Source organism: Pseudomonas mandelii, assembly GCF_900106065.1.
Taxonomy (GTDB): Bacteria; Pseudomonadota; Gammaproteobacteria; order Pseudomonadales; family Pseudomonadaceae; genus Aquipseudomonas; species Aquipseudomonas mandelii.
This window is the reverse complement of sequence record NZ_LT629796.1, coordinates 4,325,840-4,383,088: the sequence shown is the minus strand read 5'-3', so window position 1 is coordinate 4,383,088 and position 57,249 is coordinate 4,325,840. Positions and strand designations below refer to the sequence as shown.

Here is a 57,249-nt window from a genome sequence, read left to right as displayed (position 1 = left end):
TGGGCAGCCAGGCGTTCATTCCGCTGCTCGGCAACCCCTTTCTGATCGTGGTCGCGCCACTTGGCGATGAACCTGTATCAGGCTTGGTCCGCGCCTTCGTCACCAACGGCAGGCAGGGCATTAATTACCATCGCGGCGTTTGGCACCATCCGGTGCTGACGATCGAAAAGCGGGATGACTTCCTGGTGGTTGATCGCAGTGGCACAGGCAATAACTGCGATGAGCATTTTTTCAAAGAGGATGAGCGTTTGATCCTTGCCCCCCACCAATAAGAGAAGGTCTGATCACTCGACAACAGAGTGACAGGCGAGAGGTAAAGACTGTGGAAGCACATCTGTTGGAATGGCTGAACCTGAGCGTGCGCTGGGTTCACATGATTACTGGCGTGGCCTGGATCGGTGCGTCGTTCTATTTCGTCTGGCTGGAAAACAACCTCAATCGGGTCAACCCGAAAAGTGGTCTGGCGGGCGATCTGTGGGCGATCCACGGCGGCGGTATCTACCACCTGGAAAAATACAAATTGGCCCCGCCGACCATGCCGGACAACCTGCACTGGTTCAAATGGGAAGCCTACTTCACCTGGTTGTCGGGGATCGCGCTGCTGTGCGTGGTGTTCTACTCCAACCCGACGCTGTACCTGCTGGCACCGGGCAGCAGCCTGACCGGCCCTGAAGGGGTCGCACTGGGCATCGCCTCGTTGTTCGTCGGCTGGTTCATCTACTCCTTCCTCTGCGACTCGGCCCTGGGCAAACGCCCTGCCTTGCTAGGCTTCATCCTGTTCGTGCTGATCATTGGCGCCGCTTACGGCTTCAGCAAAGTGTTCAGCGGTCGTGGTGCGTACCTGCACGTCGGCGCGATCATCGGCACCATCATGGTCGGCAACGTGTTCCGCATCATCATGCCGGCGCAACGAGCATTGGTGGCGGCGATTGCCGAAAACCGCACGCCGGACCCGGCACTGCCGGCCAAAGGCTTGCTGCGTTCGCGTCACAACAACTACTTCACCTTGCCGGTGCTGTTCATCATGATCAGCAACCACTTCCCGAGCACCTACGGCAGCCAATACAACTGGCTGATCCTGGCCGGGATCGCGGTGCTGGCGGTGTTGGTGCGTCACTACTTCAACACCCGTCATGACAGCCACAAGTTTGCCTGGACCCTGCCTGTCGCGGCTGTTGGCATGATCTGCCTGGCTTACGTCACCGGCCCGGCGCAAATGCCGAGCGCACCTGAAGTGGCCAAGGCGCCTGGCACCATCGAGTACCAGCCGCTGCCGGAAACCGCCATCGGTGGTGGTGCCAAACCTGCCGCTGCGAAGCCTGCTGAAGCACCGGTCCAGGCGTCCAACGCCGGCCCGAGTTTCGACAAGGTGCACAGCGTGATCCAGGAACGTTGCTCGGTGTGCCATTCGGCCAAACCGACCAGCCCATTGTTCAGCGCGGCTCCGGCCGGTGTGATGTTCGACACCCCCGAGCAGATCCGCCAGAACGCCGCGCGCATCCAGGCTCAGGCCGTTACCAGCCAGATCATGCCACTGGGCAACATCACCCAGATGACCCAGCAGGAACGTGACCTGATCGGTGCGTGGATTGTTCAGGGCGCTCCGACCAACTAACCGTTGAAAAGCTTCGCGGGCAAGTCGGATCGCCGCACCGCTCGCTCCTACGGATATGCAGTGTCCCTGTAGGAGCGAGCGGTGCGGCGATCCGACTTGCCCGCGAATGGCCGCGCCGCGGTCAATCCTGATGCACAAAATCACAAGAATAAAAAAGATCCGAGGTGTTGCATGTCCGAGCTATCCGAAGCACGCATCCCCGACGCACCCGCAATTCAGCGTTTGCCCCTTTTGCAACTGATCCTGGTCGGCCTGCAACACGTTCTGCTGATGTACGGCGGCGCCATCGCGGTGCCGCTGATCATCGGGCAGGCCGCCGGCCTGAGTCGTGAAGAAATCGCCTTCCTGATCAACGCCGACCTGCTGGTAGCCGGGATCGCGACCATCGTGCAATCGCTGGGCATCGGCCCGATGGGCATCCGTATGCCGGTGATGATGGGCGCCAGTTTCGCCGCCGTCGGCAGCATGGTCGCCATGGCCGGCATGCCCGGGATCGGCCTGCAAGGAATCTTCGGTGCAACCATCGCCGCCGGTTTCTTTGGCATGATCATCGCGCCGTTCATGTCCAAGGTCGTGCGCTTCTTCCCGCCGCTGGTGACCGGCACGGTCATCACCTCGATCGGTTTGTCGCTGTTCCCCGTGGCCGTCAATTGGGCGGGCGGCGGTGCCGGCGCCACTCAATTCGGCTCACCGATTTACCTGGCCATTGCCGCGCTGGTGCTGGCCACCATTCTGCTGGTCCACCGCTTCATGCGCGGGTTCTGGGTCAACATTTCCGTGTTGATCGGCATGTGCCTGGGCTACGTAATCTGCGGGCTGATCGGCATGGTCGACCTCAGCGGCATGGCGGATGCGCCCTGGGTGCAGATTGTCACCCCGCTGCACTTCGGCATGCCCACGTTTGAACTCGCACCCATCCTGTCCATGTGCCTGGTGGTGGTGATCATCTTCGTCGAGTCCACCGGGATGTTCCTCGCGCTGGGCAAAATCACCGGCCAGGAAGTCTGCCCACGGATGCTGCGCCGCGGCCTGCTGTGTGATGCCGGCGCCTCGTTCTTCGCCGGTTTCTTCAACACCTTCACCCACTCTTCGTTCGCGCAAAACATCGGCCTGGTGCAGATGACCGGCGTGCGTTGCCGCTCGGTGACCATCGTTGCCGGCGGTTTGCTGGTGGTGTTGAGCCTGTTGCCGAAAGCGGCGTTTCTGGTGGCCTCGATTCCACCGGCGGTACTGGGCGGCGCAGCGATTGCGATGTTCGGCATGGTGGCCGCCACCGGGATCAAGATTCTTCAGGAAGCCGACATCGGTGACCGTCGCAACCAGTTGCTGGTGGCGGTGAGCATCGGCATGGGACTGATTCCCGTGGTGCGTCCGGAGTTCTTCGCGCACTTGCCGTTGTGGATGAGTCCGATCACCCACAGCGGCATTGCGATGGCGACGTTGAGTGCGCTGTCGCTGAACCTGCTGTTTAACATTCTTGGCGGCAAAGAACGCGCCGCGATCAACGACTGTCACGCCCACTCGCATTAGGTCAGCAACGCACGAACCCTTTAGGAGCCGGTTTGCTGGCGAAGGCGGCGTGTCAGACGACATCAAAATTGGATGTTCTGACCTCATCGCCAGCAAGCCAACTCCTAAAAGGTCGGGGACTGCCTGCGCCTTGCAAAAATAAAAACAAGAGGGAGCAACAGATGATTCGGACACAGAAAAACCTGCTGTTGGGCGGTGGCCTTCTGGCCGCAAGCCAGGCCATGGCTGGCGATTTACTGCTGTGGCAGACCAACAGTCTGAGCTATTTGTACGGCAAGGATTTTGCGGTCAACCCGTCGATCCAGCAGACGATAACCTTTGAGCATGCCGACCGCTGGAAGTACGGCGACAACTTTCTGTTCGTCGACAGCACTTACTACAACGGCGAGAAAGACCGGAACAAAGGCGTTCACGCCTATTACGGCGAGTTCAGCCCCCGCCTCTCCTTCGGCAAAATCCTCGACCGCCGTTTCGAGTTCGGCCCGATCAAGGACGTGTTGCTGGCCATGACCTACGAGAATGGCGAAGACGACACCGAGGCCTACCTGATCGGCCCCGGTTTCGACCTCGCGGTTCCCGGCTTCAACTTTTTCACCTTGAACTTCTACTATCGCCAGACCGAAGGCTCGCGCCCTGGCGACGATGTCTGGCAGATCACGCCGGCCTGGTCCTACTCCCTGCCATTGGGCAACTCGAACCTGTTGATCGACGGCTACATCGACTGGGTCGTGGATAACGACCAGAACTCACAGGGCACCTACCACGCCAACTTGCACGTCAACCCGCAGATCAAGTACGACCTTGGCAAGGCCCTGGGCTGGCGGGAGAAACAGGTGTACGTCGGCGTCGAGTACAGCTATTGGAAAGACAAGTACGGCATCGAAAACAACGGCAACTTCGACACCAATGAAAACACCACCAGCCTGCTGCTGAAGGTGCACTTTTAAGATGGCCCGCAACCGTGCTCCAAACCTGTCGTCGGTGCGCTGTTGCGGGGCACTTGAGACCTGGCCAAGGAGTCAGTATTCTCCGCGGCCGCCTGAATCCGCTTTAAAAAAAAGCCCGGATTTAATTCCTGACCAGAAAGCCAACTTATCCCGGCTCTGCACGGTTCCAAGGCATTCCAAAACCCCTCTCAATCGACTGCTCTTGAGCAGCCGAGCGGGAGTTTTTTGGCTTTTCGAACGCCTTGGCTCAGCTCTTGCTATCAGCACTGAAGCTGACCGACTGGATGATTTTTTACCGCTACAGAAAAAGGCGCCACACCAGAGCGTCGACCTTAGAAAAATAACGTGGAACCACCTACTTTTTGGGAGCAACCGAATGAAACGTACGTGCACCAGCCTGATGCTCGCGGGATCGTTACTGGCCGGGGGCCAGGCCATGGCCGGCGACTTGCTGCAATGGCAGGACAACAGCCTGACTTATCTGTATGGCAAGGACTTCCAGGTCAACCCGCGCATTCAGCAGACGGTGACCTTCGAACACGCCGACGGCTGGAAATATGGCGACAACTTCTTCTTCATCGACAAGATCTTCTACAACGGCAAGGAAGACGCCTTCGCCGGTGAGAACACCTACTACGGCGAATTCAGCCCGCGTCTGTCGTTCAACAAGATCTTCGACCAGAAGCTTACGTTTGGCCCGGTCAAAGACGTGCTGCTGGCCATGACTTACGAGTTCGGGGAAAACGATACCGAGTCCTACCTGATCGGTCCCGGTTTCGACCTGGCGATCCCTGGGTTCGACTACTTCCAGCTGAACTTCTACAACCGCCATACCGAAGGCGACCGTCCGGGTGACAACATCTGGCAGGTCACCCCGGTCTGGTCCTACACCATTCCGGTCGGCGACTCGAACATCCTGATCGATGGTTTCATGGACTGGGTGGTCGACAACGACGTCAACAAAAAAGGCGAATATCACGCCAACCTGCACTTCAATCCGCAGGTCAAATACGACCTGGGCAAGGCACTGAACCTGGGCGAAAAGCAGTTGTACGTCGGCGTCGAGTATGACTACTGGAAAAACAAGTACGGCATCGAAGACAGCCAGGGTTTCAAGACTGATCAGAGCGTGACCAGTTTCCTGGTCAAGGTTCACTTCTGATCCGACGGCGTCTCTAAGGACGCCATCGCTAGCAGGCTAGCTCCCACAGTTGATCTTCGTCGCGCTGAAGATCCCCTGTGGGAGCTAGCCTGCTAGCGATAGCAACACCGCCGATCTCAGGCCGTAACCACAGGCTCCGCCAACCCGAGAAACCGGCACAACTCCCCGCGCTTGGCCAACGCATCCCGTCGCCCCAGATCAATCAGCTCGCTGCAATAACCCGCCTCGAACAGCAGATAACTCAACACCCCCGCCCCGCTCGTCTTGGTCGCCCCCGGCCCGCGCAGAAACAGGCGCAACGCCGCTGGCAATTCCTGCCGATGCCGCGCGGCAATTTCATCGATCGGCTGACTCGGCGAAATCACCAACACGTCCACTGGCGCCACGCCCAACGCGCGCATCGGCGTGCCATCGGGCAGCAAGTGACTGAACTGATTCAGACGCTGCAGCAACTCGATGTCACTTTCCAGACTGTCAATGAACGTGCTGTTGAGCATGTGCCCGCCGATCTGCGCGAGGGTGGGCTGCTGACCGGTGTAGGCGCGTTGCAGCGGTTGCTCCGGGTCGACCCCGCGCGGGTTGCCGCTGACGCCCACCACCAGCACGCGGCTGGCGCCCAGGTGCAGGGCCGGGCTGATCGGTGCCGATTGGCGCACCGCGCCATCGCCGAAATACTCTTCGCCGATTTTTACCGGTGCGAACAACAAGGGAATCGCTGAACTGGCCAGCAAGTGATCGACGGTCAATTGCGTGGGCACGCCGATCCGCCGATGGCGCAACCAGGCATCGATGGTGCCGCCGCCCTGATAGAACGTGACGGCCTGCCCGGACTCGTAACCGAACGCCGTGACCGCCACCGCCTGCAACTGCTTCTGGGCGATGGCCTCGGCGATGCCGTTCATGTGCAATTTGTCGTTGAGCAACCCGCGCAGCGGCGAACTGTTGAGCAAGGCCACCGGAACCTGAGCGCCGATGCCGAGCAAACTGTGGCTGACGAAGCGGCTGGCCTGATGGATCACGCCCGGCCAGTCGCTGCGCAGCACCAAGTGACTGCGAAAACCCTGCCAGAACGCAGTCAGGCGCTCGATCGCGCCACGAAAGTCCATCGCCCCACTGGCCAGGCTCACTGCGTTGATCGCCCCGGCCGAGGTACCGACAATCACCGGAAACGGATTCGCCGCGCCCACTGGCAGCAACTCCGCAATCGCCGCCAGCACGCCCACCTGATACGCCGCCCGAGCCCCGCCGCCGGAAAGAATCAACCCTGTAACCGGTTCAGCAGGACTCATCGCAACACTCCATGGTGCAAAAAAGGGATCAGCCGCGTTTCTTGTACAGCTTCGGCTCGCCCGGTGGACGGCTCTTGAAGCGCCGATGGGCCCAGAGGTATTGCTCGGGGCACTCACGCAGAGCACCTTCGACCCATTGATTGATGCGCAGGCAATCGGCCTCTTCGGTCTCGCCAGGGAAACCTTCGAGCGGTGGGTGGATCATCAACCGATAGCCGCTGCCGTCCGCCAGACGCTCCTGAGTGAATGGCACGACAAGCGCCTTGCCCAGCCGGGCGAATTTGCTGGTGGCCGTGACCGTCGCGGCCTGAATCCCGAACAGCGGCACAAAGATGCTCTGCTTGGCGCCGTAGTCCTGATCCGGTGCGTACCAGATCGCCCGACCGGCCCGCAGCAATTTGAGCATGCCGCGCACGTCGTCGCGCTCCACGGCCAGCGAATCGAGGTTGTGCCGCTCGCGGCCCCGGCGCTGGATGTAGTCGAACAAAGGATTCTTGTGTTCGCGGTACATGCCGTCGATGGTGTGCTGCTGCCCCAACAGCGCCGCGCCGATTTCCAGCGTGGTGAAATGCACCGCCATCAGGATCACGCCCTTGCCTTCGCGCTGGGCCTTTTTCAGGTGCTCCAGGCCTTCGACATGGGCCAGCTTCGCCAGACGCTGACGCGACCACCACCAGCTCATGGCCATTTCAAAGAAAGCGATGCCGGTGGAGGCGAAGTTTTCCTTGAGCAGGCGCTTGCGCTCGTCGGCGGACTTTTCAGGGAAACACAGTTCCAGATTGCGTTTGGCAATGCGCCGTCGGTCGCCGGCCAGCCGATACATCAAGGCGCCCAACAAGCGACCGATGAACAGCAGCGCCGGATATGGCAACTGAACAATCAGCCACAACAGCCCCAAGCCACACCACAGTGGCCAGAAACGCGGCATAAGAAATGTTTTTCGAAAACGCGGGCGATCCATTAAAGGTTCCGGAAAGACAATGGCCGCGCATTCTACATCGTTCGACCCGGCTTGCGGCTTGCGGGCGTTCTCGTTATAAGTCTCGGCACTTTTAGTGACAAGCCGTTGTATGCCGACCATGAGCCAAACCGAACCGCAAGACCAGGATCCCGTGTTCCAGTTGAAGGGCAGCATGCTCGCCATTACGGTGCTGGAACTGGCCCGCAACGACCTCGAGAACCTTGATCGGCAACTGGCCGCCAAGGTCGCCCAGGCGCCTAATTTCTTCAGCAATGCGCCGCTGGTGCTGGCCCTGGACAAACTCCCGGCCAGCGAAGGCGCGGTCGATCTGCCGGGCCTGATGCGCGTGTGCCGCCAGCATGGCCTGCGCACCCTGGCGATCCGTGCCAGCCGCATCGAAGACATCGCCGCCGCCATCGCGGTGGATTTGCCGGTGCTGCCGCCATCCGGCGCCCGTGAGCGTCCCCTCGACCCGCTCGAAGGCCAGGTGAAGAAAAAGCCGGAAAAGCCGCCAGAGCCGACCATCAAACCGACGAAAATCATCACGTCGCCAGTACGTGGTGGCCAGCAGATTTATGCCCAGGGCTGCGACCTGGTGGTGATCTCCTCGGTCAGCCCGGGTGCGGAACTTCTCGCCGATGGGAACATCCATGTATACGGTCCGATGCGCGGTCGCGTGCTGGCCGGGGTCAAAGGCGACACGAAAGCCAGGATTTTCTGTCAGCAGATGAGCGCTGAACTGGTCTCCATCGCCGGCCACTACAAGGTTTCCGAGGATTTGCGCCGTGACCCTTTGTGGGGCGCGGGCGTGCAAGTCAGCCTGTCAGGCGACGTGTTGAACATCATTCGGCTTTAACGGATACTGCCGCATTTTCCAAGCATCTCTAAAACGTAGCGAAAACGGCTCAAACGAAGTAGGAAAAAGGCCAAACGCAGTGTTTATCGCTGTTCTGGACCGGATTCCAGCCAAGGCTGTCCGACTGCAGTAGTTTTTCAAGAGATGTTTTTCAGGGGCTAAAAGTCCTTTTTCCTTAGGGGTGAAACACCTTGGCCAAGATTCTAGTGGTTACATCCGGCAAGGGTGGTGTGGGTAAGACCACCACCAGCGCCGCTATCGGTACCGGCCTCGCACTGCGCGGCCACAAAACAGTGATCGTCGACTTCGACGTCGGTTTGCGTAACCTCGACCTGATCATGGGTTGCGAGCGCCGTGTGGTGTATGACTTCGTCAACGTTGTGAACGGCGAAGCCAACCTGCAACAAGCCCTGATCAAAGACAAACGCCTGGAAAACCTCTACGTCCTGGCCGCCAGTCAGACCCGCGACAAAGACGCGCTGACCGTGGAAGGCGTGGAAAAAGTCCTGATGGCGTTGAAAGAAGACTTCGAATACGTGGTCTGCGACTCCCCGGCCGGCATCGAGAAAGGCGCCCACCTGGCCATGTACTTCGCTGATGAAGCGATTATCGTGACCAACCCGGAAGTGTCCTCGGTACGTGACTCGGATCGCATGCTGGGCCTGTTGGCCAGCAAATCCCGTCGCGCCGAAAACGGCGAAGACCCGATCAAGGAACACTTGCTGCTGACCCGCTACAACCCGCAGCGCGTCAGCGATGGCGAAATGCTGGGCGTTGAAGACGTCAAGGAAATCCTGGCGGTTGCCCTGCTGGGTGTCATCCCGGAATCCCAAGCGGTACTCAAGGCTTCCAACTCGGGCGTGCCCGTGATTCTCGACGACCAGAGCGACGCCGGTCAGGCATACAGCGATGCAGTCGATCGTCTGCTGGGCAAGGAAAAGCCGCATCGATTTATCGATATCACGAAGAAGGGCTTCTTCGAGCGCCTGTTTGGAGGTAGATAATGAATCTTTTTGACTTCTTTCGTGCCAGCAAAAAGGTCAGCACCGCGTCGGTAGCGAAAGAGCGTCTACAGATCATCGTGGCGCATGAACGCGGCCAACGCAGTACACCGGACTACTTGCCAGCCTTGCAGAAGGAACTGGTGGAAGTAATCCGCAAGTACGTCAATATCGGGTCCGACGACGTGCATGTCGCGCTGGAAAACCAGGGCAGCTGCTCGATCCTGGAACTCAATATCACCCTGCCGGATCGCTAGTCGGTCCAGCGGGAGCCACGGCGGCTCAGGCCCTTACGCTTTTGTAGGAGCGAAACTTGCTCGCGAAGCAGGCAACTCGGTGTATCTGATAGACCGAGATGATGTGTTCGCGAGCAAGCTTCGCTCCTACGGATGCGGGGGCCTGAGTCGCCGTTGGCGTTTGTTACGAGGCTGTTTTAATGCCGTTGTCCAACATCCGCATCATCCATCAGGACGCCGCCGTACTGGTGGTGGATAAACCGACCCTGCTGCTCTCTGTCCCTGGCCGGGCCGATGACAACAAGGACTGCCTGATCACCCGCCTGCAAGAAAACGGCTACCCGGAAGCGCGAATCGTCCATCGCCTGGACTGGGAAACGTCCGGCATCATCCTGTTGGCCCGTGACCCGGACACTCATCGCGAGTTGTCTCGGCAATTTCACGACCGCGAAACCGAAAAAGCCTACACCGCCCTGTGCTGGGGACAACCGGAACTGGACAGCGGCAGCATCGACCTGCCCTTGCGCTACGATCCGCCGACCAAGCCACGCCACGTGGTGGACCACGAGTTCGGCAAACACGCCCTGACCTTCTGGCGAGTGCTGGAACGTTGTGGCGACTGGTGCCGCGTCGAACTGACGCCGATCACCGGCCGTTCCCACCAGCTACGCGTACACATGCTTTCCATCGGCCACCCGCTGCTGGGTGACGGGCTCTACGCCCACGAACAGGCCCTGGCCGCCTGGCCGCGCCTGTGCCTGCACGCCAGCATGCTCAGCTTCACCCATCCTCAGACCGGCGAACGCTTGCGTTTCGAATGCCCGGCACCGTTTTAAGCACTGCCTGACACGCAGTCGCCCGTTTTGAAAGGATCCCCATCCGGATGCGTTTTACCGATTCCCTGGCAACACCCGTCAAGAAAACCCGACACCAACTGCTCTACCTGATCTACGGCAACCAGGACGTTTACCGGCGTGAAGCCAAGTTCAGTATCTTGACCGCGCTGTCCCACGCGAAGAACGGCAAGCTCCCGAGCATCCGAATCCTCACGGATCGTCCTCAGGACTACGCCGGCTGGCCGGTCGAAACGGTCATGCTGACCCAGGAAACCCTGACCCTGTGGCAAGGCGAAAACGGCTATCACCATCGTCGCAAGGCCTGCGCGATTGCCGCCGGCCTGCAGCATGCTGAAAAAACCCTGTTCGTCGACACCGACACGCTGTTCACCAGCGACCCGAACCTGATCTTCAACCAGATTCAGCCGCAGCACTACTTGATGGATCGCTTCGAGTACGACTGGCAGGACGTGTGTGAACGTCCCGACTATGTGAAGCTCGGCGGTTGCCTGCAGGCTCACGGCGTCAGCGCGGACAATGGTTTCAAGCTGTACAACAGCGGATTGTGCGGCGTGACCGACCGCGACAGCGCCCTGTTCGAAGAGTCGATCACGCTCATCGACGAATGGACCCGGGACGGCTTCGACATCCACACCATCGAGCAGATCGCCCTGTCGTTCGCCATGCGCGACAAACCGGTTCATGAAGCGAAAAAATACATCTATCACTACTTCGCGGAAAAACGCTTTTTCCATGCGATGCAAGCGTATTTCTTTTCTCAGCATGGCGAGCGGTTCAGCCAGGAGCTGGTCGAACTGTGCCAGGACGTGCCGCGGGTCAAACCCTTCCCATCGGCCTGGCAGCGCCTGAAAATCAAATGGAAGCTGCGTAACCAGAGTGGCGCCCTGCGCAAAGTCGGCCGCGATCTGCTTTACGGCAGCGCGGCACCCGATCATCCGTACTACACGGCCTGCCGCCACGAATGGTGGGAATGTGCCTCGCGGGAGATCCTTCGCTGGGACAAGGCTCAACAGAAAAAGCTGCTGGAGACTCATCAGAACGCCTGGCCCCCGCAATTGCCCAAGCCAGAAAAGCCCGAAGATGAGCGGATTATCATGAAGTACCTGAAAAAGCGGGTAGAGGCTGCCAGCTGACGTGACCGGTTCACGTCATGCCCAAAGGCCTCGGCCAATACGTTAAACTCCCGCCCACTGCTGTCTGGAGCTTCTTATGCGCGAAGAGTTGAACCAAGGCCTGATCGACTTCCTCAAGGCCTCCCCTACCCCGTTCCATGCCACTGCCAGCCTCGTTCAGCGTCTGGAAGCGGCGGGTTTTGTGCGCCTTGACGAGCGCGAGCCCTGGACCACTGAAGCCAACGGTCGTTACTACGTCACCCGCAATGACTCGTCGATCGTCGCGATCAAGATGGGACGGCATTCGCCGCTGCATGGCGGCATTCGCCTGGTCGGCGCCCACACCGACAGCCCGTGCCTGCGGGTCAAACCCCAGCCGGAATTGCAGCGCCAGGGTTTCTGGCAACTGGGCGTCGAAGTCTACGGCGGTGCGCTGCTGGCGCCGTGGTTTGACCGCGACTTGTCCCTGGCCGGCCGCGTGACGTTCCGCCGCGACGGCAAGGTCGAGAGCCAACTGATCGACTTCAAGGCGCCGATCGCCACCATCCCGAACCTGGCGATCCACCTCAATCGTGAAGCCAATATGGGTTGGGCCATCAACGCCCAGACCGAACTGCCCCCGATCCTCGCGCAATTTGCCGGTGACGAGCGTGTGGACTTCCGCGCCGTGCTCACCAATCAGCTGGCGCTGGAACATGGCCTGAATGCCGACGTGGTGCTCGACTACGAGCTGAGCTTCTACGACACTCAGAGCGCCGCCATTATCGGTTTGCATGGCGACTTCATCGCGGGCGCGCGCCTGGACAACTTGCTGTCGTGCTATGCCGGCCTGCAAGCCTTGCTGACTGCGGAAACCGACGAAACCTGCGTGCTGGTGTGCAACGACCACGAAGAAGTCGGTTCCTGCTCGGCGTGCGGGGCCGATGGTCCGATGCTCGAGCAAACCTTGCGTCGCCTGCTGCCTGAAGGTGACGAATTCGTGCGCACCATTCAGAAATCCTTGCTGGTCTCGGCCGACAATGCCCACGGCGTGCACCCCAACTATGCGGAAAAGCACGACGCCAACCACGGCCCGAAACTCAACGCCGGCCCGGTGATCAAGGTCAACAGCAACCAGCGCTACGCCACCAACAGCGAAACCGCCGGGTTCTTCCGCCATCTGTGCATGGCCGAAGAAGTGCCGGTGCAAAGCTTCGTGGTGCGCAGCGACATGGGCTGCGGCTCGACTATCGGCCCGATCACCGCCAGCCACCTGGGCGTGCGCACCGTGGACATCGGCCTGCCGACGTTCGCCATGCACTCGATCCGTGAACTGTGCGGCAGCCACGACTTGGCCCACTTGGTCAAAGTGCTGAGCGCGTTCTACGCCTGCCAGGAATTGCCGTAATTTCGCGCCAATGAATGGCCGGAATGCTATCTGTGGCGAGGGAGCTTGCTCCCGCTCGACTGCGCAGCAGTCGCAACCCCCGGTGAATGCGTGCTGTCTGAAAGATCGCGATAGCTGGGTTTGGGGTTGCTTCGCAACCCAGCGGGAGCAAGCTGCCTCGCCACAATGATCGCGCCGCATTCATGATTGATCTCTGACCACCGGTCGCCCAAAAGCCACCTAGACTTAAGCTATCCCCTTCGACAAGGCAGTCACCCATGATCTCGATGTCTTCATTCCATGCCATGCTGATCCCCATTCTCGCCGGGATGATCTTGCTGGCAATCGGCTTCAACTTCCGCGACAAAAACGCCGGCGTGTTCGCCATGTGGATCGGCATGCTGACGATCCTCGCCACCGTGGTGTTCAAGATCCTCGCCAAACTCAACGAATAAATCCTGTCCCTGGCTCGCATTGATTTTGACGGGCTCGTACACTCGGCCGATCCGTCCCCCCCGAGGTTGACCGCCTAGTGTTCGCTCGTCTTTTCGCCCTGCCGTGTTTCCTCCTTGTCTGCCTGATGACGCTGCTGCCGATGGCGCCTGCCCAGGCGGTCGGTTTGCCGGGCTTGCTCAACAGTTCGGCAAAGGCCCAGCCAGAAGCGCAAGAACCGCTGGGCCAATCACTGGACGAAGTCATCAAGTCGCTGGAGAACGATCAGCAGCGGAGCAAACTGCTGGCGGACCTGAAAAAGCTGCGCGACGTCACCAAAAAAGCTCAGCCGGCCGCCGAAGAAGGCGTGCTCGGCCTGATCGGCGGCACACTGGCCACCTTCGAAAAACAGTTTTCCGGTGCCGACAGCCCGCTCACGCGCTGGTCCGAAGAATTTGACCTGGCCAAAGACGAACTGACCGCGCTGATGCTGCCGGCCAACGAGTGGCTGCCGATCATCTTTGCCTTCGCCATGATTCTGATGGTCTGGAGCCTGCTGGCCGCTGCGCTGATCTGGGTCAGTCACCGGGTGCGCATGCGCTTCGGCCTCACCGAAGAACTGCCGCAACACCCCAAGGCCCTGGACATGTTGCGCTTCGCCCTGCGCAAACTCGGGCCGTGGCTGATTGCCTTGGTCATCACGGTCTACATGAGCTATGCCCTGCCCTCATCCTTGGGCAAAAGCCTGGCCATGGTGCTGGCCTACGCGCTGGTGGTCGGCACCTGTTTTTCGGCGATCTGCGTGATCGCGTTTTCCTTGCTCGACGGCCCGCATCGTCATCGGGCCTTGTACATCCTGCGCCATCAAGCCTTTCGACCGTTGTGGCTGATCGGCAGTTTCGCCGCATTCGGTGAAGCACTGAGCGATCCGCGCCTGGTCGCCAGCCTGGGCAGTCACCTGGCCCACTCCGCCGCCACCGTCGCCAACGTCCTGGCGGCGCTGTCCACCGGGCTGTTCATCCTGCGTTTCCGCCGCCCCATCGCCCACCTGATCCGCAACCAGCCGTTGTCCCGACGTCTGACGCGCCGCGCGCTCAGCGACACCATCGAGATTCTCGGCACCTTCTGGTACGTGCCCGCGCTGGTGCTGGTGGGCATCTCGCTGTTCGCCACCTTCGTCTCGGCGGGCGACACCAGCACCGCATTGCGCCAGGCGCTGATCTGCACCGTGCTGCTGGTGTTGTGCATGGTCATCAACGGCCTGGTTCGTCGTCATTCGCTTAAACCGCAAAAGGGTGTGAAGCGTCATGCGCTGTATTCAGAGCGCCTGAAAAGTTTCTTCTACACCCTCGCCCATCTCGTGGTCTGGCTGGTGTTCATCGAACTGGGCCTGCGAGTCTGGGGCATGTCGCTGATTGCCTTCACCGAAGGCGAAGGCCATGAAGTCAGCGTCAAACTGTTCAGCCTCGCCGGTACGCTGATTTTTGCCTGGCTGATCTGGATCCTCAGCGACACCGCGGTGCACCACGCCCTCACCCGCTCGCGCAAAGGCCTGGCCAACGCCCGCGCGCAGACAATGATGCCGCTGATCCGCAACGTGCTGTTCGTGGCGATTTTCATCATTGCGCTGATCGTCGCGCTGGCGAACATGGGCATGAACGTCACGCCACTGCTGGCCGGTGCCGGCGTGATCGGCCTGGCCATCGGTTTCGGTGCGCAATCGCTGGTCGCGGATTTGATCACCGGCCTGTTCATCATCATCGAAGATTCCCTGGCTATCGATGACTACGTGGATGTCGGCGGCCACCTCGGCACTGTCGAAGGCCTGACCATCCGCACCGTTCGCCTGCGGGACATCGACGGCATCGTCCATACCATTCCGTTCAGCGAAATCAAAAGCATCAAGAACTACTCCCGGGAATTCGGCTACGCGATCTTCCGGGTGGCGGTGCCCGCCAGCATGGACATCGACGAGGCGATCAAACTGATGCGCGAAGTCGGCCAGAAAATGCGCACCGACCCGCTGCAACGGCGCAATATCTGGTCGCCACTGGAGATCCAGGGTGTCGAAAGTTTCGAGTCGGGCAACGCGATTCTTCGGGCGCGGTTCAAGACTGCACCGATCAAGCAGTGGGAAGTTTCACGGGCGTTCAATCTGTCGCTGAAGCGGCATCTGGATGAGGCCGGGATGGACCTGGCGATGCCGCGAATGAGTGTGCAGGTGCTGACGGCCGGTGGTGGGCCGCAGAAGGATGTATCTGCTACTTGATTGATAGGGTGGCTGTGAGGACGCCATCGCGAGCAGGCTCACTCCTACATTTGAAATGCATTCCAATGTAGGAGTGAGCCTGCTCGCGATGGGAGCGACGCGGTCTCCCTGGCTAAACCACATCCACCCCGACATGAATCGCATCATGGCGCCAAAACTCCAGGTCGCAATCGATCAACCGCTCGTGCTGATCGTAGTTGACCCGAGCAATCCGCAACCCCGGGCTCCCCACCGACACCCGTAACGCTGCCGCCGCATCCACCGACAACGCCGTCGGCACGATCTCGAAACGCACCCGACCGTAGTGCAAGTCGTAATGCCTGGCGTACAACTCGGTGATCGACTGATTCAGATCGAAATCCAGAATCCCCGGAAAGTACTGCGGATTCAGGTAGTGCTCCACATAGAGCACCAGCCGCTCATCAATGCGCCGCGCCCGGCAGATCTGAATCACACTGGACAGCGCCGGCAACTGCAACCACGCACACACCGCCGCCGACGCCGGTTGCAACCGCGCCGAAATCACCTCGGTGGACGGCACCCGCCCCTGCGCGCTGACCATCGCGTGAAAGTGACTGCGCTGCATCAAGTTGTAAGCCAGACGCGGTGGCGACACGAACCAGCCACGGCGTTCCTCCCGATAAATCTGCCCTTGGGCTTCCAGTTGCAGCAAGGCTTCACGCACGGTGATACGCGTGGTGCCGAACAACTCACTGAGCTTGCGCTCGGCCGGCAGTTTGCTCCCGGGCGCCAACAGGCCATGGTCGAGCTGTTCTTGCAGAACCTGCCCGATGGCTGTCACCGCTTTGGTTGTCTCGATGCGCATCAACGTTACCTATCTGGACTAGACCAGCACTGTTTCGGGGCAGAACCGTGATTCAAACTGGCTCTATCAACTCCCTGCAAGCCTAGGCACTGCTTGTGACTGGCAGATGACAAAGCCGCCGAACGGTTGCGCCAGACACCTGCAAATTCACGGCCAAGTCCTTTCGTATCAGCCCTTTAGCCATGGTCTACGCTTACTCGCAAGCCTGAGCATCACCGCTCGAAAAATGTAGGCCGACCGATCGTCGACATCAAAATGTCATCAGCGGCGCCTAAATTGGCTCAGGTATTGCTGACCTAGACCAACACAACCGCAATCGCAGCGTTGAAAACGCCCAAAGGAGCTTCGGATGAAAAAGCTTTTCCTGGCATCACTGTTAGGCTCGACCATTGCCATGTGCAGCGCCGCCATGGCCGCTGATGATATGAAAACCCTGGAAGCCGCTGCGAAAGCGGAAGGTGCGGTCAATAGCGTCGGCATGCCCGATGACTGGGCCAACTGGAAAGGCACCTGGGCAGACCTGGCCACGAAATACGGCTTGAAACACATCGACACCGACATGAGCTCGGCGCAGGAAATCGCCAAGTTCGCCGCCGAGAAAGACAACGCCAGTGCCGACATCGGCGACGTCGGCGCAGCCTTCGGCCCGATCGCGGTCAAACAAGGCGTGGTGCAACCCTACAAGCCAAGCACCTGGGACCAGATCCCGGACTGGGCCAAGGACAAGGACGGCAACTGGGCACTGGCGTACACCGGCACCATCGCGTTCATCATCAACAAGAAGCTGCTGCACGGTTCCGAAGCTCCGACCAAGTGGGCGGATCTGAAAACCGGTAAATACAAGGTGTCGATCGGTGACGTGAGCACCGCCGCCCAGGCCGCCAACGGTGTACTGGCCGCCGCACTGGCCAACGGTGGCGACGAAAAGAACCTGCAGCCAGCGTTGTTGCTGTTCGCAGATATCGCCAAGCAGGGCCGCCTGTCCATGGCCAACCCGACCATCGCCACGATGGAAAAGGGTGAAATCGAAGTCGGCGTGGTCTGGGATTTCAACGGCCTGAGCTACAAGGCCAAGATGGCGAACCCCGATGACTACGTGGTGCTGATCCCTTCCGACGGTTCGGTGATTTCCGGCTACACCACCATCATCAACAAATACGCGAAGAACCCGAACGCCGCCAAGCTGACCCGCGAATACATCTTCAGCGATGCCGGTCAGATCAACCTGGCGAAAGGTAATGCCCGTCCAATCCGCGCCGAGCACATCAAGCTGCCGGCTGACGTCCAGGCCAAGCTGCTGCCAAACGAGCAGTACAAAAAGGTCACGCCGATCAAAGACGCGGATGCGTGGGAAAAGACTTCCAAGGCTTTGCCGCAGAAGTGGAACGAAGAAGTCCTCGTCGAAATGAAATAACCCTGTAGCCCGACTTCTGTCGGGCTGATGGAGATCCAAATGCAGGAGCGAGCCTGCTCGCGAAAAGCGGACTGACATTCAACACCTGTGTTGACTGACTCGACGCCTTCGCGAGCAGGCTCGCTCCCACAATGGACCGTGGTGAATTCAAGTTTTATGAATGTCTGTTTCGCGGAGTTTTTGCCCCTATGAAGCACAACGTCATCCTTGTCGTGCTCGACGGCCTCAACTATGAAGTCGCGCGCCACGCCTTGGGGCACCTGCAGGCTTACGTCGGCGCAGGACGCGCGGCACTCTACAAACTGGAGTGCGAACTGCCGGCCCTGTCCCGACCGCTTTACGAATGCATCCTCACCGGCGTCCCGCCCATCGAGAGCGGCATCGTCCACAACAACGTCGCGCGCCTGTCCAACCAGCGCAGCATTTATCACTACGCCACGGATGCCGGCCTGACTACCGCCGCCGCGGCCTATCACTGGGTCAGCGAGTTGTATAACCGCTCGCCGTTCGAGGCCGCCCGGGATCGTCACACCGACAACCCCGACCTGCCGATCCAGCACGGTCACTTCTACTGGAACGATCACTACCCGGATTCGCACCTGTTCGCCGACGCTGAAAACCTGCGTCTGCGCCACGCGCCCAACTTTTTGTTGATCCACCCCATGAACATCGACGACGCCGGGCACAAGCACGGCCTCGACACCCCGCAATACCGCAACAGTGCCCGCTCGGTGGACATTATCCTGGCCGACTACCTGCAAACCTGGCTCGACGCCGGCTACCAAGTGCTGGTGACCGCCGACCACGGCATGAACAACGACCGCTCGCACAACGGCCTGCTGGCGGAAGAACGGGAAGTGCCGCTGTTTGTCCTGGGCGATGCCTTCAGCTTCAACACCAGCGCCGCGCCCAAACAGACTGACATCTGCGGCACGGTCTGCGAACTGCTGGGCGTGGCCCACGACAAACCTGTCTGCCGGGAGCTGCTCAAGTGAATGCCATGACCCGTGGTAAATGGCTGGCAGCGTTGTGCCTGGTGCCTTTCGCTCTGTTTTTTATCGTGTTCGAGATCGCGCCGCTGGTCTGGGTAATGATCAACAGCCTGCAATCGGAAGAGTTCGGCTGGGGCCTGGCCAACTTCACCAAGATCTTCAATTCGAAGTTCTATCTGCAAGCGATCCAGTACAGCCTCGAGATCAGTTTCTGGTCCAGCGTATTCGGGATCATCATCGCGGTGCTCGGCGCCTATTCCCTGCGCCGGGTCGACTCGAAACTGCGTAACTTCGTGAATGCTTTCGCCAACATGACCAGCAACTTCGCCGGCGTGCCCCTGGCCTTTGCCTTCATCATTTTGCTGGGGTTCAACGGCAGCTTCACCATCATGCTCAAGCAGGCCGGGATCATTCAGGACTTCAACCTGTATTCGAAAACCGGGCTGATCATTCTCTACACCTACTTCCAGATTCCATTGGGCGTGCTGCTGCTTTATCCGGCGTTCGATGCCTTGCGCGAAGACTGGCGTGAGTCCGCCGAACTGCTCGGCGCCAACGGCTGGCAGTTCTGGCGCCACATCGGTTTGCCGGTGCTGACCCCTGCGCTGCTCGGCACTTTCGTGATTTTGCTGGCCAACGCGCTTGGCGCCTACGCCACGGTTTACGCGCTGACCACCGGCAACTTCAACGTACTGCCGATCCGCATCGCGGCGATGGTGTCCGGCGACATTTCCCTGGATCCGAACCTGGCCAGCGCCCTGGCCGTGGTACTCGTGGCGTTGATGACCCTGGTGACCATCGTGCATCAGCTGCTGTTGAAGAGGAGCTACCATGTCTCGCGCTGAACTGGGCCCCGCCGGTGTCTATCACCGGGTGGTGGTGTACGTGCTGTTTGCCATTCTGTTGTTGCCGCTGGCCGGGACGTTGATCTACTCGATCGCCAGCAGTTGGTCGGCGACCATTCTGCCCAGTGGCTTTACCTTCAAGTGGTACATCCAGCTGTGGAGCGATCCGCGCTTTCTGCATGCCTTCGGTCAGTCGCTACTCGTCTGCGTCGGCGCGTTGATTCTGTCAGTGGTGCTGATTCTGCCGCTGCTGTTCGTGGTGCATTACCACTTCCCCAAACTCGATGCGCTGATGAACATCCTGATCCTGCTGCCCTTCGCGGTGCCGCCGGTGGTGTCCTCGGTGGGGCTGTTGCAGCTCTACGGTTCCGGGCCGTTTGCGATGGTCGGTACGCCGTGGATTCTGATCGGCTGCTACTTCACCATCGCGCTGCCGTTCATGTACCGGGCGATCACCAACAACCTGCAAGCGATCAACCTGCGCGACCTGATGGACGCCGCACAACTGCTCGGTGCCAGCACCTGGCAAGCCGCGTTCCTGGTGGTGCTGCCGAACCTGCGCAAGGGGTTGATGGTGGCATTGCTGCTGTCGTTCTCGTTCCTGTTCGGTGAATTCGTGTTCGCCAACATCCTGGTCGGCACCCGCTACGAAACCTTGCAGGTCTACCTCAACAACATGCGTAACAGCAGCGGCCACTTCACCAGTGCGCTGGTGATTTCCTACTTCTTCTTTGTGCTGGTTCTGACCTGGGCGGCCAATATCTTGAACAAGGACAAAAGCGAATGAGCTATGTCAGCGTCCAACATCTTCAAAAAAATTACGCGGGCACCACCGTCTTCAGCGACATCAACTGCGAAATCCAGAAAGGTGAGTTCGTCACCCTCCTCGGCCCGTCCGGTTGCGGCAAGTCCACGCTGTTGCGTTGCATCGCCGGCCTGACGTCGGTGGATGGCGGCAAGATTCTGCTGGAGGGCGTCGATCTGGTTCCGATGAGCCCACAGAAACGCGGGATTGGCATGGTGTTCCAGAGTTATGCACTGTTCCCCAACATGACCGTGGAGCAGAACATCGCCTTCGGTCTGCGCATGCAAAAGGTCAACGCCGACGACAGCCAGAAGCGTGTCGTCGAAGTGCTGAAACTGGTGGAGCTCAATGACTTCGCCGCGCGCTACCCGCATCAATTGTCGGGCGGCCAGTGCCAGCGCGTGGCCCTCGCCCGCTCATTGGTTACCCGTCCGCGGCTGTTGTTGCTGGACGAACCGCTGTCGGCCCTCGATGCGCGGATTCGCAAGCACCTGCGCGAACAGATCCGTCAGATCCAGCGTGAACTCGGTCTGACCACGATCTTCGTCACGCACGATCAGGAAGAAGCCCTGACCATGTCTGACCGGATTTTCCTGATGAATCAGGGAAAGATCGTACAGAGCGGCGACGCCGAAACCCTCTACACCGCGCCCGTGGATGTGTTTGCCGCCGGTTTCATCGGCAACTACAACCTGCTGGACGCCGACAGCGCCTCGAAACTGCTGCAACGGCCGATCAACCACCGCATCGCGATTCGCCCGGAAGCCATCGAGCTGAGCCTCAATGGCGAGCTTGATGCGCAAGTACGCAGCCACAGTTTGCTGGGCAACGTGATTCGCTATCGGGTCGAAGCCCGGGGCGTGGAATTGGTGGTGGATGTGCTGAACCGCTCGGCGGCCGATCTGCACCCCGATGGTCAGCGCCTGGCACTTTCCATCGATCCGACTGCCCTGTGTGAAGTAGCTTGAAAACAGCTGCAAGCTGCAAGCTGCGAGCGACAAGTTGTAAACTGCTCACCACCTCAATCACTTCTTGCGGCTTGAAACTTGCCGCTTGAAGCTGTTCTCGGAGAGAACCGCAATAATGGCCTTGGCAATTTTTGATCTGGACGAAACCCTGATCCACGGCGACTGCGCCACCCTCTGGAGCGCGCAAATGGGCCGCCTGGGCTGGGTCGATCCCGAGTCGTTCATGCGTCAGAACAACGAACTGATGGACGCTTACAGCCACGGCAAACTGCGCATGGAGGAGTACATGACCTTCAGCCTGGAGCCGATGATCGGGCGCACACCGGAAGAGGTCGAGCATTTGGTCGGGCCTTGGGTGGAAGACTTCATCGAGCCGATCATCTTCAGTGACGCCACCAAAGCCATCGCCGCCCATCGCAAGGCCGGTGACCGGATTCTGGTGATCTCGGCCTCGGGCACGCACTTGGTCAAGCCGATTGCCGACCGTCTGGGCATCGACGAGATTCTCGCCATCGAACTGGAAGTGACGCATGGCGTTTATAGCGGTCAGACCGTCGGCACCCTGACCTACCGCGAAGGCAAGATCGTCCGGTTGCTGGAGTGGCTGGATGCGGAAGAGGAGAATCTGGAAGGTGCGAGTTTCTATTCCGACTCGCGTAACGATTTACCGCTGCTATTGAAGGTGGATTTCCCACACGTGGTGAACCCGGATCCGGTGTTGCTTGAGCACGCCGAAAAAGCCGGCTGGCCAATCCATATCTGGAAGTAACCGATACCCCTGTAGGAGCGCCGCCCGCTCGCTCCTACAGGTTCAGTGTGTCCTTCAGGTCAGGCTTGGGTCGATTATCAGGACCAGCTTCCCCGCCACCTTATTACTCGCCAACTCCGCAAACGCCGCTTCGGCGTCCTTGATCGGGTAGGTCTTCGCCAACTGGGGACTCAACCGCCCTTCAGCAAACAACGGCCACACATGCTGGCTCAAATCACTGAACAAATCCGCCTTGAACTGCTCATCGCGACTGCGCAACGTCGAGCCCAGCAGTTGCACGCGCTTGGCCAGAACCTGCGCCAGATCCAGGTTCGCATCACGACCGCCCATCAAGCCGATCAGCACCCAGCGACCATCCAGAGCCAGCATTTTCAGGTTCAGCGCGGCGTAGTTGCCGCCGACCGGATCGAGAATCACATCGAACGGTCCCAGGTCGCGCAAGCTGTCCAGGTCGCCCGTGCGCACCACACCCCCTTGCGCACCCAGCGCTTCGCAATAAGCCAGACGCTCGGCGGAACCGACGCTGACCCAGCACGGGTTGCCAAAGGCCTTGCATAGCTGAATGGCCGCTGAACCGATTCCACTTGCTCCGGCGTGCAGAAGAACTTTCTCACCCGGTTTGAGCGCAGCGAGTTGAAACAAATTCAGCCAGACGGTCGCGTACACCTCCGGCAACGCCGCCGCCTCGGCCAGGGACAAACCTTCGGGGACCGGCAGCACATGCCGTCCGTCGACAACTACCTCTTCGGCCATCCCGCCCCCGGCCAGCAAGGCGCAGACCCGATCGCCGACCTGCCAGGACGAGCCCGGGCCGACTTCGCTGATCACCCCCGAACACTCAAGACCCAGTACCTGACTGGCTCCCGGCGGTGGCGGATAAAGCCCTGCTTTCTGTAACAAATCGGCGCGATTGAGGCCCGCTGCCGCCACTCGAATCCGAACTTGTCCTACATCGCATGTAGGACTGGGCTCTTCAACCCACTCCACTTGACCTTCCACGCCTTGCAATGCTTTCACAGTGCCTCCATAGTGAGTCTGGACTGAGCCCGTAGCTGTAGCGCCGGGCTTTCTTGCATTATGTGACCGGCCCTTTGTGGAACCGGCGACTTCAAAGACGGCCTAATATGCGTGATCAATTGTCTCCGCGTCGAATCAGCATGAAGCATTTTTTCCCCAGCACCGCCCTAGCCCTATTCATTGGTATCGGCCTGTTGCCGATGTCGAGCAATACATTCGCAGCCAATAGCTGGGACAAGCTTCAGCCTGATCGTGACGAAGTGATCGCCAGCCTGAACGTCGTCGAACTGCTCAAGCGCCATCACTACAGCAAGCCGCCGCTCGATGACGCGCGCTCCGTGATCATCTATGACAGCTACCTCAAGCTGCTGGATCCGTCGCGCAGCTACTTCATGGCCAGCGACATTGCCGAATTCGACAAGTGGAAGACCCAGTTCGACGACTTCCTGAAAAGCGGCGATCTCAACGCCGGGTTCACCATCTACAAGCGCTACCTGGACCGCGTCAAAGCGCGTCTGGACTTTGCCCTTGCCGAGCTGAACAAGGGCGTCGACAAAATCGACTTCAATACCAAGGAAACCTTGCTGATCGATCGCAAGGACGCCCCTTGGCTCAAGTCCACCGCAGAACTCGACGACCTGTGGCGCAAACGCGTCAAGGACGAAGTCTTGCGGCAGAAGATCGCGGGCAAGGATTCCAAGCAGATTCAGGAAACCTTGACCAAGCGCTACAAAAACCAGTTGGCGCGCCTGGACCAGACCCGTGCGGAAGATATCTTCCAGGCGTACATCAACACCTTCGCCATGTCCTACGACCCGCACACCAACTATCTGTCGCCGGATAACGCGGAAAACTTCGACATCAACATGAGCCTGTCCCTCGAGGGCATCGGCGCCGTGTTGCAGAGCGATAACGACCAGGTGAAAGTCGTGCGCCTGGTACCTGCCGGCCCGGCCGACAAGACCAAACAGGTTGCACCGGCCGACAAGATCATCGGCGTTGCCCAAGGCAACAAAGAGATGGTCGACGTGGTCGGCTGGCGCCTGGACGAAGTGGTCAAGCTGATCCGTGGTCCGAAAGGCACCGTGGTGCGCCTGGAAGTGATTCCGGCCAGCAATGCGCCAAACGACCAGACCAGCAAGATCGTGCCGATCACCCGCGAAGCGGTGAAGCTTGAAGACCAGGCAGTGAAGAAGTCGGTGCTCAACCTGAAACAGGATGGCAAGGACTACAAGCTCGGCGTCATCGAGATCCCGGCCTTCTACCTCGACTTCAAGGCGTTCCGTGCTGGCGATCCGGATTACAAGAGCACCACTCGCGACGTCAAGAAACTGCTGACCGAGCTGCAGAAAGAGAAAGTCGACGGCGTGGTCATCGACTTGCGCAACAACGGCGGCGGCTCTCTGCAGGAAGCCACCGAGCTGACCAGTCTGTTCATCGACAAAGGTCCGACCGTGCTGGTGCGTAATGCCGACGGCCGTGTCGATGTGCTGGAAGATGAAAACCCGGGCGCATTCTACAAAGGCCCGATGGCGTTGCTGGTCAACCGCTTGTCCGCCTCGGCTTCGGAGATTTTTGCCGGCGCCATGCAGGACTACCACCGTGCACTGATTATCGGTGGCCAGACCTTCGGTAAAGGCACCGTGCAGACCATTCAGCCGCTGAACCATGGCGAGCTGAAACTGACCCTGGCCAAGTTCTACCGGGTTTCCGGCCAGAGCACCCAGCATCAGGGCGTACTGCCGGACATCGATTACCCGTCGATCATCGACACCAAGGAAATCGGCGAAAGCGCCCTGCCGGAAGCCATGCCGTGGGACACCATCCGCGCGGCCATCAAGCCGGCGGCCGACCCTTTCAAACCGTACATCACGCAGCTCAAATCCGAGCATGACGTGCGCACGGCCAAAGACGCCGAATTCGTGTTCATTCGCGACAAGCTGGCCCTGGCCCAGAAGCTGATGACGGAGAAAACCGTCAGCCTCAATGAAGCCGATCGCCGTGCGCAACACGCCGATATCGAAGCCAAGCAACTGGTGATGGAAAACATCCGTCGCAAGGCCAAGGGCGAAGAGCCGCTCAAGGAGCTGAAGAAAGAAGACGAAGACGCCATCGCGGCCGAGCCGGACAAGACCAAGCCAGAAGACGATGCCTACTTGAGCGAGACCGGGCGGATTCTGTTGGACTACCTGAAACTGAACACCGCGGTCGCCAAGCACTAAAATGATGGCAATTTAATGCTGACGCTCCCCGGAGCGTCATCAAACAGTCATCATTCTGTCGTGAAATAAAGGACTGGGAGCTCATGGCTCCCAGTCCTTTTTTTATCGCCAGAGATCGCCATGACCACCACTGAACAGCTGAGTGCATTGAGTTCCATTCTGGCTCAAAGCGGTTTGCACAGCCTGTTCCAGCCGATCATTTCCGTCTCTGAGCGACGCATTGTCGGCTTCGAAGCCCTCACTCGCGGCCCCTCGAACAGTCCGCTGCACTCCCCCATCGCATTGTTCGCGGTTGCCCGCCAGGCCGGTCGCTTGAGCGAGCTGGAAATCGCCTGCCGTGAAAGTGCCTGCCGACGCTTCAATGAACAACAGCTGCCGGGCAAACTGTTTCTCAACGTCTCTCCGGAATCCCTGTTGGAAGCCGCTCACCAACCGGGTCGCACCCTGCAATTGCTGCAGGACTTCGGCATCCCGCCGAGCCAGGTGGTGATCGAACTCACCGAACAGACCCCGACCGACGACTTCCAGTTGCTGCAAAATGCCCTGCATCACTACCGGGCGATGGGTTTTTCCATTGCGCTCGATGATCTGGGGGCAGGTTATTCGAGTTTGCGGCTCTGGTCCGAGCTGCGGCCGGATTACGTGAAAATCGACCGGCACTTTATCGACGGCATTCACCAGGATGCCCTCAAACGTGAATTCGTCGGCTCGATCCTGCAAATCGCCAAAGCCTCACGGGCACAAGTGATCGCCGAAGGCATCGAATTGCCGGAAGAGCTCGCGGTGTTGACCGAGATGGGCGTCGATCTGGTGCAAGGCTACTTGCTGTGTCGGCCTCAAGAGCATCCACCTCGCGACGCCCGAGTCTTGATGCCAAAACGGGAAAGCACAGCAGTGGCTTTGAATGATGACGCCAGTGACCTCAGCGCCTTGCTCAACGACCAACCGGCCGTGGCCCGGGACACACCGACGGCCACGGTGCTGGAAGCTTTCCGCCGCCAGGCCAACCTGAACTCACTGGCGGTGCTTGACGAGCAAGGCCATCCCTGCGGCATCGTCCATCGGCATTCGCTCTCGGACGCACTGCTCAAGCCCTTTGCTACCGACCTGTTCGCACGCAAGCCCATCAGCCGCTTGATGAACGACGACTTCCTCGCCGTCGAGATGAGCCAGTCACTGCAACAAGTCAGTCGCTTGATCACCAGCCGCGCGCGCCAGCGCATCGAGGAGGACTTCATCATCACCCTCAACGGCGGCTATCTGGGCCTGGGCCGGGTGATCGATGTACTCAAGCTGATTACCGAACTGAAAATCCAGCAGGCCCGCTACGCCAACCCGCTGACCTTGTTGCCAGGCAACGTGCCCATCCAGCAATGCCTGACGCGGCTGCTGCAACAGGAGCGGGAATCGGTGATCTGTTACGTCGACATCGACAGTTTCAAACCCTTCAACGACATCTATGGCTACGGCCGTGGGGACGAAGTCCTGCTGTGTCTGGCTCAATGCCTGAACGATCGGGTGGACCCGGCCCGCGACTTCGTTGGCCATATCGGCGGGGATGACTTCCTGCTGGTGCTCGGCCCGGAAGACTGGCGCAGACGTTTGAACCAGTTGCTGGACGACTTCCAGAGCCAGTGCCGACGCTTCTACCGCAGCGAACACCTGGAAGCCGGCTGCTTTATCGCACCGAATCGCCAGGGCATGCGCCAGGAGTTTCCACTGCTGTCATTGTCGATCGGCGTCGTGCATTTACACCCACAGGCCTGTGGACAACTCGATGCGAGCCAGTTGGCAGAGATGGCTTCGCAGGCCAAGCATCACGCGAAGAATGTGGCGGGGTATAGCGTGTATGTGATTGATAGTTTGGCGGTGCCGGTGCAAAACGAGGATTTGATCATCGGGCAGCGGTGATTGAACGGACGCCTTCGCGGGCAAGCCTCGCTCCTACAGGGGTTTTTGTCGTTCGCAACTATTGTGGACTACCCATCTCCCGTAGGAGCGAGGCTTGCCCGCGAAGAGGCCAGACCACACAACAAAAATCTCTGGATTCAATCCGAACCGCCGCCTAACCACATCACAGCCCTCATGCAACGGAATGGCGCAAAGCAACGCGAAGTCGCTGAGAGTCATCGAGCGCCATGAAGCGGTTTTTTGGATGGGAAATCGGCTTTTCGTAGGGTGGATCAGGATGAAGCGTAGGCATTTGCTTTGCGGACGTGGCGAGAGGTTTCCCTCACGCCACGTCCCATACACCCTCGCTCTTTCAGTCGCGCGGTGATTGCACCAAAAACTCCGCAATCAGCGACGCAACCTGCTCCTGAATCACCTCCCGAGCCCTCCCTCCCTCAGCATCCCCACAAATAATCCCATCTCCCGGCACGTCTTCCTCAAGAAGCGCTACCGCTCCAGGTTTGCACACCGCCATAAAACTAAAGTGGCTAGCGTCTTTAATCTCGACATAGCGCGTCGACGCTTGGGGCAGACGTTTAGCCAAGTCAGCTGACTCCAACTGCGCGGGTAGCTCCTCAGAAGGCACGCCCGCCGCAATCACTAGCGTCGGCACTGGCAGCCCCGCAAGGCTGTCATCAGTCATCCCGCGTGACAGTCCCAGGTCCAGTGAAACAACTGCGGTGACACGTTTATCGCTCAAATCGGCGGCCAGCCGGGCCTTCGATACCGAAGTGCTGGCGGGGTTCATCTGTCGGTAGACGCTTGCAACTGGCCAACTTCGTGTGGGTTTTGCAGTCCAGGGCAAAGCGGTCGGGGTCGAAACGGGCGCCGGCGGTTTCCATGACGGTCCAGCCGCCGAGGGAATGGCCCACGGCGGCGATTCGATGCTTGGCGACCGCGCCGAATTGTTGCGGCTGAGCCGTGACCGCGTCGATGGCCCGGCTGAGGTCGGCGGGCCGCCGCCATAACTGCGCCGCAGCTTGAGGGGTGCGGTCTTTGCTGGTGCTGCCGGGGTGGTTGACTGCCGCCACGATGTAACCTTTGTGGGCGAGTGCGCTGGCCAGCCATGTCTGGTTGATCCAATTACCCCCGAAACCGTGGGAGAGCACCACCAATGGATGCTCGCCGGCGGTCGGTGGCGCGTTGGGCACGGCGAGGGCCCCGACAAACGCTGGGTTGTCGCCGAACAATTGAGGGGTGGCGGTGGTTGCGGTGGGGTACCAGACGACCATTTCCAGTGGGCGGTCGTTTTGCGTGTCTGGCAACGTAGAGGCCTGGAAACCGATAGCGTTATCGCCAGCGAATACACTCGTGGTCAGGCAGACCAGAAACAGGGCGCCGAAAGCTGTTTTCAATGTTTTATCTTCCTTGATCAGATTCAACTCTTAACACCTGACATCCGCAGTCAGGCGCATCAATTACTGCGCAGTATCGCCACTCTCCAACCCTTTCAACTTGATCTCCGCCAGCGGATGCCCAGCCTGCACCGCAATCCGCCAGAACCGCGCCGCTTCCACCGGATCCGGCGCCTTGCTCGGCGTCCCCGCCAAACTGATCACTCCCACCTGATACGCCGCTTTGCCATCCCCCGCCAAAGCCGCCAGGCGCAGCAATCGCACACCCTCCTCGCGAGCCCCAAGGCCAACGCCACGAAAGGTCAGGATGTGGCCATAGAAGCTTTGCGCGCCGACATCACCCAGATTGGCCATCCGTGCGAACTGACCTTCGAGCCAGCTCCAGCCGCGGGGCTGTCGCACGAACCACGACCAGTGAAACAACCGGCGGGCCAGCCAGTAACTGGCCCGTGCCTTGAGGCGTAAAAACACTCAGGCCTCCGCCGATTCCGGGTATTCGTATTCGAACACGCGCACCACTTCCGAAGCGTGCCATGAGGCGGCGGCGACACCGTCGGACGGTCCCGAGAAACGCCCCAGACGCTCGACGCATTCGAAGAAACCGGTGCGTGGCAGGCGGCTGGCGCCCTGGCTGATCACCAGCGAGCTGCGTAGCGGCTGCTCGGCCTTGGCGTCCAGCGCAGCCAGATGCTCCAGCGCAGCGGTGAGGGTTTGCATGGCCGGCGTGGGCAACTGCAAACGTTCAAGCAAGGCTCGATAAGTCAGCAGATGCCGTTGGCGGCGGGCCTGATCCAGCTCACCCAACAACCCGTCCCAATGTTGACGACTGATGCGGACGCTCACGATTCATCCCTCCACCCTGGCACCGTCAGTTCCCAGGCCAGACTGCGGCGAATCGCAGCGTCGGGTAGACGCTCGCCACTTTCGATCAGGGCCAGATAAGACGGGCTGATGCCTACCGTGCGGGCCAGCGCCTCGATGGCGATGCCCTTCCCTTCGCGCAAACTGCGTAGTTGATCCAGACCTGGAAGAATCGGGTCTGATGATGTTGCTTGACGCGCCGGCGTGTCGGGCGCCGGTTGTTGGTTGATGCCTGCTGCTTTCAGTAGAGCCTGGTACTGAGCCCACGGCAAAACCGCGTATTCGGGCTCGCCTTCGCGTGTGATTATCTGAATATCCATGACTTCCCCGTAGGACAACGACACTTAGCGAGTCGGCACTTTTCCCTAGAAGTGTAATCCTAACAGCGGCCACGGTCGCGGGGGGTATGAATATAAGGACGATCCTCAATCGAATCAGGTTTTTTTCGGGCCTTGAAGCTGAAGTTGCTCAGGTGTATCGGGGAGCCGCTCCACCACCGCAAGCTTCTCCGGCAACTGACGTTTGCGCCAGGCACGGAACGCATTGAGTTCATCGTCGAGGACTTTCATCAACCAGGCCAGCACGGCAATGTCATCCAGCATGCCGAATACCGGGATGAAGTCGGGGATCGCATCCACCGGACTGAGGAAGTACATCAGGCCGGCCACCACCGAGATCAGCGCCTTCGGGCTGATGGCGCGGTACTCCCCACGCCAGTAGGCCAGGCACAGTGCCTGCATCAGGCGCAGATCGTCTTTGAGTTTGCCCAATCGGTTGCCCTGACTGGCCCCTTTGCTGGCGACGGCGAACAGCAGGGTCGGCAAACGTCCACGGGCAAGCAGGCGTCCGGCGAGTGGCAGGAAACGAGCGAAATTCCAAGGTGCTTTCATCATTCCTCCCGCTGAAATGTTATCCACACAAATTGTGGATAACCTTGTGAACAGAGCTATATTTCACGGCTGAAAGCCCCGTTTCATAAGGGCTCAACTCAGATCGGGCGTTTTTTACTCACATAAAAAAACCCAAGATTTCATTGACTTGGCGCGCCGGCGCGGCTAGCACGGCGTCCTCAATGGCTATGACTGCACCGTACAGCATCCGTTCGCTTTGTTTACCCTCGCTGAACGCCAGATGCAACAACGCCCCGCATAAAGCGAGGCGTTGTTTTTAAAGCAGACGCTGATTACTTGGCGGCGTCTTCTTTTGCTGGATCCTTGATCGCCAGCAGTTCCAGGTCGAATACCAGCACCGAGTTGGCTGGAATCGCCGGGCTTGGGCTTTGGGCGCCGTAGGCCAGCTCGCTAGGAATGTACAGCTTGTACTTCTCGCCAACGTGCATCAGTTGCAGGCCTTCGACCCAACCCGGAATCACGCCGCTGACCGGCAGATCGATCGGGCTGCCACGGTCGACGGAGCTGTCAAAGGTAGTGCCGTCGGTCAGCTTGCCGGTGTAGTGAACAGTCACTACGTCGGTCGGCTTTGGCTGTGCGCCATCAGCTTTCTTGACCACTTCGTATTGCAGGCCCGAAGCAGTGGTGGTGACACCCGCTTTCTTGGCGTTTTCTTCGAGGAATTTCTTGCCGGCGGCTGCCGACTCTTCGCTCATTTTGGCCATACGCTCTTCAGCACGCTTCTGCAGTGCTGCGAAGGCTTCGACCAGTTCTTCATCCTTCAGCTTCTGTTCTTTCTTGCCGACGGCGTCTTCGATGCCTTGGGCTACGGCTTTGGAGTCCAGGTCATCCATGCCTTCCTGAGCCAGGCTCTTGCCCATGTTCAGGCCAATCCCGTAGGAAGCTTTTTGCGCCGGGGTTTTCAGCTCTACGCTGGTCTGCGAGTCACAACCCGCAAGTACCAGGCTAACCAGGGCCACCGCCGCCGCCAACCGATGCTGTTTCATGCTATTTCCTTGTTCATGCGCCTAAAGGGCAATCGAGTAAAGCCGCGAGCTTATCAGGCGGCCACGACCAATGGCTACCGGCATGAGAGCAGGAAACTTCTGATAAGTTCAGGTGTTTTAACGCATTTCGGGATTGCAGCGATGAAGCTTCTGTCATCTTGGACCCCACAGAGACGAATACCGGATCCCACAGCATCTGGCGTAATGGCCACTTGCCGCACCTCAAGCGCTGAGGCATAAGAGAGCTACAAAATCGACAAGGATGTTTATCTTGCGCCTCTTATTCCGCCTGCTGGCGTTGTTCGCTGTGCTGCTGGGGCTGGGCCTCGCCGTGGTGCTGTACTACGTCGCCAACCCGAAATTGCCGACCTGGTCCCCCGCACAACAGGTGCATTACCTGGAACAGTGGAGCGCCGCCGACCGCCAGACTTACTACTTCACCCCCCAGGGCACTCAAGTCAAAGGCTTGCGCTATGACTGGTTCAAGGAGCTCGAACTGCCCTTCTCGGAACAACGCTTCGCCGCCCCGGAATACCTCGCACGCTTTGGTTTCCTGATCGACCCCGAGCAGAAACCCACACCGAACAACCCTGCCAACTTGCCCCTGGGGTTTGCCCGCCATCAAAACCCCGGCAGCCAGGACGAGTTCCTCGACATCACCTGCGCCGCCTGCCACACCGGTGAATTGCGTTTCAATGGCCAGGCCGTGCGGATCGACGGCGGTTCGGCGCAGCATGTCCTGCCTTCCAGTGTTCCTACACTACGCGGTGGCAGTTTCGGACAAGCACTTGTCGCCAGCCTGGTCTCGACTTATTACAACCCGTGGAAATTCGAACGTTTCGCCCGCAACGTGCTGGGCGAGGACTACGACACCCACCGCCAACAGTTGCGCCAGGACTTCAAAGCTTCCCTCAATACGTTCGTGAAAGTGGCCTGGAACGATACCCATCGCGGGCTCTATCCGACCGAGGAAGGCCCCGGCCGCACCGACGCTTTCGGGCGCATTGCCAATGCCAGCTTCGGCGATGCGATTTCACCTGATAATTACCGCGTGGCGGATGCGCCGGTGGACTACCCGCAACTGTGGGACATGTGGACCTTTGACTGGGTGCAATGGAACGGTTCGGCGCAGCAACCGATGGCCCGCAACATCGGCGAAGCGCTGGGCGTCGGTGCCACCCTGGATTTCTTCGACGCCAATGGCCAGCCGCTCAAAGGTGACGAGCGCTATCCGTCGAGTGTCCGCTTGCGCGACTTGCACCAGATCGAACAAACCCTGCAACGACTCAAACCACCGGCCTGGCCCGAAGCGCTGCTCGGCGCTGTCGATAAGCCTCTGGCCGTCAAAGGTCGCGAATTGTTCAGCGAAAACTGCGCCGGTTGCCACGTGCCTCGATCGGTCCAGACCAACGGGCGCTGGGTGCAACACCTGAAAATGCTGCCGGTGGATTACATCGGCACAGACCCGGGCGCGGCCAATAACATCGCCGACCATCGTTTCGACCTCAGCGCCTTGCAATGGGACCCGGCGGAGCTGGCGAAACTGGATGTGCAGTTGCAGCCGCCGCCCGCCGAACCGCTGGACATGAGCAAACTCTCGTCAGCCAAAGGCCTGGCCTACGTCACCGCTTTCGTCGGAAACCGTGCTTATCGCGAGGCGAAAATCCCCGAGGCCGAGCGTCCGGAGATGGATGGCTTCGGCCTGCCGATTGGCGTGCGTGAATTGCGCGCCTACAAGGCCCGTCCGTTGGCCGGCGTCTGGGCGACGGCGCCGTTTCTGCACAACGGTTCGGTGCCAAGCCTCTATCAACTGCTCTCGCCCCAGGATGAACGCGCAACGACCTTCTTCAAAGGCACGTTCGAGTACGACCCCAGGCACCTGGGCTATCGCACCGAGGCCTTTACCAATGGCTTCAAGTTCGACACGCGCATCACCGGCAATCACAACAGCGGCCACGAATTCCGTGCTGGCAAGTTGGGTAACGGCGTCATCGGTCGCCTGCTGCAACCGCAGGAGCGCTGGGCGCTGCTGGAGTATCTGAAAGTGTTGGGCGGCCCGTTGGAGGCACAATTGCCATGAGCAGACTGTGGATGTGGTTGGGCGCCTTTCTCGGCAAAACCCTGTTGTGGGTACTGGGCCTGGGAGTGCTCGGCTGGGCGCTGGCCACGGCGTGGTTTGCCTGGCAGCACAGTGGACCGGTATCCGCTGAAGAACTGATCCCGAATGGCGAAGCGGCGATGACTCAGGACATCATCCAGACGGCCGTGCGCATCGTCGATCAGCACCGGGAAAGCACCCGCTACCTGCGTGATGCGCACGCCAAGGCCCATGGCTGCGTGAAGGCCGAAGTCCAGGTCCTGCCGGATCTGACGCAAGCGCTGCGTCAGGGCGTATTCAGCGAACCCGGCAAAACCTGGCAAGCGACGATGCGGCTGTCCAACGGCAATGCCTATCCACAGTTCGACAGTATCCGCGATGCCCGGGGCATGGCGATCAAGTTGCACGACGTGCCCGGCAAACAACTGCTCACCGATCAACAAAGCCGTGGCGAACAGGACTTTGTGATGTTCAGCCACCCGAATTTCTTCGTCAGCGATGTCGCCGAATACCGTCAGAATGTGGCCGCCCAGGCCGATGGCAAGAAGCTGATGGCGTTTTTCCCCGGATGGGATCCGCGCACGTGGCAGGTCCGTCATCTGTTTATCGCTTTGGCGACACTCTCCCCTGCGCCGGAAAGCCCGACGCAGACGACGTACTTTTCGGTCTCACCCTACAAGTTCGGTAACGCCAATGCGAAGTTTCGGGTGACGCCCGACCCTGACAGTTGCCCGGCCTACACGTTGCCGGCGCAGAACCAGAAGCTGCCGAATTTTTTACGCAATGCGCTGAATCAGCAGTTGTCGACGGATCGGGTGCCCGCGTGCTTTGTCTTGCAGATCCAGCGCCAGGATCCGGGCAAGTACATGCCGATCGAGGACACGAGTATCCAATGGAAGGAAAAGGATGCGCCGTTCGAAACCGTGGCACGGATCAGGCTGCCCGCCCAGGACTTCGACACGCCAGCGCTAAACGTGCAATGCGATAACCAATCGTTCAACCCGTGGTTCGGGCTTGAGGCTCATCGCCCGATTGGCGGGATCAACCGTCTGCGCAAGGCGGTGTACGAAGCGGTCAGCGATTACCGCCACAGCCGCAACGCCGAGCAATAAAGCCAAACCCCGGACAGCAAAAAGCCCGCATAAAGCGGGCTTTCTGTGTGGTGACCTGGCGTTCAGCGTTCCAGATTACCGAATATGGCGCAGCGGACGGGACTCGAACCCGCGACCCCCGGCGTGACAGGCCGGTATTCTAACCGACTGAACTACCGCTGCGCGTAGCGTTGAAAGTAAGTGGTGGGTGATGACGGGATCGAACCGCCGACATTCTGCTTGTAAGGCAGACGCTCTCCCAGCTGAGCTAATCACCCTTTACCTTCGTTGCGGGGCGCATTGTGCCACAGATTTTCGTAAAGTGTTGATTTAATTGAATAAATCTTCAAAAAAATCTGAAAACCGGTGAAACAACACATTCCGCAGGAACAACAGACAGAAAAAAACCCGCATTGAGCGGGCTTTTCCGTGGTGACCTGGCGTTCAGCATTCCAGGTTACCGAATATGGCGCAGCGGACGGGACTCGAACCCGCGACCCCCGGCGTGACAGGCCGGTATTCTAACCGACTGAACTACCGCTGCGCGTAACACTAAAGCGAATGGTGGGTGATGACGGGATCGAACCGCCGACATTCTGCTTGTAAGGCAGACGCTCTCCCAGCTGAGCTAATCACCCTTCACTTTCGGTGTGGCGCGCATTCTACGGAGCGACCCAACCTCTGGCAAGCACTTTTTACAATAATTTTTGCAGGCCTTCCAAAGGCTTAGAGAAGGGTTGGCCTATGGCTTCGCTAAGAGAATAATGCCCCCCTTTGTATAAAGGAGAGACTCGCCCCATGTGGTTCAAAAACCTGCTTATCTATCGCCTGACCCAAGATCTGCCTTTTGATGCCGAGGCGTTGGAAACTGCACTGGCCACCAAACTGGCGCGTTCATGTGCAAGCCAGGAGTTGACCACCTATGGTTTCGTCGCGCCCTTCGGCAAAGGCGAAGATGCCCCCCTGGTGCACGTCAGCGGCGACTTCCTGCTGATCTCCGCCCGTAAGGAAGAGCGCATCTTGCCGGGCAGCGTCGTGCGTGACGCTGTGAAGGAAAAGGTCGAAGAGATCGAAGCCGAACAAATGCGCAAGGTCTACAAAAAGGAACGCGACCAGATCAAGGATGAAATCATCCAGGCGTTCCTGCCGCGTGCCTTTATCCGTCGCTCGTCGACCTTCGCCGCCATCGCGCCGAAACAAGGCCTGATCCTGGTCAACTCGGCCAGCCCGAAACGCGCCGAAGACCTGCTGTCGACCCTGCGCGAAGTGATCGGCACACTGCCGGTACGTCCGCTGACCGTTAAAATGTCGCCAACCGCGACCATGACCGAATGGGTCACCACCCAGAAAGCCGCGGACGACTTCTTTGTGCTGGACGAGTGCGAACTGCGCGACACCCACGAAGACGGCGGCATCGTGCGTTGCAAGCGTCAGGACCTGACCAGCGAAGAAATCCAGTTGCACTTGAGCACCGGCAAAGTGGTGACTCAGCTGTCGCTGGCCTGGCAAGACAAGCTGTCTTTCGTCCTCGACGACAAGATGGTGGTCAAGCGCCTGAAGTTCGAAGACCTGTTGCAAGACCAGGCGGAACAGGACGGCGGCGAAGAAGCCCTCGGCCAGCTGGACGCCAGCTTCACCTTGATGATGCTGACCTTCGGCGACTTCCTGCCGGCCCTGGTTGAAGCGTTGGGCGGTGAAGAGCTTCCGCAAGGGATCTAAAAGCGTGTGATATCACTGTGGGAGCAAGCCTGCTCGCGAAGGCGTTGTGACAGTCGGCATTTATGTCGACTGATACACCGCATTCGCGAGCAGGCTCGCTCCCACATTGGTTTTTGTGGTGTTACTTAATAATAAGGATCAGGCCATGCGCGCCCTCGCTGCATTGAGTCGTTTTGTCGGCAACACCTTCGCTTACTGGGTATTGATTTTCGCGGTCGTGGCGTTCTTGCAGCCGACGTGGTTTATCGGCCTGAAAGGCGCGATCGTGCCGCTGCTGGGCCTGGTGATGTTCGGCATGGGCCTGACACTCAAACTCGAAGACTTCGCCGAAGTCGCTCGCCATCCGTGGCGCGTGGCGCTGGGCGTGGTTGCACATTTCGTGATCATGCCCGGCGTGGCGTGGTTGCTCTGCCAGGCGTTTCACCTGCCACCGGAAATCGCCGTCGGCGTGATCCTGGTCGGCTGCTGCCCAAGCGGCACCTCGTCGAACGTGATGACCTGGCTGGCGCGCGGCGACCTGGCGCTGTCGGTGGCCATCGCCGCCGTCACCACCCTCCTCGCTCCGCTGCTGACCCCGGCGCTGATCTGGCTGCTGGCCTCGGCGTGGCTGCCGGTGTCCTTCATGGAGCTGTTCTGGTCGATCCTGCAAGTGGTGCTGTTGCCGATCGTGCTGGGTGTGGTTGCCCAGCGTTTGCTCGGCAGCCGGGTGCGTCATGCGGTGGAAGTATTGCCCCTGATTTCGGTGGTGAGCATCGTGATCATCGTCACCGCCGTCGTGGCCGCCAGCCAGGCGAAGATTGCCGAGTCCGGCCTGCTGATCATGGCTGTGGTGATGCTGCACAACAGCTTCGGTTATCTGCTGGGTTACTTCACCGGGCGCCTGTTCAAGTTGCCGCTGGCCCAACGCAAATCCCTGGCGCTGGAAGTCGGCATGCAGAACTCCGGCCTCGGTGCTGCGTTGGCCAGTGCGCACTTCTCGCCACTGGCGGCGGTGCCTAGTGCGCTGTTCAGCGTCTGGCACAACATTTCGGGGGCGTTGCTCTCGACGTATTTCCGTCGCATGAGCGAAAAACAAGACCGGGAAACCGCAGTTCAGCAAGCGGCCGAGTAATCCGCAAACTTGATCCCCGGGTTAATGATGGGCACTCTATGGCGCAACGCGAGGACGACCTCGCGGCTCGATCGAGTCATTAATCTGGGGACGACCCCGTCAATCGATGGAGGTCTTTCATGTCCTGGATCATTCTGTTTTTCGCCGGCCTGTTCGAAGTCGGCTGGGCCGTCGGCCTGAAATACACCGATGGTTTCAGCCGCCCTCTCCCCACCGCATTGACCGTTGCCGCCATGGCGATCAGCCTTGGCTTGCTGGGCCTTGCCATGAAGGAATTGCCGCTGGGCACGGCCTATGCGATCTGGACCGGTGTGGGTGCGGTGGGCACGGTGATCGCCGGGATCATTTTGTTTGGTGAATCCATGGCGCTGTTCAGGCTGGCCAGTGTGGCGTTGATTATTGCCGGGTTGATTGGGCTCAAGGTCAGCGCCTGACCTTTAGATGGCCTTCGCGGGCAGCCTCTTTCCTGCAGGGTTTCTGGCGCATCCCGAATGATGGATATGCCACAAACCCCGCAGGAGCGAGGCTTGCCCGCGAAGAGGCCCTCACAGTCACCGACTATCTAACGGCCCCACGCAAATCCCCGACCATCGCCTGCAACGTCGCCGGCTCCGCCGCCTCAACCGCCACCGCCGGCCCCGCCACCAACGTCACCCGCGACCACAACCGACGAAACAAGCCCTTGCCCGGATCGCGGCTGAAGAAACTCCCCCACAACCCTTGCAACGCCAGTGGAATCACCGGCACCGGCGTCTCTTCGAGAATGCGCATCAGCCCGCCCTTGAACTCACTCATCTCCCCGTCAGCGGTCAACTTGCCTTCCGGGAAGATGCACACCAGTTCACCGTCCTTCAGGTATTGAGCGATACGCGTGAAGGCTTTTTCGTAGATTTGAATGTCTTCCTGGCGCCCCGCAATCGGAATCGTCCCTGCCGTGCGAAAGATAAAGTTCAGCACCGGCAAGTTGTAGATCTTGTAGTACATGACAAAGCGAATCGGCCGACGCACCGCACCGCCAATCAGCAACGCATCCACAAACGAAACATGGTTGCAGACCAGTAATGCCGCGCCTTCATCCGGGATCAAATCGAGATTTCGATGCTCCACGCGGTACATCGAATGGCTGAGCAGCCAGATCAGGAAACGCATGGTGAACTCAGGCACGATGCTGAAGATGTAGGCGTTGACGCCGATGTTCAGCAGCGACACCACCAGAAACAGCTGCGGAATCGACAGCTCGACCATGCTCAGGAGCACGATCGAGACAATCGCCGACACCACCATGAACAGTGCGTTGAGAATGTTGTTGGCGGCAATCACCCGCGCCCGCTCGTTCTCGGGGGTGCGCGACTGAATCAGCGCATACAGCGGCACAATGTAGAAACCGCCGAAAATCCCCAGGCCCAGAATGTCGATCAGCACCAGCCAGGCGTGACCAAAACCAAGGATTTCGATCCAGCCGTGGCCGGCAACGCTGTCTGGGATACCGCCGGAATGCCACCACAGCAGCAAGCCAAAGACCGTCAGGCCAAACGAGCCGAACGGCACCAGGCCAATCTCGACTTTGCGTCCGGAGAGCCTCTCGCAGAGCATCGAACCGAGGGCGATGCCCACCGAGAACACCGTCAGAATCAGCGTCACCACGGTCTCGTCGCCGTGCATCCATTCCTTGGCATACGCCGGGATCTGCGTCAGATAAATCGCCCCGACAAACCAGAACCACGAGTTGCCGACGATGGAACGCGACACCGCAGGCGTTTGCCCCAGGCCCAGCTTCAAAGTGGCCCAGGATTGGCTGAAGATGTTCCAGTTCAGGCGCATTTGCGGCGACGAGGCCGCCGCCCTTGGAATGCTGCGACTGGCCAGGTAGCCGAGCACCGCGACAGCGATGATCGCGGTGGACACGATGGGCGCGTAATGACTGGACGACATCATGATCCCGGCGCCGATAGTCCCGGCGAGGATCGCCAGGAACGTGCCCATTTCCACCAGCCCGTTGCCGCCCACCAACTCTTCTTCACGCAGCGCCTGGGGCAGGATCGAATATTTCACCGGCCCGAACAGCGCCGAGTGCGTGCCCATGGCAAACAGCGCCACCAGCATCAGCGACAGGTGATCGAACAGGAAACCCACGGCGCCGACCGCCATGATGGCGATTTCCCCGAGCTTGATCAGTCGAATCAGCGCGTCCTTGGCGAACTTTTCCCCGAACTGGCCGGCCAGCGCCGAGAACAGAAAGAACGGCAGGATAAACAGCAACGCGCACAGGTTGACCCAGATCGAACGGTCACCGTCGATGGTCAGCTTGTACAGAATGGCGAGGATCAACGACTGCTTGAAGATGTTGTCGTTGAACGCCCCGAGGGACTGCGTGACAAAGAACGGCAGGAAGCGCCGGGTGCGAAGCAAGGTGAACTGTGAGGGGTGGCTCATCTTCCATGGGTCCCTGAGATTGGGTAAAGAGTGGCTTGGCGATTTGCTATTGGAATGTCGAACGTCGATCCAGGCCACACATTACCTAATCTTTGCGGCTTATTTCTTTAATCCTGCAATGCACGGCGAGACAAACAACTCACCCCGCCACGCGCCCTGCACTGTGCGTTTGGAGACAATCAGCCACATCACCGCCAGCATCGCCACCAGCACGCAGCCAAAGACATTGAAAAACGCCAGGTTCAAGGTGCTGCCCAGTTTCAACGTCGTCAGAGAATAGACGCCCAGCGGGAAGGTGAAGCCCCACCAGCCCAGGTTGAACGGGATACCGTCGCGCAGGTAACGCACGGTGATCAGCACCGCCATCAGCATCCACCAGAAGCCGAAGCCCCACAGCGTGATCCCGGCCACCAGGCCCAACCCGGCTGCAATTTCACCGATGCCCGGCAGGCCGTTGGCCGCAAAGATGGCCGGCGCATCGGCGCCCAGCAGTAACATGCCCAACGCCCCGGTGCCGATCGGCCCCAGCGCCAGCCAGCTGGAGGCGGCCATGTTTTCGTGCGGCAGTTTATGCAGCGCCATGCGCAGCAACAGAATCGTCAGAATGCTGAACGCCACCGGCAGGGAAAAGGCCCACAGCACGTAGCTGGTTGTCAGCACCACCAGTTGCGAATGGGCATCGGTCAAGTGCGGTGCCAACAGGCCCCCACTGGCGGCCGCCACTTCCGCCGCGACCACAGGCAACAGCCAGACCGCTGTCATCTGGTCGATGCTGTGCTCCTGACGGGTGAACATCATGTAGGGAATCAGCACACCGCAGGCCAGCGACATGACCACATCGAGCCACCACAGCACCTCGGCGACATGAATCACTCCATCGCCCCAGCGCGGCAAGCCGAACACCAGGAAGCCATTGATGATGGTCGCCAACCCCATGGGGATGGTGCCGAAGAACATCGAGACCGTGGAGTGACCGAAGATCCGCCGAGCCTCATCGAAGAACAGCACCCAGCGTGCCGTGTACGCGGCGGTGAATAATACGAACAAGCAGATATTGAGCAGCCAGAGACCTTCGGCCACCGCCTTCAGTCCGGGTATGGCGACGGGCAATTGCGCCAGCGCCAATGCCAGCACGCCCGTGCCCATGGTTGCGGCGAACCAGTTGGGCGTGAATTGGCGAATCGCCTCAAGCGGGTGCTGCAAATGGCTGAACGGTCTTGAACCGAGGGTGGTGCTGTTGGGGCATGTCATGGTGAATTCCTCTCCTCTTGTGAGGTGGAATCCATGGTAGATCCGAATCGAATATCTATATAACGGGTAATATCTCTAACTGTTATCTGTTTTGTAGATATGCGTCAGACGCTACCTTCCGTCTCGATCACCAGGATCCGCGCCGCACCTTGTGGATGGGCAACGTGTTCGGTGCCCACCGAGGCGTAGAAAATGTCGCCGATGTCGAGCAGCGTGTCCTTTTCAACGCCGTCTTCGCGATAGCGCATCTGCACTTGGCCATCGAGTACGACGAACACTTCCTGCCCATCGTTGACGTGCCATTTATACGGCTGATCGGTCCAGTGCAAACGGGTGGTGATGCCGTTCATGTTGGCGATATCCAAGGCGCCCCAGGCGCGGTCAGCAGTGAAGGATTTGCTGCGGATGATCTTCATCGGGTGGTCCGTTGAAATGGGTGGCGACGCCAAGGCTAGCGGTCATCGAGCATCGGCGCCACAGACTTTGGCAGGCTGTTGACGCATCAACGCAGGCAGAGCACTGACCGCCAGGATAATCAGCACCGCGCCATAACCATCAGTCGTGGTCACCAGCCCAAAGGCCCGCGTCAGATTCCCCGCCAGCAACGACGGCAGGCAGAACGCCAGATAACTGAGCACATAAAACGCCGACATCAACCCGGCCCGCTCATGAGGCAAGGCTAGCGGCACGACACTGCGCAACGCGCCGAGGAAACTCGCGCCAAAACCGCAACCGGCGACCAGCGTCCCGATGAAAAACAACGGCAGGCTGGCGCTGTGAACCGCCAGTAAAATCAGCGCCACACCGACGGGCAGAATGCTCGCGCCGACCCGCAAGACTTTGTCGGCCGGGCGACTGCGCAAGGTGTAGATCATCAGCGCGCCGGTGACGGTCAGCACCGCCACTGTCGCACCGCCAATCAGATTTGAAGTCGATCCGGTGGCCGTCCGCACAAGGGATGGAGCGAGGGACGCGTAAAAACCGCCGAGCGCCCAGGCGGCGGTGTTGATCGGCAACACCAGCCACAACGCACGCCTTGCCTGGATGGGCACATGCAGAGTCGGGCGCAGCGACGCCAATGCGCCACGTTGCGCACTGACACTTTCCGGCAGACGCCAGACGTACAGCGCTTGCAACCCGAACATCGCGAGCAGCACCCAGAAGGTCAATTGCAGTGGCAGCGGCGCGAACTCGGCCAACAAACCACAACCCATGGCACCTAACGCCATACCGAGCAGCGGCGCGACGCTATTGATCAGCGGACCTTGCTGGCGATCCGTGTCGAGCAGCGCGGCGCCCAACGCAGCCGTGGCCATCCCGGTAGCAAAACCCTGAAGCACCCGGGCACTGATCAACCAGGCGACGCTGTCGGCATTGATAAATAGCAGCATGGCCAGCATGTTCAGCGCCACAGCGGTGAAAATCACCGGTTTGCGTCCCAGGTAATCCGAGAGCGAACCGACCGTGAGCAGCGCGGCGAGCAAGCTGATGGCGTAGACGCCGAAGATCAGGGTCAGGGTCGCCGCCGAAAATTGCAGGTGTTCCTGATACAAGTGGTACAGGGGCGTTGGTGCAGTGGAAGCGGCGAGAAAACTCAGTAAAGTGATCGCCAGGAACCACAGGCTGGAACGGTTTGATATCGAGCTGGACATGCGCACACTCCGCAAAAGCTAATTTGTTGCTTTTGCGGAGTGTGCTACTGCCCCGCGCTTAAAGCAAATTCTTTGTGTTAAGGTCCGCCGTATGGCTATTAAAGAAGGTTTACGCCCGGGCGGTCGAAGCGCCCGGGTGCAAGAGTCGATTCATTCGGCTGTCCGCGCCCTGCTTGAAGAGCAGGACCGCTCGACCGTGACCGTCCCGCAAATTGCTGCGCGCGCGGGAGTGACGCCGTCGACCATTTATCGGCGCTGGGGCGATTTGTCGGTGTTGCTGGCAGACGTCGCGCTGGCGCGCATGCAACCCGACAGCGAACCCGCCAATACCGGCAGCCTGCGCGGTGACGTGCGAGCCTGGGCCGAGCAATACCTGGACGAGATGAGTTCCGAGCCTGGCCGCAACATGCTTCGCGACGTGCAATGCAGCCTCACACCGGTCTATTGCACGACGATCATTGGCGGGCAGTTGCAGACGATTCTGGACCGTTACCCGGATCAGCCGAAGCCGAGTGTTGATCGATTGATCAACCTGGTGGCGGCACCGACGGTGTTTCGTATCCTGTTTTCCGCGGCGGCGCTGGAGGTTGAGGAGTTGCATCAGTTGATCGAGATTGCTTTGAATCAGTGAGGCCGTTTTCGCGGGCAAGTCGGGTCGCCGCATCTCACGCTCCTACAGGCTTTTTTGTCGTTCGCAGATTATGTAAACGACACATAACCTGTAGGAGCGAGGCTTGCCCGCGAAGAGGTCAGCACAAACACTAAAAATCCAACTGACAAACACCCTGCGACACCCCACCACGCCACGACCTTGGTCGACACTGACTATCCCCGGCCATCGTGCGAGACTGTCTGACCGGGCGGGAGTCCCGGGTGTCTTTTGTCGGGAGTTCCCATGTCGCTGTCCAGCGGGCTGATCGCCGCCGTCGCCCTGGCCTATATGGCCATCATGTTCGCCATCGCCTTTTACGGCGACCGTCGCAGCACACCGTTGCCGCCGCGAGTGCGCGCCTGGGTATACAGCCTGTCGCTGGCGGTCTATTGCACCAGCTGGACCTTCTTTGGCGCCGTCGGCCAGGCCGCCGAGCAACTCTGGTCATTCCTGCCAATCTACCTCGGGCCGATCCTGCTGCTGGTCTGCGCGCCGTGGGTCCTGCAAAAAATGGTGATGATCAGCAAGCAGGAGAACATCACCTCCATCGCCGACTTCATTGCCGCCCGCTATGGCAAATCCCAATCGCTGGCGGTGGTGGTGGCGCTGATCTGCCTGGTGGGCGTGTTGCCCTACATTGCACTGCAACTCAAGGGCATCGTCCTCGGGGTGAACCTGCTGATCGGCGCCGGTGCCGACGCCATGGGCACCCGCGCCCAGGACACGGCGCTGATCGTGTCGCTGGTGCTGGCGCTGTTCACCATTGTCTTCGGTACCCGCAACCTCGACGCCACGGAACACCACCGTGGCATGGTGCTGGCGATTGCCTTTGAATCGCTGGTCAAGCTGTTCGCGTTTCTCGCGGTCGGCGCGTTCGTGACTTATGGCCTGTACGACGGATTCGACGACCTGTTCAACCAGGCCATGCTCGCCCCGCGCCTGGAGGCGTACTGGAAGGAAACCATCAACTGGCCATCGATGGTGGTGCAGACCGGTGTGGCCATGATGGCGATCATCTGCCTGCCCCGACAGTTCCACGTGACGGTGGTGGAAAACATCGACCCTCAGGATTTGCGCCTGGCGAAATGGGTGTTCCCTGCCTACCTGGCGCTGGCAGCGCTGTTTGTCGTGCCTATCGCCCTCGCCGGCCAGATGCTGCTGCCCAGCTCGGTCCTCCCAGACTCTTTCGTCATCAGCCTGCCACTGGCCCAAGCCCATCCGGCCCTGGCGATGCTGGCCTTTATCGGTGGTGCCTCGGCGGCGACCGGCATGGTGATTGTCGCCAGCGTGGCGCTGTCGACCATGGTTTCCAACGACATGTTGCTGCCGTGGCTGCTGCGCCGAAACAACGCCGAGCGACCGTTCGAAGTGTTCCGCCAGTGGATGCTGTCGGTGCGCCGAGTCAGCATCGTGGTGATTCTGTTGCTGGCTTACGTCAGTTATCGCCTGCTCGGCTCCACAGCGAGCCTGGCGACCATCGGCCAGATCGCCTTCGCCGCTGTGACCCAACTGGCCCCGGCCATGCTCGGCGCGCTGTACTGGAAACAGGCTAACCGCCGGGGCGTGTTCGCCGGTCTCGCCGCCGGGACATTCCTCTGGTTCTACACCCTGATTCTGCCGATCGCGGCCCACAGCCTCGGTTTGTCCTTGAACAGTTTCCCGGGGCTGGCCTGGTTGCACAGCAACCCGCTGAACCTGCCGCTCACCCCGCTGACCCAAGGCGTCGTACTGTCGCTGGCGGCCAACTTCACGCTGTTCGCCTGGGTGTCGGTGCTGTCACGCACGAGGGTGTCGGAGCACTGGCAGGCCGGTCGTTTCATCGGTCAGGAAATCAGCGCGCGCCCCAGCGCCCGCTCGATGCTCGCAGTGCAGATCGACGACTTGCTGCAACTGGCCGCACGCTTCGTCGGTGAAGAACGGGCGCGGCAGAGCTTCATCCGTTTTGCCTACCGCCAAGGCAAAGGCTTCAACCCGAACCAGAACGCCGACGGTGAATGGATCGCCCACACCGAACGCTTGCTGGCGGGTGTACTCGGCGCTTCTTCGACGCGAGCGGTAGTCAAGGCCGCCATCGAAGGTCGGGAAATGCAACTGGAGGATGTCGTGCGGATCGCCGACGAAGCCTCGGAAGTGTTGCAGTTCAACCGCGCCCTGTTGCAAGGCGCCATCGAAAACATCACTCAAGGCATCAGCGTGGTCGACCAGTCGCTGAAACTGGTGGCCTGGAACCGGCGTTATCTGGAACTGTTCAATTACCCCGACGGGCTGATCAGGCTTGGCCGCCCGATTGCCGACATCATTCGCTACAACGCCGAGCGCGGACTGTGCGGCCCCGGTGAAGCCGAAGTGCACGTCGCCCGCCGCCTGCACTGGATGCGTCAGGGCCGCGCCCACACCTCTGAAAGACTGTTTCCCAACGGGCGTGTGATCGAGCTGATCGGCAACCCGATGCCCGGCGGCGGTTTCGTCATGAGTTTCACGGACATCACCGCGTTCCGTGAGGCCGAGCAGGCGCTGACCGAAGCCAACGAAGGCCTGGAGCAGCGGGTCACCGCGCGGACCCACGAACTGTCCCAACTGAACGTGGCCTTGACCGAAGCCAAGGGCACCGCCGAATCGGCCAACCAGTCGAAAACCCGCTTTCTGGCGGCGGTCAGCCATGACTTGATGCAACCGCTGAATGCCGCACGCCTGTTCTCCGCCGCGCTTTCCCATCAAGAGGACGGTCTGTCCAGCGAGGCGCAGAAACTGGTGCATCACCTCGACAGCTCGTTGCGCTCGGCCGAGGACCTGATCAGCGATCTTCTGGATATTTCCCGCTTGGAGAACGGCAAGATCAACCCGGACCCCAAACCCTTCGTGCTCAACGAGTTGTTCGATGCGCTCGGTGCCGAGTTCAAGGCACTGGCTCAGGAACAAGGGCTGAAATTCCGTGTTCGGGGCAGCACATTACGGATCGACAGCGACATCAAACTGCTGCGTCGGATCCTGCAGAATTTCCTGACCAACGCGTTCCGCTACGCCAAGGGGCCCGTGCTGCTCGGCGTCCGGCGGCGCAAGGGCGAGTTGTGCCTGGAGGTGTGGGACCGTGGACCGGGAATCCCTGAAGACAAGCAGCTAGTGATTTTCGAAGAATTCAAACGCCTCGACAGCCACCAGACGCGCGCGGAGAAAGGCCTGGGACTGGGGCTGGCGATTGCCGACGGGCTGTGTCGCGTTTTGGGTCACACTTTGCGTGTAAGGTCCTGGCCGGGGCGCGGCAGTGTGTTCAGCGTCAGCGTGCCGCTGGCGCGGGCTCAAGTCGTCGCGCCAACCCAGGTCAGCGAGCTCAATGGCCATGTGCTGAGCGGCGCGCAGGTGCTGTGTATCGATAACGAAGACAGCATCCTGATCGGCATGAACAGCCTGCTGACACGCTGGGGTTGCCAGGTCTGGACCGCACGCAACCGCGAAGAATGTGCGGCGCTGCTGAAGGACGGTGTACGCCCGCAATTGGCGCTGGTGGATTACCACCTGGACCATGGCGAGACCGGGACCGAGTTGATGGCGTGGTTACGAACCCAACTGGGTGAACCGGTGCCGGGGGTGGTGATCAGTGCCGATGGCCGGCCGGAGACGGTGGCCCAGGTGCATGCGGCGGGCCTGGAGTACTTGGCCAAACCGGTGAAACCGGCGGCGTTGCGGGCGTTGTTGAGCCGGCATTTGCCGTTGTAAGAGCGGGTTTTAATCCCGTAGTGATTGAACCGACGCCTTCGCGAGCAGGCTCGCTCCCACGGTGGATCGGTGTTGTTGCCTACATCGAGTGAACAATACAAAACCCTGTGGGAGCGAGCCTGCTCGCGATGCTTTCAGCTATTCAGGCAACTCGGCCAAGCCATCGACGTCGGTCATCGCTCGCTCCAGCAGATCAGCCGGCAAGCTCTTGCTGGCGCGCGCTCCCAGCAGCTTCAACTGCTCACTGCGACTGACCAGGTTGCCGCGCCCTTCTGTCAGCTTGTTGCGCGCAGAGCTGTAGGCCTTGTCCAGTTGCTGCAAGCGATTGCCGACTTCATCCAGGTCCTGGATGAACAACACGAACTTGTCGTACAGCCACCCGGCGCGCTCGGCAATTTCCCGGGCGTTCTGGCTCTGGCGCTCTTGCTTCCACAGGCTGTCGATGACCCGCAGGGTCGCCAGCAACGTGGTCGGACTGACGATGACGATGTTGCGGTCGAAGGCTTCCTGGAACAGCGTCGGCTCAGCCTGCAACGCAGCGGAGAACGCCGCTTCGATCGGCACGAAAAGCAAGACGAAATCCAGGCTGTGCAAGCCGTCGAGTCGCTTGTAATCCTTACCTGACAGGCCTTTGACGTGATTGCGCAGCGACAGCACGTGCTGCTTGATGGCGATCTGGCCGATGGCTTCGTCGTCGGCCGACACGTATTGCTGATAGGCCGTGAGGCTGACCTTGGAATCGACCACCACCTGCTTGTCGCCCGGTAGATAAATGATCACGTCCGGCTGGAAACGCTCACCGTCCGGCCCCTTGAGAGTGACCTGAGTCTGGTACTCACGACCCTTTTCCAGCCCGGCGTGTTCAAGCACGCGCTCGAGAATCAACTCGCCCCAGTTGCCTTGGGTTTTCTGCCCTTTCAACGCACGAGTGAGGTTGGTGGCTTCGTCGCTCAGGCGCAGATTCAGTTGCTGCAGGCGTTCCAGCTCTTTGGCCAGGGAAAACCGTTCACGGGCCTCGGCCTGATAGCTTTCTTCAACGCGCTTTTCGAAAGACTGAATGCGTTCTTTCAAAGGATCGAGCAACTGGCCCAGGCGCTGCTGGCTGGTTTCGGCGAAACGCTGCTCGCGCTCGTCGAAGATCTTGCCCGCCAGTTCGGCGAACTGTGCTCGCAGTTCGTCACGCGAGCCTTGCAGGTCGTTGAGGCGTTGTTGATGGCTGTCCTGCTGCTCACGCAGCTCGGCCTGGAGCGAGGCCGCTTGAGAGTCCAGACGCCGCAGTTCGGCTTCTTTGCCGGCGCGCTCGATGTTCCAGGCGTGAGCCGCATCGCGGGCATCGTCGCGCTCTATCTGTAGCAGTTCGATTTCACGGCGCATGGCGGCCAGCTCTGCCTGCTTGGCGGCGTTGGCCTGGCCAAGATCACCGATTTCATCGCGGCAGGCTTCGAGCTGAGCGTTCAAGCCGTCCTGCGCCATTAGCGACATGGCCAGACGCTCTTCCAGCAAAGCCACCTCGGCTTGCCCCACGCTCGCCCGACGCTGGATTTGCCAGGCCAGTACCAGCAAGGGCAGTGCGGCACCCGCCAGACCCAGCAAAATGCTGGTCAAGTCCATAGCCATAGCGACTCCTGCCGATGAGATAAAGCTTGAAGGGTAACCAAGGCATCAGGACTTGGACAGCTCAGTCTTCGACCAGGCCCAGTTCCTGTTGAGCACGCCGGTCCCCTGCCCGCGCCGCCTGGCGCAACAGATCCTGGCCAATGCGGCGATCACGGGCATTGCCGCATTCGCGGCACATCAGCTGGCCTAGACGACTTTGCGCGGCCACCACGCCTTCACGGGCAGGCTGTTTGAGCAAGCGTCCGGCGAAATGTTTGACGTTGGTGTTTTCACCCAGGCGCGGGCTATCGAGCAGCCACTCCGCCACGCGCATCGAAAAGCGTTTGGGAGGGGTAACACTGGGAGGTGTTGAGGTAGCAGAAACTGATACGGAGCGAAACTTCATAAAGCACTGTGGGGCAGATCGGAAGGCGCGCCACTCTACTCTTTTTTTCTTACAGGTAAAGCCTAAAAAAACCCGGCACGCCCGTCCTAGAGCAAGCGCTCGGGACAATCCACAGAAGCTGTGGATAACTCAGTGGACAACCGCCCTTGAACTCGCGCAAAGCCCTGTGGAATGGGGCTCGCAGTCAAACTGACGATTTTTTCACCAGTAAAAAAAAGCGATGTTTTTCATTGACTTAAATTTTCAATACAGGCACCCACTGGGGTCGTGGCGTGGATGACAGTCCGGTTACAGTCTGCGCAACTTATGTGCACAAGTACCTTCGCGGCAGTTATATCGATGCATTTTTTCGGAGCGTTTTGTAGGCGTTTTCTGGGGATAACCTTGGCAAACCCTTGTTACAGGCGTTTGCCCGAGCGACGACCAATGGTCGGAAATGGGCCCATTACCCAGCGTGTCAGCAGGGCGTGGCAATTATTTTGCTTTAACGCTTCCCTTCGCCCATTCAATTCGTTACTATCCGCGGCGTTAGTACCAAGCTGAAAGTCAATTCTGGTCGAACAAATCCTCCCGGTCAGCCTTCCCAACGGAAGCCTCTACCGAACAAGCGGGATCGACCACCTCGATGGTTTCCAGGTAAACCTTGCGCCAACACTGCCTTTGAATCGAATGCAAAGGGTGTTGCGAAGCTCACTTACTCTGACCGAACCAGCCTGCAAATTGATCAGGATCTTCACCCCGGGCCCAGAACCTTTGCCCTTGATGTGTTGCCTGCCCTCCTAAGTACCTACCTGCCAGCCCAAGCGCGCCAATTATCAGCGCTTCAAACTGGCTGCTTTGTTCCAGTCGGGTTCTTCGTTCGACCAATGGTGGTCGTCGTCACTGGAACGTTTTAATTTTGCACGGCTCTTATCCGTGTCGCTTGTAGGAACACCCAATCATGACTACTCAAATCCACACTCAGGATGCAATCCGCACCCTAACCAACGCTTTTGCTCCAATGAACTGCCTGATCATGGCCGCTCGCAAAGGCTGCTTCAGCTTCACCCTGGTCAACGAACACGGCATCGCTCGTCACAGCGAACGTCTGTACCCCGATCAATACTCCAGCGCAGAACCGCTGCAGGCCGTGATCGAGCGTACCCGTCAGGCACTGGTTGCCTGATACGCCAGAAAGACTGAAAACCTCAAAAGCCCTGCTCAAAAAGCGGGGCTTTTTATTGCCCGATATTTCTCATTGCGCAGCCTTCGACTAAGTTCCAAACGATATAACGGTTATAACTCGAAGCCGGAAATATTTTAAAAACAGGCCTTTACAGCGCGAATATGACACTACACTTCAACTCAAGCGGCTTGATCCGCTTCCGGCGAGCCTGAGTCGATCCACATGCTGCCAACGCTCCCTTCAGGTATCGCCGCCCATTTGATGTTTCGAGGGCTTTATGGGTATCGCTGCCAGCGAACTGTGCCGTTATGTGATCCGTCCGACATTGATTTACCTCGGGCGCCATAGCGCAACTGCCGAATCCCTTCTGCTGGGCATCGCCGCCAGCCAGTCAGCCCTTGGTTCCGCCCTGCATGACCGCCGTGGACACGGCCTGTACCGAATTGCCGAACCCCGCCACCAGGCTCTCTGGGATCACTACCTGGCGTTGGACCCGGAGCGCGCGAGCCTCGTGCGCGGCCTCGCCAGTCAGCATGCCTTTCTCAGCGGGCCTCACCTGGAATTGATCGTCAACCTGCGTTACGCCACTGCCATCGCCTGGCTGCTGGTAGAAGAACAGAACACTCCCCTCCCCGCCGCGGATGACTTGTTGGGAATGGCCCGAATCTGGCGCCAGACTTTTCAGCCTCAAGGACGCCTGCGCGATTTCACCTACGCCTGGCAAACCTGTGTTTCACCCCTGAATCAGGTCGCCTGTTGATCCACCGATTCCCAAAGATCCCGCAACGGACGCGAATCTGGTCGGATTGTCCTACAAAACCGCTCTAACTCAAGCCATACAGCCTATAGCGCTGGGACGAAAATGTTGGTAATTTTCGCCCCGGTGATCACCAGGAGTTCTAATAATGAAAAAAGTAATGCTCAAAACCACACTTAGCCTCGCTGTTACCTTGGCATCCACCCAGATTTTCGCAAGTGGCTTCGCCATCAACGAACAGAGCATCAGCGGGATGGGTACAGGTTTTGCCGGGCGATCTTCCTCTGCCGATGACGCAAGCACAATTTTTGGCAACCCTGCCGGCATGTCCCGCCTCAAGCGCGAACAAGTCACCGGCGGTGCTGCATTTCTCGACGCACACACTGACATCAGCCACGCCAGCTCCAGCCCGAACAGCGGCAGCAACGACGGCGACATGGTTCCGTTCATCGCCGTGCCTATGGGCTACTATGTCAAGCCAATCGACGACCACTGGGCTTTCGGTATCGGCATGTACGCGCCATTCGGCCTGGTGACCGACTACGAGAACGGCTTCGCCGGCCGTTACTTCGGCAGCAAAAGCGAAGTCAAGATCGTCACCCTGCAACCGACTGTCAGCTACGCCTTCAACGACAAGGTCTCCATCGGTTTCGGCCCGACCATCAACCGCATCGACGGCACCCTGGAATCGAACCTGTCGATCACCCAGGCCGCACCGGACGGCAAGGTCAAGATCAAAGGTGACGACACCGCACTGGGCTACAACATCGGTGTTCTGGTGCAAGCCACCGACAGCACTCGCGTCGGCCTGACCTACCACTCGAAAGTGAAGTACAAGCTCGAAGGTGACACCAAGGTCAACTACAACGTCCTGGGCCTGGTCGGCCAGAACCCAAGCCAGAAGTACGACGCCTCGCTGGACCTGACCACGCCTGAATCGGTGGACTTCTCGGTGACTCATAAGCTGGACGACCAGTGGACACTGTACGCAGGCAGCACCTGGACGCGCTGGAGCCGCCTGAAAGAAATCACCGTCGATAACAAAGGTGTTCCGGCCATCCTGAACGGTCAGTTCGGGACCATCACCGAAGAACAGAACTGGCACGACACCTGGGCTCACGCCATCGGCGCGTCCTACCAGTTGAACAAGCAATGGGTATTGCGTACCGGTCTGTCCTTCGACCAGGCGCCGACCAACAACGTCGACCGTTCCCCACGCATCCCGACGGGCGATCGCAAGATTTTCAGCGTGGGCGCCGGCTGGAGCCCGACCGACGACCTGACCATCGACGTAGCGTACTCGTACCTGCGTGAAGAGTCGGTCAAGGTCACCAACAGCAACGACCGTGGCCAGAACTACAACGCCAAGTATGAAAACTATGCGAATGGTTTCGGCGTAGGCGCGACCTACCGCTTCTGATGAAGCCCGGCGAGCCTGAAACGCTCGCCGCCTGAATCAAAAAAGCCCCGCTCTCTTGTACAGAGGCGGGGCTTTTTCATGGGCGTTCAATCAGGGTTGCGAGGCCAGGGCTTTTTCCACCGCGGCAATGAACTCGGGATCGTCGGGCTTGGTCAGGCTGGAGAAATTGGCGATCACCTTGCCTTTGCGATCGACCACGTATTTGTAGAAATTCCACTTCGGCGCGCTGGTCTGTTTGGCTAGGACCCTGAACAGGTGAGTCGCGTCATCGCCGCGGACTTTCTGCGGCTCGGTCATGGTGAACGTCACCCCATAGTTCACGTAGCAGACCTTGGCGGTCTCAGCGCCGTCCTTGGACTCCTGCTTGAAGTCATTGGACGGAACACCGATCACCTCCAGCCCCTGATCCTTGTAACGCTGATTCAGAGCCTCAAGGCTTTTGAACTGTGGGGCAAAGCCACAGAAGCTTGCGGTATTGACCACCACCAGCGGCTTACCCTCAAACCGCTGGCACAGGTCGATGGATTCCTTGGCGCGCAGCTTGGGCAACGAGCCCTGCAACAGCTCCGGGCACTCGGCCGCTTGTGCCAATCCGGTAAACGCCACCAGCAACGCGGGGACTGCAATCCAGCGCATCAGCATGTCAGTGCATCCTTGATTAATGGTCACAAACGAAGTTACTCGCCCTCGCCTGTTCCTAGCAAGCGCCCATGCCCAACTGCATCAGTGCCAATCCGCCCTGATGCCAGCCCCACCAGGCCAAGGCCAGCAGCAAGGCACCGACAGCGACCACCGCCACTCGCGGCCAGAGACGGTTCATATCGCACTCAACCGGGTTTGCAGACGCGCCACCGGCTGCTCACGCACCGGCCAGTTCAGGGCGGCGGCCAACAGACTCAAGAGAATCGCTACTTGCCAGATCAAGTCATAGCTCCCGGTTCGGTCATACACCACGCCACCCAACCAGCCGCCGAGGAACGAACCGAGCTGGTGGAAGAGGAAAACAATCCCGCCGAGCATGGACAGGTTTCGCACGCCAAACAAGGTCGCCACGGTGCCGTTGGTCAATGGCACGGTCGACAACCACAGGAAGCCCATCGCCATGCCGAACAGGTACGCGGTAGTCGTGGTCACCGGCGCCCACAGAAACAGCGCAATCACCACCGCCCGCAGCAGGTACAGACCGGTGAGCAAGCGCGGCTTGGACATGCGACCGCCGAGCCATCCTGCGGTGTAGGTGCCGAAGATATTGAACAGCCCGATCAGCGCCAGCACCGTGGTGCCCACTGTGGCCGGAAGGTGCTGATCCACCAGATAGGCCGGCAAATGCACGCCGATGAACACCACCTGGAAACCGCAGACAAAAAAGCCGAACGCCAACAGCCAGAACCCCGAATGGGAGCAGGCTTCCCGCAGCGCTTCAGAGAGGGTTTGTTCATGGCCGAGCACTGGCAGCGGTTTGTCCTTGAGCATGCTCACCAGCGGGATAATCAGCGCTACCAGCAGGCCCAGGACCAGCAATGCCGCGGACCAGCCCAGCCAGCCGATCAGCCCCAGCGTACCGGGCAACATGGCGAACTGACCGAAAGAGCCGGCAGCGCTGGCGAGGCCCATGCCCATGCTGCGTTTCTCCGGGGGCACGGCGCGACCGACCACGCCAAGGATCACCGAGAACGAAGTGCCCGACAGGCCGATGCCGATCAACAGGCCCGCACTCAGGGACAACGTCACCGCCGAGTCGGACAAGCCCATGAACACCAGGCCCAACGCGTACAGCACACCGCCGACGAACACCACTTTCGCCGCGCCAAAGCGATCGGCCAGCGCGCCGGTGAACGGCTGCGCCAGACCCCAGATCAGGTTTTGCAGGGCGATGGCAAAAGCGAACGTCTCACGCCCCCAGCCGAATTCGGCACTCATCGGGGCCAGGAACAGCCCGAAGCCGTGTCGCACGCCCAACGACAATGCCAGGATCAGCGCACTCCCCACCAACACCCAACCGCATGTACGCCACATCGAGGTCATTCTTATTCTCCGGTAGCGGGTATATACCCGCTTAAGATCGGAAAAACCGGCATCACGCCAGTTCGTCCAGCAGTCGCAACAAGGTTTCGCGTTTTTCGGCGCCCAGACGATCGACCAGCCGCTGCTGCGCCGCCTCCCACGCAGGCAAGGCCGCGGCCAGGCGAGCTGCGCCCGCCTCGGTCAGCCGGACGATGCGATTACGCATGTCCTCACCCTCGACCAGCGCCACCAGGCCCTCACCTTCCAGCACCCGAAGATTGCGCCCCAGGGTGCTGCGGTCCAGCCCCATGGCTTCGGCCAGGGTGGAAATACTTGGTTCATTCAGACGCTGCAGATTGCACAGCAAAGAATACTGGGCAACGTTGATCCCGAAGCCATCGAGAGCGCCGTCGTAATGCCTGCTGACGCCACGGGCGGCGCGACGCAGGTTGATGCATAAACATTGGGAATCGAGCATGGTGCGTGTATATACCCGCGAGTGTGTTAAATCAAGTTACAGATGAGTTCATTGATAAATATTCGAGGTGCTTGGTCGACCGCCTTCGCGAGCAGGCTCGCTCCCACAGTGGATCTTCAGTGGACGTTAAATTTATGTAAGACGCCATCAACGTGGGAGCGAGTCTGCTCGCGATGAGGCCGGCACATCCTGCCCACAAACCATCAGACCAACGCCCATCCCACCAGCACCACCATCTCCAGCAATTCCAGCATCGCCCCGGCCGTATCCCCCGTCGTGCCGCCCAATCGCCGCAGAATCACCTGCCGCAACCAAACGAACATCCCCCCCGCCAGCACAAGCGCCCAGGCACCACTGAACCCTGCGATCAGCACACACGCCAACGCGCTGACTGCCAGCACCCGCTTACCCGCCAAACGCGGCAAATGATCCGCCAGCGCCTGCCCCAACCCGCCGGCACGCACATACGGCGTGGTCAGGAACAATCCCAGCATCGCGCTGCGGCCAATCAGCGGAACGATCATCAGAAAAAGACTGTGCTGCTGCTCGATCAACGCCAGCAACGCGGCGAATTTGAGCAGCAACACCAACACCAGCGTCACCACCGCAATCGGTCCGCTGCGCGGGTCTTTCATGATGGTCAGCGTGCGCTCGCGGTCGCCGAAGCCTCCGAGCCACGCATCGGCGCTATCGGCCAGACCGTCCAGGTGCAACGCGCCGCTGAGCAATACCCAAACGCTCAGCAGCAGCGCGGCGTGAAGTAACAAAGGCGTGCCCAGTAGCAGCCAGTTCAGTGCCCATAACAGCGCACCGAACAGCAGCCCCACCAGCGGATAAAACAGCAGCGACCGACCCAGTTCCTGAGGTGCCGGCATGCCTGGCAGACGAATCGGCAAACTGCTGAGAAATTGCAGGGCGATCCAGAAGGGCAGCATGGTCAGATCGCTTCCTTGAGGAGGACGCCTGACTCGACGCTCAACGAAAACAGCGAGCCATGCCCGACCTCGACGTTCAGCAACTGCTCACGGGGCAAACCACGTGCCTGAGCCAGCAACAAACGCATGACACCGCCATGACTGATCAGCAAGATCCGTTCACCCGCATACGCCGCGTGCAGACGCGCTACCGCCGCCAGCACCCGCGTTGAGAAATCCTCGACCGGCTCACCTTCCGGCGGCGTAAAGGCATACGGATCGGCCCAGAACAGCCCCAACCCCTCGGCGTCAGTCTCCATCAGCGCCGCCGCGCTCTGCCCTTCCCAGGCACCGAAATGCAGTTCTTGCAGATCCTTGTCCAGGTGCACAGGCAATTCCAACTGCGCACCGAGCTCATGCGCAAACCGCGCACATCGTTGCAGCGGCGAACTGATCAACCGATCCCATGGCCCTTGCTCGACCACCGCCGCGCGCATCTGCGCCCAGCCCTTGTCGGTCAGCGCATCGTCGAGGCTACCGCGCAAACCGCCGCCGAGTTCGGTTTCCCCGTGGCGCAGAAGATCCAGTCGCAACGTCATGCCGGACGATCCGCCACCGCCGCTTCGGCGAAGGTTGCCATCTGCCCGTGAAGATCGCAGGCCAGACGCAGCAACGGCACGGCCAACGCGGCGCCACTGCCCTCGCCCAGACGCAGCCCCAGATCCAACAGCGGCTCGGCATTGAGGGTTTCCAGTACATGACGATGACCCGGCTCGGCACCGCGATGGCCGAACAACAGCCATTCGCGGCAGCCAGGGTTCAAACGCACCGCCACCAACGCGGCGACGCTGCAGATAAAGCCGTCCACCAGCACCGCAACACCCTTCTGGGCGCACGCCAGATATGCGCCGACCAGCGCCGCAATCTCAAAACCGCCGATATTGAACAGGGTTTGCAACGCATCACCGCGCTGAGCACCGTGTAATGCCAGGGCACGCTCGATGACTTGGGCTTTGTGGCTGACCCCCGCCGCGTTCAAACCGGTGCCCGGCCCGGCCAGATGCACCACCGGGCAATCGAGCAAGGCACAGGCCAGCGCGCTGGCCGCCGTGGTGTTGCCGATGCCCATCTCGCCGCCGATGAACAGCTGCGCGCCATTGGCGACCGCACGTTGCACGCTGTCGCGACCAGCCTGCAAGGCGAGTTCACCCTGGGTAGCCGTCATGGCCGGGCT

The 57,249-nt window shown here is 59.8% G+C and carries 53 protein-coding genes, 4 tRNA genes and 1 pseudogene (2 of these 58 only partly in view); 31 read left to right on the top strand and 27 right to left on the bottom strand.

The window, feature by feature from the left end:
• The 5 genes from BLU63_RS20340 to BLU63_RS20320 form a co-directional block, all read left to right on the top strand.
• Positions 1–272, top strand: partial view of an ureidoglycolate lyase gene (locus BLU63_RS20340; protein ID WP_010456681.1) — the 3' portion only. Its footprint begins 232 nt before the window's first position; 272 of the gene's 504 nt are visible here — the last part of the coding sequence; its start codon lies beyond the left edge, outside the window; its stop codon occupies positions 270–272.
• 50 nt (positions 273–322) lie between these two features.
• Positions 323–1,615: a urate hydroxylase PuuD gene (locus tag BLU63_RS20335; protein WP_010456683.1), complete on the top strand. Its 1,293-nt coding sequence runs from the start codon at positions 323–325 to the stop codon at positions 1,613–1,615.
• Between the two features lie 171 nt (positions 1,616–1,786).
• Complete coding sequence (locus BLU63_RS20330) at positions 1,787–3,145, top strand: nucleobase:cation symporter-2 family protein (protein WP_010456685.1); 1,359 nt, start codon at positions 1,787–1,789, stop codon at positions 3,143–3,145.
• Positions 3,146–3,306: 161 nt separating this feature from the next.
• Positions 3,307–4,092 carry an outer membrane protein OmpK gene (locus BLU63_RS20325; RefSeq protein WP_083376035.1) on the top strand — a complete coding sequence of 262 codons (786 nt, stop codon included), beginning with the start codon at positions 3,307–3,309 and terminating at the stop codon, positions 4,090–4,092.
• 376 nt (positions 4,093–4,468) lie between these two features.
• Complete coding sequence (locus BLU63_RS20320; protein WP_010456690.1) at positions 4,469–5,254, top strand: outer membrane protein OmpK; 786 nt, start codon at positions 4,469–4,471, stop codon at positions 5,252–5,254.
• 116 nt (positions 5,255–5,370) lie between these two features.
• Here BLU63_RS20320 and BLU63_RS20315 read toward each other — a convergent pair whose 3' ends face one another.
• Positions 5,371–6,543 (bottom strand): patatin-like phospholipase family protein, encoded by a 1,173-nt coding sequence (locus BLU63_RS20315; RefSeq protein WP_010456692.1) that lies wholly within the window; start codon positions 6,541–6,543, stop codon positions 5,371–5,373.
• A 28-nt stretch (positions 6,544–6,571) separates the two neighbouring features.
• On the bottom strand, positions 6,572–7,504 hold the full coding sequence (locus tag BLU63_RS20310) for a lipid A biosynthesis lauroyl acyltransferase (RefSeq protein ID WP_010456694.1): 933 nt from the start codon (positions 7,502–7,504) through the stop codon (positions 6,572–6,574).
• Positions 7,505–7,622: 118 nt separating this feature from the next.
• Here BLU63_RS20310 and minC point away from each other — a divergent pair, with 118 nt between their 5' ends.
• The 8 genes from minC to BLU63_RS20275 all read left to right on the top strand — a co-directional run bounded on the left by minC (position 7,623) and on the right by BLU63_RS20275 (position 15,633).
• Positions 7,623–8,360, top strand: coding sequence for a septum site-determining protein MinC (minC, locus tag BLU63_RS20305; RefSeq protein WP_010456696.1), 738 nt, complete (start codon positions 7,623–7,625; stop codon positions 8,358–8,360).
• A 191-nt stretch (positions 8,361–8,551) separates the two neighbouring features.
• Complete coding sequence (gene minD / locus BLU63_RS20300) at positions 8,552–9,364, top strand: septum site-determining protein MinD (protein ID WP_010456697.1); 813 nt, start codon at positions 8,552–8,554, stop codon at positions 9,362–9,364.
• Positions 9,364–9,618: a cell division topological specificity factor MinE gene (gene minE, locus BLU63_RS20295; protein WP_007898843.1), complete on the top strand. Its 255-nt coding sequence runs from the start codon at positions 9,364–9,366 to the stop codon at positions 9,616–9,618. Before minD ends, minE begins: the two co-directional genes overlap by 1 nt.
• Positions 9,619–9,797: 179 nt before the next feature.
• Positions 9,798–10,433, top strand: coding sequence for an RluA family pseudouridine synthase (locus tag BLU63_RS20290; protein WP_030131660.1), 636 nt, complete (start codon positions 9,798–9,800; stop codon positions 10,431–10,433).
• Positions 10,434–10,480: 47 nt separating this feature from the next.
• Positions 10,481–11,587, top strand: coding sequence for a hypothetical protein (locus BLU63_RS20285; RefSeq protein WP_083376034.1), 1,107 nt, complete (start codon positions 10,481–10,483; stop codon positions 11,585–11,587).
• Between the two features lie 76 nt (positions 11,588–11,663).
• Positions 11,664–12,953 (top strand): M18 family aminopeptidase, encoded by a 1,290-nt coding sequence (locus BLU63_RS20280; RefSeq protein ID WP_027922480.1) that lies wholly within the window; start codon positions 11,664–11,666, stop codon positions 12,951–12,953.
• A 257-nt stretch (positions 12,954–13,210) separates the two neighbouring features.
• Complete coding sequence (locus BLU63_RS33055) at positions 13,211–13,387, top strand: hypothetical protein (RefSeq protein WP_008031437.1); 177 nt, start codon at positions 13,211–13,213, stop codon at positions 13,385–13,387.
• A 77-nt stretch (positions 13,388–13,464) separates the two neighbouring features.
• On the top strand, positions 13,465–15,633 hold the full coding sequence (locus BLU63_RS20275) for a mechanosensitive ion channel family protein (protein WP_083376033.1): 2,169 nt from the start codon (positions 13,465–13,467) through the stop codon (positions 15,631–15,633).
• A gap of 112 nt (positions 15,634–15,745) precedes the next feature.
• Here BLU63_RS20275 and BLU63_RS20270 read toward each other — a convergent pair whose 3' ends face one another.
• A complete protein-coding gene (locus BLU63_RS20270; RefSeq protein ID WP_010456716.1) occupies positions 15,746–16,459 on the bottom strand; it encodes a UTRA domain-containing protein in 714 nt (237 codons plus the stop codon).
• Positions 16,460–16,808: 349 nt separating this feature from the next.
• Between BLU63_RS20270 and BLU63_RS20265 the strand changes: the two genes are divergently transcribed.
• From BLU63_RS20265 to BLU63_RS20240, 6 genes are all read left to right on the top strand, one after another.
• Positions 16,809–17,873 (top strand): ABC transporter substrate-binding protein, encoded by a 1,065-nt coding sequence (locus tag BLU63_RS20265; protein WP_077748162.1) that lies wholly within the window; start codon positions 16,809–16,811, stop codon positions 17,871–17,873.
• Between the two features lie 188 nt (positions 17,874–18,061).
• On the top strand, positions 18,062–18,868 hold the full coding sequence (locus BLU63_RS20260; RefSeq protein WP_010456720.1) for an alkaline phosphatase family protein: 807 nt from the start codon (positions 18,062–18,064) through the stop codon (positions 18,866–18,868).
• A 5-nt stretch (positions 18,869–18,873) separates the two neighbouring features.
• On the top strand, positions 18,874–19,710 hold the full coding sequence (locus BLU63_RS20255) for an ABC transporter permease (protein WP_154501365.1): 837 nt from the start codon (positions 18,874–18,876) through the stop codon (positions 19,708–19,710).
• A complete protein-coding gene (locus tag BLU63_RS20250; RefSeq protein WP_010456724.1) occupies positions 19,697–20,497 on the top strand; it encodes an ABC transporter permease in 801 nt (266 codons plus the stop codon). Before BLU63_RS20255 ends, BLU63_RS20250 begins: the two co-directional genes overlap by 14 nt.
• Entirely contained in the window at positions 20,494–21,483 is a 990-nt protein-coding gene (locus BLU63_RS20245) for an ABC transporter ATP-binding protein (protein ID WP_083376032.1), read from the top strand. Before BLU63_RS20250 ends, BLU63_RS20245 begins: the two co-directional genes overlap by 4 nt.
• A 115-nt stretch (positions 21,484–21,598) precedes the next feature.
• The gene (locus BLU63_RS20240; RefSeq protein WP_083376031.1) at positions 21,599–22,252 is read left to right on the top strand and encodes an HAD family hydrolase; all 654 of its coding nucleotides are present in this window, start codon (positions 21,599–21,601) and stop codon (positions 22,250–22,252) included.
• A 54-nt stretch (positions 22,253–22,306) separates the two neighbouring features.
• Here the strand turns inward: BLU63_RS20240 and BLU63_RS20235 are convergent, their stop codons facing one another.
• A complete protein-coding gene (locus BLU63_RS20235; protein ID WP_077748159.1) occupies positions 22,307–23,269 on the bottom strand; it encodes a zinc-binding dehydrogenase in 963 nt (320 codons plus the stop codon).
• Between the two features lie 140 nt (positions 23,270–23,409).
• Here BLU63_RS20235 and BLU63_RS20230 point away from each other — a divergent pair, with 140 nt between their 5' ends.
• Together BLU63_RS20230 and BLU63_RS20225 are read left to right on the top strand one after the other, a co-directional pair.
• Positions 23,410–25,491 carry a carboxy terminal-processing peptidase gene (locus BLU63_RS20230; protein WP_010456732.1) on the top strand — a complete coding sequence of 694 codons (2,082 nt, stop codon included), beginning with the start codon at positions 23,410–23,412 and terminating at the stop codon, positions 25,489–25,491.
• 120 nt (positions 25,492–25,611) lie between these two features.
• Entirely contained in the window at positions 25,612–27,402 is a 1,791-nt protein-coding gene (locus BLU63_RS20225) for a bifunctional diguanylate cyclase/phosphodiesterase (RefSeq protein WP_083376030.1), read from the top strand.
• A 352-nt stretch (positions 27,403–27,754) separates the two neighbouring features.
• Here BLU63_RS20225 and BLU63_RS20220 read toward each other — a convergent pair.
• The 6 genes and pseudogenes from BLU63_RS20220 to BLU63_RS20195 form a co-directional block, all read right to left on the bottom strand.
• A pseudogene (locus tag BLU63_RS20220) lies at positions 27,755–28,796 on the bottom strand (alpha/beta hydrolase family protein).
• A 63-nt stretch (positions 28,797–28,859) separates the two neighbouring features.
• Positions 28,860–29,267 (bottom strand): SEL1-like repeat protein, encoded by a 408-nt coding sequence (locus tag BLU63_RS20215; protein WP_083376029.1) that lies wholly within the window; start codon positions 29,265–29,267, stop codon positions 28,860–28,862.
• Positions 29,268–29,639: a hypothetical protein gene (locus BLU63_RS20210; RefSeq protein WP_003223109.1), complete on the bottom strand. Its 372-nt coding sequence runs from the start codon at positions 29,637–29,639 to the stop codon at positions 29,268–29,270. It lies immediately after the preceding gene.
• A complete protein-coding gene (locus tag BLU63_RS20205; RefSeq protein ID WP_077748155.1) occupies positions 29,636–29,977 on the bottom strand; it encodes a helix-turn-helix domain-containing protein in 342 nt (113 codons plus the stop codon). The genes BLU63_RS20210 and BLU63_RS20205 overlap by 4 nt, the downstream gene beginning before the upstream one ends.
• Before the next feature lie 114 nt (positions 29,978–30,091).
• Positions 30,092–30,547, bottom strand: coding sequence for a YkvA family protein (locus BLU63_RS20200; RefSeq protein ID WP_010456751.1), 456 nt, complete (start codon positions 30,545–30,547; stop codon positions 30,092–30,094).
• 293 nt (positions 30,548–30,840) lie between these two features.
• Entirely contained in the window at positions 30,841–31,554 is a 714-nt protein-coding gene (locus BLU63_RS20195; protein ID WP_010456752.1) for an FKBP-type peptidyl-prolyl cis-trans isomerase, read from the bottom strand.
• A 271-nt stretch (positions 31,555–31,825) separates the two neighbouring features.
• On the opposite strand from BLU63_RS20195, the gene BLU63_RS20190 reads away from it, so the two are divergent.
• Positions 31,826–33,634, top strand: a complete 1,809-nt coding sequence (locus tag BLU63_RS20190; protein WP_083377279.1) for a di-heme-cytochrome C peroxidase — start codon at positions 31,826–31,828, stop codon at positions 33,632–33,634.
• Entirely contained in the window at positions 33,631–34,764 is a 1,134-nt protein-coding gene (locus BLU63_RS20185; protein ID WP_083376028.1) for a catalase family protein, read from the top strand. The genes BLU63_RS20190 and BLU63_RS20185 overlap by 4 nt, the downstream gene beginning before the upstream one ends.
• A gap of 85 nt (positions 34,765–34,849) precedes the next feature.
• Here BLU63_RS20185 and BLU63_RS20180 read toward each other — a convergent pair.
• The 4 genes from BLU63_RS20180 to BLU63_RS20165 form a co-directional block, all read right to left on the bottom strand.
• Positions 34,850–34,926 (bottom strand) — tRNA-Asp (locus BLU63_RS20180).
• A gap of 19 nt (positions 34,927–34,945) precedes the next feature.
• A tRNA-Val gene (locus BLU63_RS20175) sits at positions 34,946–35,021 on the bottom strand.
• A gap of 189 nt (positions 35,022–35,210) precedes the next feature.
• Positions 35,211–35,287, bottom strand: a tRNA-Asp gene (locus BLU63_RS20170).
• 18 nt (positions 35,288–35,305) lie between these two features.
• Positions 35,306–35,381 (bottom strand) — tRNA-Val (locus BLU63_RS20165).
• A gap of 160 nt (positions 35,382–35,541) precedes the next feature.
• Here BLU63_RS20165 and rdgC point away from each other — a divergent pair.
• From rdgC to sugE, 3 genes are all read left to right on the top strand, one after another.
• The gene (rdgC, locus tag BLU63_RS20160; RefSeq protein ID WP_077749804.1) at positions 35,542–36,462 is read left to right on the top strand and encodes a recombination-associated protein RdgC; all 921 of its coding nucleotides are present in this window, start codon (positions 35,542–35,544) and stop codon (positions 36,460–36,462) included.
• A 145-nt stretch (positions 36,463–36,607) separates the two neighbouring features.
• A complete protein-coding gene (locus BLU63_RS20155; protein WP_077749803.1) occupies positions 36,608–37,573 on the top strand; it encodes a bile acid:sodium symporter family protein in 966 nt (321 codons plus the stop codon).
• A 119-nt stretch (positions 37,574–37,692) separates the two neighbouring features.
• Positions 37,693–38,007 carry a quaternary ammonium compound efflux SMR transporter SugE gene (gene sugE, locus BLU63_RS20150; protein WP_010456757.1) on the top strand — a complete coding sequence of 105 codons (315 nt, stop codon included), beginning with the start codon at positions 37,693–37,695 and terminating at the stop codon, positions 38,005–38,007.
• Positions 38,008–38,131: 124 nt separating this feature from the next.
• On the opposite strand, the gene BLU63_RS20145 is transcribed toward sugE, so the two are convergent.
• The 4 genes from BLU63_RS20145 to BLU63_RS20130 form a co-directional block, all read right to left on the bottom strand.
• Entirely contained in the window at positions 38,132–40,006 is a 1,875-nt protein-coding gene (locus tag BLU63_RS20145) for an MFS transporter (RefSeq protein WP_083376027.1), read from the bottom strand.
• A 99-nt stretch (positions 40,007–40,105) separates the two neighbouring features.
• Positions 40,106–41,257 carry a TDT family transporter gene (locus BLU63_RS20140; protein WP_083376026.1) on the bottom strand — a complete coding sequence of 384 codons (1,152 nt, stop codon included), beginning with the start codon at positions 41,255–41,257 and terminating at the stop codon, positions 40,106–40,108.
• A gap of 104 nt (positions 41,258–41,361) precedes the next feature.
• Positions 41,362–41,673 carry a cupin domain-containing protein gene (locus BLU63_RS20135; RefSeq protein WP_010456760.1) on the bottom strand — a complete coding sequence of 104 codons (312 nt, stop codon included), beginning with the start codon at positions 41,671–41,673 and terminating at the stop codon, positions 41,362–41,364.
• 42 nt (positions 41,674–41,715) lie between these two features.
• Entirely contained in the window at positions 41,716–42,909 is a 1,194-nt protein-coding gene (locus tag BLU63_RS20130; protein ID WP_010456761.1) for an MFS transporter, read from the bottom strand.
• Positions 42,910–43,000: 91 nt separating this feature from the next.
• On the opposite strand from BLU63_RS20130, the gene BLU63_RS20125 reads away from it, so the two are divergent.
• Both BLU63_RS20125 and BLU63_RS20120 read left to right on the top strand, forming a co-directional pair.
• Positions 43,001–43,540 carry a TetR/AcrR family transcriptional regulator gene (locus BLU63_RS20125; protein ID WP_010456762.1) on the top strand — a complete coding sequence of 180 codons (540 nt, stop codon included), beginning with the start codon at positions 43,001–43,003 and terminating at the stop codon, positions 43,538–43,540.
• Between the two features lie 264 nt (positions 43,541–43,804).
• Positions 43,805–47,275: a hybrid sensor histidine kinase/response regulator gene (locus BLU63_RS20120; RefSeq protein WP_010456763.1), complete on the top strand. Its 3,471-nt coding sequence runs from the start codon at positions 43,805–43,807 to the stop codon at positions 47,273–47,275.
• 138 nt (positions 47,276–47,413) lie between these two features.
• On the opposite strand, the gene rmuC is transcribed toward BLU63_RS20120, so the two are convergent.
• Together rmuC and BLU63_RS20110 are read right to left on the bottom strand one after the other, a co-directional pair.
• Complete coding sequence (gene rmuC / locus BLU63_RS20115; RefSeq protein ID WP_167362298.1) at positions 47,414–48,778, bottom strand: DNA recombination protein RmuC; 1,365 nt, start codon at positions 48,776–48,778, stop codon at positions 47,414–47,416.
• 175 nt (positions 48,779–48,953) lie between these two features.
• Positions 48,954–49,277 (bottom strand): SEL1-like repeat protein, encoded by a 324-nt coding sequence (locus BLU63_RS20110; RefSeq protein WP_077749798.1) that lies wholly within the window; start codon positions 49,275–49,277, stop codon positions 48,954–48,956.
• Between the two features lie 940 nt (positions 49,278–50,217).
• Here BLU63_RS20110 and BLU63_RS20100 point away from each other — a divergent pair.
• The 3 genes from BLU63_RS20100 (at position 50,218) to BLU63_RS20090 (ending at position 52,619) form a co-directional block, all read left to right on the top strand.
• Complete coding sequence (locus BLU63_RS20100) at positions 50,218–50,442, top strand: hypothetical protein (protein WP_008031832.1); 225 nt, start codon at positions 50,218–50,220, stop codon at positions 50,440–50,442.
• Positions 50,443–50,719: 277 nt separating this feature from the next.
• Positions 50,720–51,202, top strand: coding sequence for a hypothetical protein (locus BLU63_RS20095; RefSeq protein WP_010456766.1), 483 nt, complete (start codon positions 50,720–50,722; stop codon positions 51,200–51,202).
• A gap of 145 nt (positions 51,203–51,347) precedes the next feature.
• The gene (locus BLU63_RS20090) at positions 51,348–52,619 is read left to right on the top strand and encodes an OmpP1/FadL family transporter (protein ID WP_010456768.1); all 1,272 of its coding nucleotides are present in this window, start codon (positions 51,348–51,350) and stop codon (positions 52,617–52,619) included.
• 90 nt (positions 52,620–52,709) lie between these two features.
• Here BLU63_RS20090 and BLU63_RS20085 read toward each other — a convergent pair whose 3' ends face one another.
• The 7 genes from BLU63_RS20085 to cobT form a co-directional block, all read right to left on the bottom strand.
• Complete coding sequence (locus BLU63_RS20085) at positions 52,710–53,261, bottom strand: glutathione peroxidase (protein ID WP_083376024.1); 552 nt, start codon at positions 53,259–53,261, stop codon at positions 52,710–52,712.
• Positions 53,262–53,316: 55 nt separating this feature from the next.
• Positions 53,317–53,439, bottom strand: coding sequence for a hypothetical protein (locus tag BLU63_RS33555; protein WP_010456772.1), 123 nt, complete (start codon positions 53,437–53,439; stop codon positions 53,317–53,319).
• Entirely contained in the window at positions 53,436–54,644 is a 1,209-nt protein-coding gene (locus tag BLU63_RS20080; RefSeq protein WP_077749795.1) for an MFS transporter, read from the bottom strand. The genes BLU63_RS33555 and BLU63_RS20080 overlap by 4 nt, the downstream gene beginning before the upstream one ends.
• Before the next feature lie 52 nt (positions 54,645–54,696).
• Positions 54,697–55,101: a MarR family winged helix-turn-helix transcriptional regulator gene (locus BLU63_RS20075; RefSeq protein ID WP_010456776.1), complete on the bottom strand. Its 405-nt coding sequence runs from the start codon at positions 55,099–55,101 to the stop codon at positions 54,697–54,699.
• A gap of 203 nt (positions 55,102–55,304) precedes the next feature.
• Complete coding sequence (locus BLU63_RS20070) at positions 55,305–56,036, bottom strand: adenosylcobinamide-GDP ribazoletransferase (RefSeq protein ID WP_083376023.1); 732 nt, start codon at positions 56,034–56,036, stop codon at positions 55,305–55,307.
• A 2-nt stretch (positions 56,037–56,038) separates the two neighbouring features.
• The gene (cobC, locus tag BLU63_RS20065) at positions 56,039–56,614 is read right to left on the bottom strand and encodes an alpha-ribazole phosphatase family protein (RefSeq protein WP_083376022.1); all 576 of its coding nucleotides are present in this window, start codon (positions 56,612–56,614) and stop codon (positions 56,039–56,041) included.
• Positions 56,611–57,249, bottom strand: the 3' portion of a protein-coding gene (gene cobT / locus BLU63_RS20060; protein WP_077749792.1) for a nicotinate-nucleotide--dimethylbenzimidazole phosphoribosyltransferase. Its footprint extends 417 nt past the window's final position; the window shows 639 of its 1,056 coding nt (coding positions 418–1,056); its start codon lies beyond the right edge, outside the window; it ends in the stop codon at positions 56,611–56,613. Before cobT ends, cobC begins: the two co-directional genes overlap by 4 nt.

Coding starts and splice junctions, on each gene's coding strand:
- BLU63_RS20195 (WP_010456752.1), bottom strand. CDS start 31,554: ATGAAACAGCATCGGTTGGCGGCGGCGGTGGCCCTGGTTAGCCTGGTA.
- BLU63_RS20095 (WP_010456766.1), top strand. CDS start 50,720: ATGGGTATCGCTGCCAGCGAACTGTGCCGTTATGTGATCCGTCCGACA.
- BLU63_RS20330 (WP_010456685.1), top strand. CDS start 1,787: ATGTCCGAGCTATCCGAAGCACGCATCCCCGACGCACCCGCAATTCAG.
- BLU63_RS20285 (WP_083376034.1), top strand. CDS start 10,481: ATGCGTTTTACCGATTCCCTGGCAACACCCGTCAAGAAAACCCGACAC.
- BLU63_RS20130 (WP_010456761.1), bottom strand. CDS start 42,909: ATGTCCAGCTCGATATCAAACCGTTCCAGCCTGTGGTTCCTGGCGATC.
- sugE (WP_010456757.1), top strand. CDS start 37,693: ATGTCCTGGATCATTCTGTTTTTCGCCGGCCTGTTCGAAGTCGGCTGG.
- BLU63_RS20260 (WP_010456720.1), top strand. CDS start 18,062: ATGAAGCACAACGTCATCCTTGTCGTGCTCGACGGCCTCAACTATGAA.
- minE (WP_007898843.1), top strand. CDS start 9,364: ATGAATCTTTTTGACTTCTTTCGTGCCAGCAAAAAGGTCAGCACCGCG.
- cobC (WP_083376022.1), bottom strand. CDS start 56,614: ATGACGTTGCGACTGGATCTTCTGCGCCACGGGGAAACCGAACTCGGC.
- BLU63_RS20310 (WP_010456694.1), bottom strand. CDS start 7,504: ATGGATCGCCCGCGTTTTCGAAAAACATTTCTTATGCCGCGTTTCTGG.
- BLU63_RS20185 (WP_083376028.1), top strand. CDS start 33,631: ATGAGCAGACTGTGGATGTGGTTGGGCGCCTTTCTCGGCAAAACCCTG.
- BLU63_RS20085 (WP_083376024.1), bottom strand. CDS start 53,261: ATGCTGATGCGCTGGATTGCAGTCCCCGCGTTGCTGGTGGCGTTTACC.
- BLU63_RS20110 (WP_077749798.1), bottom strand. CDS start 49,277: ATGAAGTTTCGCTCCGTATCAGTTTCTGCTACCTCAACACCTCCCAGT.
- BLU63_RS20315 (WP_010456692.1), bottom strand. CDS start 6,543: ATGAGTCCTGCTGAACCGGTTACAGGGTTGATTCTTTCCGGCGGCGGG.
- BLU63_RS33555 (WP_010456772.1), bottom strand. CDS start 53,439: ATGAACCGTCTCTGGCCGCGAGTGGCGGTGGTCGCTGTCGGTGCCTTG.
- BLU63_RS20125 (WP_010456762.1), top strand. CDS start 43,001: ATGGCTATTAAAGAAGGTTTACGCCCGGGCGGTCGAAGCGCCCGGGTG.
- BLU63_RS20320 (WP_010456690.1), top strand. CDS start 4,469: ATGAAACGTACGTGCACCAGCCTGATGCTCGCGGGATCGTTACTGGCC.
- BLU63_RS20145 (WP_083376027.1), bottom strand. CDS start 40,006: ATGAGCCACCCCTCACAGTTCACCTTGCTTCGCACCCGGCGCTTCCTG.
- BLU63_RS20135 (WP_010456760.1), bottom strand. CDS start 41,673: ATGAAGATCATCCGCAGCAAATCCTTCACTGCTGACCGCGCCTGGGGC.
- minC (WP_010456696.1), top strand. CDS start 7,623: ATGAGCCAAACCGAACCGCAAGACCAGGATCCCGTGTTCCAGTTGAAG.
- BLU63_RS20070 (WP_083376023.1), bottom strand. CDS start 56,036: ATGCTGCCCTTCTGGATCGCCCTGCAATTTCTCAGCAGTTTGCCGATT.
- BLU63_RS20090 (WP_010456768.1), top strand. CDS start 51,348: ATGAAAAAAGTAATGCTCAAAACCACACTTAGCCTCGCTGTTACCTTG.
- BLU63_RS20245 (WP_083376032.1), top strand. CDS start 20,494: ATGAGCTATGTCAGCGTCCAACATCTTCAAAAAAATTACGCGGGCACC.
- BLU63_RS20270 (WP_010456716.1), bottom strand. CDS start 16,459: ATGCGCATCGAGACAACCAAAGCGGTGACAGCCATCGGGCAGGTTCTG.
- BLU63_RS20230 (WP_010456732.1), top strand. CDS start 23,410: ATGAAGCATTTTTTCCCCAGCACCGCCCTAGCCCTATTCATTGGTATC.
- BLU63_RS33055 (WP_008031437.1), top strand. CDS start 13,211: ATGATCTCGATGTCTTCATTCCATGCCATGCTGATCCCCATTCTCGCC.
- BLU63_RS20325 (WP_083376035.1), top strand. CDS start 3,307: ATGATTCGGACACAGAAAAACCTGCTGTTGGGCGGTGGCCTTCTGGCC.
- BLU63_RS20280 (WP_027922480.1), top strand. CDS start 11,664: ATGCGCGAAGAGTTGAACCAAGGCCTGATCGACTTCCTCAAGGCCTCC.
- rdgC (WP_077749804.1), top strand. CDS start 35,542: ATGTGGTTCAAAAACCTGCTTATCTATCGCCTGACCCAAGATCTGCCT.
- BLU63_RS20290 (WP_030131660.1), top strand. CDS start 9,798: ATGCCGTTGTCCAACATCCGCATCATCCATCAGGACGCCGCCGTACTG.
- BLU63_RS20205 (WP_077748155.1), bottom strand. CDS start 29,977: ATGGATATTCAGATAATCACACGCGAAGGCGAGCCCGAATACGCGGTT.
- BLU63_RS20075 (WP_010456776.1), bottom strand. CDS start 55,101: ATGCTCGATTCCCAATGTTTATGCATCAACCTGCGTCGCGCCGCCCGT.
- BLU63_RS20140 (WP_083376026.1), bottom strand. CDS start 41,257: ATGACATGCCCCAACAGCACCACCCTCGGTTCAAGACCGTTCAGCCAT.
- BLU63_RS20155 (WP_077749803.1), top strand. CDS start 36,608: ATGCGCGCCCTCGCTGCATTGAGTCGTTTTGTCGGCAACACCTTCGCT.
- BLU63_RS20200 (WP_010456751.1), bottom strand. CDS start 30,547: ATGAAAGCACCTTGGAATTTCGCTCGTTTCCTGCCACTCGCCGGACGC.
- BLU63_RS20255 (WP_154501365.1), top strand. CDS start 18,874: ATGACCCGTGGTAAATGGCTGGCAGCGTTGTGCCTGGTGCCTTTCGCT.
- BLU63_RS20100 (WP_008031832.1), top strand. CDS start 50,218: ATGACTACTCAAATCCACACTCAGGATGCAATCCGCACCCTAACCAAC.
- BLU63_RS20240 (WP_083376031.1), top strand. CDS start 21,599: ATGGCCTTGGCAATTTTTGATCTGGACGAAACCCTGATCCACGGCGAC.
- BLU63_RS20225 (WP_083376030.1), top strand. CDS start 25,612: ATGACCACCACTGAACAGCTGAGTGCATTGAGTTCCATTCTGGCTCAA.
- BLU63_RS20265 (WP_077748162.1), top strand. CDS start 16,809: ATGAAAAAGCTTTTCCTGGCATCACTGTTAGGCTCGACCATTGCCATG.
- BLU63_RS20250 (WP_010456724.1), top strand. CDS start 19,697: ATGTCTCGCGCTGAACTGGGCCCCGCCGGTGTCTATCACCGGGTGGTG.
- BLU63_RS20120 (WP_010456763.1), top strand. CDS start 43,805: ATGTCGCTGTCCAGCGGGCTGATCGCCGCCGTCGCCCTGGCCTATATG.
- BLU63_RS20080 (WP_077749795.1), bottom strand. CDS start 54,644: ATGACCTCGATGTGGCGTACATGCGGTTGGGTGTTGGTGGGGAGTGCG.